At 71.1% G+C, this 54,637-nt stretch carries 57 protein-coding genes (1 of these 57 cut by a window edge); 31 read left to right on the top strand and 26 right to left on the bottom strand.

Going from position 1 to position 54,637, the window contains the following annotated elements; translation table 11 throughout:
• From ABFX51_RS08495 to phoU, 4 genes are all read left to right on the top strand, one after another.
• Positions 1-887 carry the 3' portion of a bifunctional metallophosphatase/5'-nucleotidase gene (locus tag ABFX51_RS08495; protein ID WP_346053261.1) on the top strand. The gene continues 814 nt to the left of window position 1, outside the view, so only the last 887 of its 1,701 coding nucleotides appear in the window; its start codon lies off the left edge, out of view; its stop codon occupies positions 885-887.
• A 310-nt stretch (positions 888-1,197) separates the two neighbouring features.
• Positions 1,198-1,935: a GGDEF domain-containing protein gene (locus ABFX51_RS08490; protein WP_091506407.1), complete on the top strand. Its 738-nt coding sequence runs from the start codon at positions 1,198-1,200 to the stop codon at positions 1,933-1,935.
• Positions 1,936-3,788: 1,853 nt separating this feature from the next.
• Positions 3,789-5,876: an LCP family protein gene (locus tag ABFX51_RS08485; protein ID WP_346053259.1), complete on the top strand. Its 2,088-nt coding sequence runs from the start codon at positions 3,789-3,791 to the stop codon at positions 5,874-5,876.
• A gap of 74 nt (positions 5,877-5,950) precedes the next feature.
• On the top strand, positions 5,951-6,616 hold the full coding sequence (gene phoU / locus ABFX51_RS08480) for a phosphate signaling complex protein PhoU (protein ID WP_091506402.1): 666 nt from the start codon (positions 5,951-5,953) through the stop codon (positions 6,614-6,616).
• A gap of 47 nt (positions 6,617-6,663) precedes the next feature.
• On the opposite strand, the gene ABFX51_RS08475 is transcribed toward phoU, so the two are convergent.
• Genes ABFX51_RS08475 through ABFX51_RS08465 form a run of 3 tightly spaced genes read right to left on the bottom strand, consistent with a single transcriptional unit; the run spans position 6,664 to position 9,639 of the window.
• Positions 6,664-8,022, bottom strand: coding sequence for an aldehyde dehydrogenase (NADP(+)) (locus ABFX51_RS08475; RefSeq protein ID WP_091506399.1), 1,359 nt, complete (start codon positions 8,020-8,022; stop codon positions 6,664-6,666).
• 30 nt (positions 8,023-8,052) lie between these two features.
• Complete coding sequence (locus tag ABFX51_RS08470) at positions 8,053-8,727, bottom strand: GntR family transcriptional regulator (protein ID WP_091506396.1); 675 nt, start codon at positions 8,725-8,727, stop codon at positions 8,053-8,055.
• A gap of 24 nt (positions 8,728-8,751) precedes the next feature.
• Positions 8,752-9,639 (bottom strand): dihydrodipicolinate synthase family protein, encoded by an 888-nt coding sequence (locus ABFX51_RS08465; protein ID WP_091506394.1) that lies wholly within the window; start codon positions 9,637-9,639, stop codon positions 8,752-8,754.
• Between the two features lie 89 nt (positions 9,640-9,728).
• Here ABFX51_RS08465 and ABFX51_RS08460 point away from each other — a divergent pair, with 89 nt between their 5' ends.
• The 3 genes from ABFX51_RS08460 to ABFX51_RS08450 are packed head-to-tail and all read left to right on the top strand — an operon-like array spanning position 9,729 to position 12,672.
• Positions 9,729-11,054, top strand: a complete 1,326-nt coding sequence (locus ABFX51_RS08460; RefSeq protein ID WP_091506391.1) for an MFS transporter — start codon at positions 9,729-9,731, stop codon at positions 11,052-11,054.
• Positions 11,054-12,067, top strand: coding sequence for a dihydroxyacetone kinase subunit DhaK (locus ABFX51_RS08455; RefSeq protein WP_091506388.1), 1,014 nt, complete (start codon positions 11,054-11,056; stop codon positions 12,065-12,067). Before ABFX51_RS08460 ends, ABFX51_RS08455 begins: the two co-directional genes overlap by 1 nt.
• Positions 12,067-12,672: a DAK2 domain-containing protein gene (locus tag ABFX51_RS08450; RefSeq protein WP_091506387.1), complete on the top strand. Its 606-nt coding sequence runs from the start codon at positions 12,067-12,069 to the stop codon at positions 12,670-12,672. Before ABFX51_RS08455 ends, ABFX51_RS08450 begins: the two co-directional genes overlap by 1 nt.
• Before the next feature lie 5 nt (positions 12,673-12,677).
• Here ABFX51_RS08450 and ABFX51_RS08445 read toward each other — a convergent pair whose 3' ends face one another.
• On the bottom strand, positions 12,678-13,640 hold the full coding sequence (locus tag ABFX51_RS08445) for an alpha/beta hydrolase fold domain-containing protein (RefSeq protein WP_091506384.1): 963 nt from the start codon (positions 13,638-13,640) through the stop codon (positions 12,678-12,680).
• A gap of 11 nt (positions 13,641-13,651) precedes the next feature.
• Positions 13,652-14,413 (bottom strand): meso-2,3-butanediol dehydrogenase, encoded by a 762-nt coding sequence (gene budC, locus ABFX51_RS08440; protein WP_091506381.1) that lies wholly within the window; start codon positions 14,411-14,413, stop codon positions 13,652-13,654.
• A gap of 110 nt (positions 14,414-14,523) precedes the next feature.
• On the opposite strand from budC, the gene ABFX51_RS08435 reads away from it, so the two are divergent.
• Positions 14,524-15,090 carry a TetR/AcrR family transcriptional regulator gene (locus ABFX51_RS08435; RefSeq protein WP_177228655.1) on the top strand — a complete coding sequence of 189 codons (567 nt, stop codon included), beginning with the start codon at positions 14,524-14,526 and terminating at the stop codon, positions 15,088-15,090.
• 220 nt (positions 15,091-15,310) lie between these two features.
• Here the strand turns inward: ABFX51_RS08435 and ABFX51_RS08430 are convergent, their stop codons facing one another.
• The 8 genes from ABFX51_RS08430 to ABFX51_RS08395 all read right to left on the bottom strand — a co-directional run bounded on the left by ABFX51_RS08430 (position 15,311) and on the right by ABFX51_RS08395 (position 22,902).
• Positions 15,311-15,949: a GTP pyrophosphokinase gene (locus tag ABFX51_RS08430; RefSeq protein WP_091506376.1), complete on the bottom strand. Its 639-nt coding sequence runs from the start codon at positions 15,947-15,949 to the stop codon at positions 15,311-15,313.
• Positions 15,946-16,839: an EamA family transporter gene (locus ABFX51_RS08425; RefSeq protein WP_245783040.1), complete on the bottom strand. Its 894-nt coding sequence runs from the start codon at positions 16,837-16,839 to the stop codon at positions 15,946-15,948. Before ABFX51_RS08425 ends, ABFX51_RS08430 begins: the two co-directional genes overlap by 4 nt.
• A 264-nt stretch (positions 16,840-17,103) precedes the next feature.
• The gene (gene pstB, locus ABFX51_RS08420) at positions 17,104-17,880 is read right to left on the bottom strand and encodes a phosphate ABC transporter ATP-binding protein PstB (RefSeq protein ID WP_091506371.1); all 777 of its coding nucleotides are present in this window, start codon (positions 17,878-17,880) and stop codon (positions 17,104-17,106) included.
• An 11-nt stretch (positions 17,881-17,891) separates the two neighbouring features.
• Entirely contained in the window at positions 17,892-18,818 is a 927-nt protein-coding gene (gene pstA / locus ABFX51_RS08415) for a phosphate ABC transporter permease PstA (protein WP_346053254.1), read from the bottom strand.
• Positions 18,819-18,821: 3 nt separating this feature from the next.
• Positions 18,822-19,766, bottom strand: a complete 945-nt coding sequence (gene pstC, locus ABFX51_RS08410; protein WP_346053252.1) for a phosphate ABC transporter permease subunit PstC — start codon at positions 19,764-19,766, stop codon at positions 18,822-18,824.
• A gap of 132 nt (positions 19,767-19,898) precedes the next feature.
• A complete protein-coding gene (gene pstS / locus ABFX51_RS08405) occupies positions 19,899-21,026 on the bottom strand; it encodes a phosphate ABC transporter substrate-binding protein PstS (protein WP_346053564.1) in 1,128 nt (375 codons plus the stop codon).
• Between the two features lie 210 nt (positions 21,027-21,236).
• The gene (gene mshD / locus ABFX51_RS08400; protein ID WP_346053250.1) at positions 21,237-22,136 is read right to left on the bottom strand and encodes a mycothiol synthase; all 900 of its coding nucleotides are present in this window, start codon (positions 22,134-22,136) and stop codon (positions 21,237-21,239) included.
• 13 nt (positions 22,137-22,149) lie between these two features.
• Complete coding sequence (locus tag ABFX51_RS08395) at positions 22,150-22,902, bottom strand: response regulator transcription factor (protein WP_091506361.1); 753 nt, start codon at positions 22,900-22,902, stop codon at positions 22,150-22,152.
• A gap of 210 nt (positions 22,903-23,112) precedes the next feature.
• Here ABFX51_RS08395 and ABFX51_RS08390 point away from each other — a divergent pair, with 210 nt between their 5' ends.
• The 5 genes from ABFX51_RS08390 (at position 23,113) to ABFX51_RS08370 (ending at position 26,229) form a co-directional block, all read left to right on the top strand.
• The gene (locus ABFX51_RS08390; protein WP_245783023.1) at positions 23,113-23,952 is read left to right on the top strand and encodes an LmeA family phospholipid-binding protein; all 840 of its coding nucleotides are present in this window, start codon (positions 23,113-23,115) and stop codon (positions 23,950-23,952) included.
• Positions 23,953-23,956: 4 nt separating this feature from the next.
• Positions 23,957-24,397, top strand: coding sequence for a TlpA family protein disulfide reductase (locus ABFX51_RS08385; protein ID WP_091506359.1), 441 nt, complete (start codon positions 23,957-23,959; stop codon positions 24,395-24,397).
• A gap of 205 nt (positions 24,398-24,602) precedes the next feature.
• Positions 24,603-25,040: a DUF4395 domain-containing protein gene (locus tag ABFX51_RS08380; protein WP_091506356.1), complete on the top strand. Its 438-nt coding sequence runs from the start codon at positions 24,603-24,605 to the stop codon at positions 25,038-25,040.
• Positions 25,041-25,078: 38 nt separating this feature from the next.
• A complete protein-coding gene (locus tag ABFX51_RS08375; RefSeq protein ID WP_091506354.1) occupies positions 25,079-25,918 on the top strand; it encodes a sulfurtransferase in 840 nt (279 codons plus the stop codon).
• A gap of 2 nt (positions 25,919-25,920) precedes the next feature.
• Complete coding sequence (locus ABFX51_RS08370; RefSeq protein ID WP_091506352.1) at positions 25,921-26,229, top strand: DUF1416 domain-containing protein; 309 nt, start codon at positions 25,921-25,923, stop codon at positions 26,227-26,229.
• A 3-nt stretch (positions 26,230-26,232) separates the two neighbouring features.
• Here ABFX51_RS08370 and ABFX51_RS08365 read toward each other — a convergent pair whose 3' ends face one another.
• Positions 26,233-26,649: a MerR family transcriptional regulator gene (locus ABFX51_RS08365; protein ID WP_091506349.1), complete on the bottom strand. Its 417-nt coding sequence runs from the start codon at positions 26,647-26,649 to the stop codon at positions 26,233-26,235.
• Between the two features lie 45 nt (positions 26,650-26,694).
• On the opposite strand from ABFX51_RS08365, the gene ABFX51_RS08360 reads away from it, so the two are divergent.
• The 4 genes from ABFX51_RS08360 (at position 26,695) to ABFX51_RS08345 (ending at position 30,225) form a co-directional block, all read left to right on the top strand.
• Complete coding sequence (locus tag ABFX51_RS08360) at positions 26,695-28,014, top strand: DHA2 family efflux MFS transporter permease subunit (RefSeq protein WP_346053246.1); 1,320 nt, start codon at positions 26,695-26,697, stop codon at positions 28,012-28,014.
• Between the two features lie 137 nt (positions 28,015-28,151).
• Positions 28,152-28,766 (top strand): heme-binding beta-barrel domain-containing protein, encoded by a 615-nt coding sequence (locus ABFX51_RS08355; protein ID WP_091506332.1) that lies wholly within the window; start codon positions 28,152-28,154, stop codon positions 28,764-28,766.
• Positions 28,766-29,377, top strand: a complete 612-nt coding sequence (gene pxpB, locus ABFX51_RS08350) for a 5-oxoprolinase subunit PxpB (RefSeq protein WP_091506329.1) — start codon at positions 28,766-28,768, stop codon at positions 29,375-29,377. Before ABFX51_RS08355 ends, pxpB begins: the two co-directional genes overlap by 1 nt.
• The gene (locus tag ABFX51_RS08345) at positions 29,374-30,225 is read left to right on the top strand and encodes a 5-oxoprolinase subunit C family protein (protein WP_346053244.1); all 852 of its coding nucleotides are present in this window, start codon (positions 29,374-29,376) and stop codon (positions 30,223-30,225) included. Before pxpB ends, ABFX51_RS08345 begins: the two co-directional genes overlap by 4 nt.
• On the opposite strand, the gene ABFX51_RS08340 is transcribed toward ABFX51_RS08345, so the two are convergent.
• Positions 30,216-31,064, bottom strand: coding sequence for an aminodeoxychorismate lyase (locus ABFX51_RS08340; RefSeq protein WP_346053242.1), 849 nt, complete (start codon positions 31,062-31,064; stop codon positions 30,216-30,218). The two genes, ABFX51_RS08345 and ABFX51_RS08340, sit on opposite strands and share 10 nt — an antisense overlap.
• A gap of 31 nt (positions 31,065-31,095) precedes the next feature.
• On the opposite strand from ABFX51_RS08340, the gene ygfZ reads away from it, so the two are divergent.
• Positions 31,096-32,223 (top strand): CAF17-like 4Fe-4S cluster assembly/insertion protein YgfZ, encoded by a 1,128-nt coding sequence (gene ygfZ, locus ABFX51_RS08335; protein WP_346053240.1) that lies wholly within the window; start codon positions 31,096-31,098, stop codon positions 32,221-32,223.
• A gap of 42 nt (positions 32,224-32,265) precedes the next feature.
• On the top strand, positions 32,266-32,829 hold the full coding sequence (locus ABFX51_RS08330; protein WP_091507031.1) for an RsiG family protein: 564 nt from the start codon (positions 32,266-32,268) through the stop codon (positions 32,827-32,829).
• A gap of 43 nt (positions 32,830-32,872) precedes the next feature.
• Here ABFX51_RS08330 and ABFX51_RS08325 read toward each other — a convergent pair whose 3' ends face one another.
• The gene (locus ABFX51_RS08325) at positions 32,873-33,766 is read right to left on the bottom strand and encodes a DUF8083 family protein (protein ID WP_346053238.1); all 894 of its coding nucleotides are present in this window, start codon (positions 33,764-33,766) and stop codon (positions 32,873-32,875) included.
• A gap of 196 nt (positions 33,767-33,962) precedes the next feature.
• Between ABFX51_RS08325 and ABFX51_RS08320 the strand changes: the two genes are divergently transcribed.
• The 3 genes from ABFX51_RS08320 (at position 33,963) to ABFX51_RS08310 (ending at position 36,034) form a co-directional block, all read left to right on the top strand.
• Entirely contained in the window at positions 33,963-34,148 is a 186-nt protein-coding gene (locus ABFX51_RS08320) for a DUF3073 domain-containing protein (RefSeq protein WP_091506319.1), read from the top strand.
• Positions 34,149-34,280: 132 nt separating this feature from the next.
• Positions 34,281-35,141 carry a 3-hydroxybutyryl-CoA dehydrogenase gene (locus tag ABFX51_RS08315; protein WP_346053236.1) on the top strand — a complete coding sequence of 287 codons (861 nt, stop codon included), beginning with the start codon at positions 34,281-34,283 and terminating at the stop codon, positions 35,139-35,141.
• A gap of 2 nt (positions 35,142-35,143) precedes the next feature.
• Positions 35,144-36,034 (top strand): Gfo/Idh/MocA family protein, encoded by an 891-nt coding sequence (locus tag ABFX51_RS08310; RefSeq protein ID WP_091506315.1) that lies wholly within the window; start codon positions 35,144-35,146, stop codon positions 36,032-36,034.
• A gap of 25 nt (positions 36,035-36,059) precedes the next feature.
• Here ABFX51_RS08310 and ABFX51_RS08305 read toward each other — a convergent pair whose 3' ends face one another.
• Positions 36,060-36,545: a carboxymuconolactone decarboxylase family protein gene (locus ABFX51_RS08305; RefSeq protein WP_091506313.1), complete on the bottom strand. Its 486-nt coding sequence runs from the start codon at positions 36,543-36,545 to the stop codon at positions 36,060-36,062.
• A gap of 128 nt (positions 36,546-36,673) precedes the next feature.
• Between ABFX51_RS08305 and ABFX51_RS08300 the strand changes: the two genes are divergently transcribed.
• Positions 36,674-37,564, top strand: coding sequence for an RNA polymerase sigma-70 factor (locus tag ABFX51_RS08300; protein ID WP_346053234.1), 891 nt, complete (start codon positions 36,674-36,676; stop codon positions 37,562-37,564).
• A 3-nt stretch (positions 37,565-37,567) separates the two neighbouring features.
• On the opposite strand, the gene arfB is transcribed toward ABFX51_RS08300, so the two are convergent.
• The 6 genes from arfB to ABFX51_RS08270 all read right to left on the bottom strand — a co-directional run bounded on the left by arfB (position 37,568) and on the right by ABFX51_RS08270 (position 42,443).
• Positions 37,568-38,002, bottom strand: coding sequence for an alternative ribosome rescue aminoacyl-tRNA hydrolase ArfB (gene arfB, locus ABFX51_RS08295; RefSeq protein ID WP_091506308.1), 435 nt, complete (start codon positions 38,000-38,002; stop codon positions 37,568-37,570).
• A gap of 5 nt (positions 38,003-38,007) precedes the next feature.
• The gene (gene purM, locus ABFX51_RS08290) at positions 38,008-39,078 is read right to left on the bottom strand and encodes a phosphoribosylformylglycinamidine cyclo-ligase (protein ID WP_091506305.1); all 1,071 of its coding nucleotides are present in this window, start codon (positions 39,076-39,078) and stop codon (positions 38,008-38,010) included.
• Between the two features lie 30 nt (positions 39,079-39,108).
• Positions 39,109-40,635: an amidophosphoribosyltransferase gene (purF, locus tag ABFX51_RS08285; RefSeq protein ID WP_091506302.1), complete on the bottom strand. Its 1,527-nt coding sequence runs from the start codon at positions 40,633-40,635 to the stop codon at positions 39,109-39,111.
• Between the two features lie 92 nt (positions 40,636-40,727).
• Positions 40,728-41,105: a hypothetical protein gene (locus tag ABFX51_RS08280; RefSeq protein WP_346053231.1), complete on the bottom strand. Its 378-nt coding sequence runs from the start codon at positions 41,103-41,105 to the stop codon at positions 40,728-40,730.
• Entirely contained in the window at positions 41,089-41,328 is a 240-nt protein-coding gene (locus ABFX51_RS08275; RefSeq protein WP_091506298.1) for a DUF397 domain-containing protein, read from the bottom strand. Before ABFX51_RS08275 ends, ABFX51_RS08280 begins: the two co-directional genes overlap by 17 nt.
• A gap of 236 nt (positions 41,329-41,564) precedes the next feature.
• Entirely contained in the window at positions 41,565-42,443 is an 879-nt protein-coding gene (locus ABFX51_RS08270; RefSeq protein WP_091506296.1) for a helix-turn-helix domain-containing protein, read from the bottom strand.
• 171 nt (positions 42,444-42,614) lie between these two features.
• Here ABFX51_RS08270 and ABFX51_RS08265 point away from each other — a divergent pair, with 171 nt between their 5' ends.
• Positions 42,615-43,448, top strand: a complete 834-nt coding sequence (locus tag ABFX51_RS08265) for an SAM-dependent methyltransferase (RefSeq protein ID WP_346053228.1) — start codon at positions 42,615-42,617, stop codon at positions 43,446-43,448.
• Here ABFX51_RS08265 and ABFX51_RS08260 read toward each other — a convergent pair.
• Positions 43,445-43,825 (bottom strand): sterol carrier family protein, encoded by a 381-nt coding sequence (locus ABFX51_RS08260; protein ID WP_346053226.1) that lies wholly within the window; start codon positions 43,823-43,825, stop codon positions 43,445-43,447. The two genes, ABFX51_RS08265 and ABFX51_RS08260, sit on opposite strands and share 4 nt — an antisense overlap.
• A 55-nt stretch (positions 43,826-43,880) precedes the next feature.
• On the opposite strand from ABFX51_RS08260, the gene ABFX51_RS08255 reads away from it, so the two are divergent.
• From ABFX51_RS08255 to ABFX51_RS08240, 4 genes are all read left to right on the top strand, one after another.
• Positions 43,881-44,504, top strand: a complete 624-nt coding sequence (locus ABFX51_RS08255) for a type VII secretion system-associated protein (RefSeq protein ID WP_143249854.1) — start codon at positions 43,881-43,883, stop codon at positions 44,502-44,504.
• A 126-nt stretch (positions 44,505-44,630) separates the two neighbouring features.
• Entirely contained in the window at positions 44,631-45,416 is a 786-nt protein-coding gene (locus tag ABFX51_RS08250) for a lysozyme (RefSeq protein ID WP_428832462.1), read from the top strand.
• A 207-nt stretch (positions 45,417-45,623) separates the two neighbouring features.
• Positions 45,624-46,487: a lysozyme gene (locus tag ABFX51_RS08245; protein WP_091506289.1), complete on the top strand. Its 864-nt coding sequence runs from the start codon at positions 45,624-45,626 to the stop codon at positions 46,485-46,487.
• Positions 46,488-46,613: 126 nt separating this feature from the next.
• The gene (locus ABFX51_RS08240) at positions 46,614-47,717 is read left to right on the top strand and encodes a hypothetical protein (RefSeq protein ID WP_346053222.1); all 1,104 of its coding nucleotides are present in this window, start codon (positions 46,614-46,616) and stop codon (positions 47,715-47,717) included.
• On the opposite strand, the gene ABFX51_RS08235 is transcribed toward ABFX51_RS08240, so the two are convergent.
• Entirely contained in the window at positions 47,711-48,295 is a 585-nt protein-coding gene (locus ABFX51_RS08235; RefSeq protein WP_091506283.1) for a helix-turn-helix domain-containing protein, read from the bottom strand. The two genes, ABFX51_RS08240 and ABFX51_RS08235, sit on opposite strands and share 7 nt — an antisense overlap.
• On the opposite strand from ABFX51_RS08235, the gene ABFX51_RS08230 reads away from it, so the two are divergent.
• Complete coding sequence (locus ABFX51_RS08230) at positions 48,294-48,824, top strand: GNAT family N-acetyltransferase (protein ID WP_346053220.1); 531 nt, start codon at positions 48,294-48,296, stop codon at positions 48,822-48,824. The genes ABFX51_RS08235 and ABFX51_RS08230 overlap by 2 nt on opposite strands.
• On the opposite strand, the gene purL is transcribed toward ABFX51_RS08230, so the two are convergent.
• On the bottom strand, positions 48,825-51,113 hold the full coding sequence (gene purL / locus ABFX51_RS08225) for a phosphoribosylformylglycinamidine synthase subunit PurL (RefSeq protein WP_245783020.1): 2,289 nt from the start codon (positions 51,111-51,113) through the stop codon (positions 48,825-48,827).
• A 66-nt stretch (positions 51,114-51,179) separates the two neighbouring features.
• Between purL and ABFX51_RS08220 the strand changes: the two genes are divergently transcribed.
• Together ABFX51_RS08220 and ABFX51_RS08215 are read left to right on the top strand one after the other, a co-directional pair.
• The gene (locus ABFX51_RS08220) at positions 51,180-52,754 is read left to right on the top strand and encodes an ABC transporter transmembrane domain-containing protein (RefSeq protein ID WP_091506277.1); all 1,575 of its coding nucleotides are present in this window, start codon (positions 51,180-51,182) and stop codon (positions 52,752-52,754) included.
• Positions 52,745-54,475, top strand: a complete 1,731-nt coding sequence (locus tag ABFX51_RS08215; protein ID WP_091506275.1) for an ABC transporter ATP-binding protein — start codon at positions 52,745-52,747, stop codon at positions 54,473-54,475. Before ABFX51_RS08220 ends, ABFX51_RS08215 begins: the two co-directional genes overlap by 10 nt.
• Positions 54,476-54,637: the final 162 nt, after the last annotated feature.

The following is a 54,637-nucleotide window of genomic DNA, read 5'->3' as shown; positions in this document are numbered from 1 at the left end:
AGGGTGTTTCGGCGAGCGTGGACGCGATCTTCACGGGACACAGCCACCAGCAGTACAACTGCGTGATCAACGACCCCAAGGGCAACCCGCGGCCGGTCATCCAGGGCTCGTCGTTCGGGCGCCTGCTTTCGGTCGTGGACCTGAAGATCGACACGCGGACGCGGGACGTGGTGCGCTCGGCGACCAAGGCGCACAACGAAATCGTCACCCGTGACGTCACCCCGGACCCGGCGGTGCAGAAACTCGTCGACAAGGCGAAGACCGAATCGGCGCCCATCGCCAACCGGCAGGTCGGCACCATCACCGCCGACCTCAAAGCGGCGGGCGCGGCCTCCGGCGAGTCGGCACTGGGCGACGTGATCGCGGACGCGCAGCTCGAAGCCACCGCGGGCAACAACGCGCAGATCGCCATCACCAACCCCGGCGGCATCCGCGCGGACCTCACGTACGCGTCGTCGCCCGCGGGTGAAGGCGACGGCGTGGTCACCTACGGCGAGGCGTTCACCGTGCAGCCGTTCTCGAACATCATGCAGACCATCACGTTGACCGGCGCGAACCTGAAGAACGTGCTGGAGCAGCAGTGGACCGCGACCACGACGCGGATCCTGCAGATCTCGTCGACGCTGCACTACACGTACTCGGCGTCCGCGCCGATCGGTTCCCGCGTCTCGAACATCACCGTCGGTGGCACGCCGGTCGACCCGAACGCCACCTACCGGGTGTCGGTGAACAACTTCCTCGCCGCGGGCGGTGACGGGTTCACCGAGTTCACCAAGGGCACCGACCTCACGGGTGGTCCGGTCGACCTCGACGCGCTGACCGCCTACCTCGGTGCGCACCCGGGTATCGCCCCGCCGCCGGCGGACCGCATCACCGTCGTGCCGTAGTTCCCCGGCCGGGCATGCGGTTCGCGCCTCGTGGACCGCATGCCCGAGCCAGGTCACGCACCGCATCCGGTTCCGGCAGGCGGTGGTTTCCGCCGGAATTTCCCACGATGTCCGCGGATTTCGTTACTTTCCTTTCAGGGCAAGGGTTTTTCCCGGTCGGGCAGTGCTGCTCGGCCGGCCGTCGCCCACCTCCTCGTCTGTCGCAGTACCGGACACGCAGAGCCACGAACTCGTCGTCCGGTTGAGCGATATTCGCGTTTGCTCGTCCGTGCCGCTCAAGACGCGCCTCTGAGTAGACGACAGTAACTGCGTGACGGAGGTGGAGACGGTGACGCCGAAGCAGGTCGTGCCGGACGAGGCAAGCCTGCACGAGTCGATCGCGGGCGCCCTCGCGTCGCAGGGCGACTGGCGTCGTGCGTACGAGCACCTGAAGGTCGCGTTCGAGCTGGCGCGCGCGGAACCCACGATCCCCGAGCAGTTGCGCCGCGAGGTGGACCGCCTCCGCCGCGAGCGCGCACAGGCCCGCGAGGAGAGCCTGCGCGACGCGCTCACCGCCGTCTACAACCGGCGCTACCTCGACCAGCGGCTGGACGATCTGCTCGCCGACGCCAGGAAACCGCTTGCTGTCGCACTGGTCGACATCGACCTGTTCAAGAACGTCAACGACACGTTCGGGCACGTCGTGGGTGACCAGGTGCTGCAGCGGGTCGCCGCGCTGTTGCGGGAAGGCCTTCCGTCTCACGCGTTCTGCGCACGCTACGGTGGCGAGGAGTTCATGCTGGTGCTGCCCGCGGTGCAACCGGATGCCGCGGTCCGGATCGCCGAGCTCGCGCGGGCGCGGGTCGCGGAACACCCCTGGTCCACGTTGTGCGAGGGGCTTTCGGTCACCATCAGCGTCGGACTCGCGTACGAGTCGGGTGAGGCGAGTGCGAACCGCAGGCAGGTGCTGGAGGCGGACGATCTCCTCTACGCCGCCAAGCACGCGGGCCGCAACAGAGTCGCGTACCGGGACCGCGTCGGTACCCAGGTGATCGAGTACTGTCCGTAGTTTCCGGAGCTTATTTCCCTATTTGAAGCTCCCTCGGTTCACCCGGTTTGTCGCACCTGGCGCTTCTTCTCGCACTCTATGTGAAAAAACTCGCGGGAGGGTGTCGTCAGGATCGGCGAGTATCCGTACGATAACGATGCTCGCCGTTCGGGCGATCAATGTTTGAAGCCGTATTTCGCCTGCTAGCAGACTTGGAAGGAGCCCGGGTGCCAGACGACCATGCCGCAGGCCCCGGCTCCCGCGGTACGGAAGGGTCCGCCAGGGCCCGCCGTCGCCGCTCGATCGACACGCACGGCGGGATCAGCGTGTCCGACGTGCTGGCGCAGGCCACCGGAGTTCGCCCGACCTTCGAAGGGCCGAAGCCGAAGGACGCCGTACCGCCGGGAGGCCGCCGTGCGGCGCCCGCCGAGCCCCCGGTCCAGCGGCGGCCGCTGACGCCGCCGCCGGTGAGCCGCCAGGCCCGCCGTCCGGTGCCCCCGCTCGAAGCCCGCCACGCGGCGCCCGAAGCCCGGCACGCGGCCCCGGACGAGCCGGCCGAATCACGGCACGCCGCGCCGGAGTCCCCGGCGCGGCACCGGCAGCCGGCGGACGCCCCGGAGTCGGGCCGCCACACGGGCGATCGCGGCCGGCCGGAGGACCAGGGCGCGCCGGAGGACCTGCCGAAGAGACAGGCGCCGCGGGCCGCCACCCGGCCGCCCGCGGACCCGGAGGCGCAGTCGGCGGGTCCACGTCCGCCGCAAGCGCCTGAGCCCGGCCCGGTGGGCCGGCATGCGGAACCGGTCCCGGTGCGAGGTGCCGAGCCGGTGCCCCCGGAGGCGGCCACACCTGCCGGGCGACGATCTGAGGCGGCTGCCTCCGCTGGTCGGCAGCCGGAGCCGGTGTCCCGTGGTCGGCAGTCGGAGTCGGCGGGGCCTCTCGGTCGCCAGCCTGGGTCGCCTGTGTCCCCCGGTCCGCAGCCTGCGTCGGCCGCATCCGCTGGTCGGCAGCCGGAGCCCGCTCCACTCCCACTGCGGCGGTCGGCGGAAGAGCCCCCGTCACGCAGCCCCGAGCTGACCCAGGCCCCGTCGCGACGTCCCGAATCGCCGTGGCCGCAGGGCGCCGAGGCGGGCGAACTCGCGTCACGCCGTCCGGAGCCGCAGCGCCTCGACGCGAACCAGCCTCCCGCGCGGGGCCCGGCGTCAGGCGCGTTCCCCTCGGCGCGCCCCGGACCGGGGCAGCTTCCCGATGCCGATGAACTTCGGCCGATCGGCCCGACGGCGGGCCAACTCCCGTCCCGCCGTGCCGAGTCGGCCGCGCAACGTCCCGGGACGGATGACGCCCCGGCACGGCGTCCCCGACCGGTCGCCGAGCCGGAGCCGTTCCCGCCGCACCGTGCCGAACCGGGGCTTCCGCCGCGGCGCGGCGAGGTAGCCCCGTCGCCGCAGGGTGTCGAGGCCGGGCAGCTCCCGTCACGCCATCGCGAAGCGGATCACCCCGCCTCGCGACAGGGGCCTGAAGCCGCGGCGGCCGAGCCCATGCAGACGCGTCACCCCGCTCCGGGCTCGCCGCGCGGTGGTGTCGTGGAGCCTGGTCGGCACTCCGCCCCCGAGGAGCCGACGCGTTCCGTACCGGGCGTCCGGCGTTCCGCGCCCGCTCCGGAAGGGCCTGTCGCCCCCCGACGTCCCGCGCCGGATCCGCACCGTTCCGGTTTCGCCGAGGCTCCGGCCGAACCTCCCGCGACGCGACCCCCTGTCCCCGGCGCCCCGGAGGCGCAGTCGCCGGCCGCACGGCGGGCCGCCGAGTCCGGGGCCCGGCCCGCGGGAGAAAACCTGGCAGGCCGCGCGCTGTTCGCGGCGCCGGAAACCTCGCAGCCGATGCCGCCCCGCAACGGCATCGCCCCGCCGCCTCCGACAGCCGAGCCCACGCGGATCCGCCGCGCGGTGGGGGAAGCCGTCCGGCCCGCTGCCGAGACCGAAGCCCCCGCCGGAGGCCTCGACGACCGCACTGCCGTGCGCCGTCCGGTGCCCGCTCGCCCGCTCGCCGACCAGCCCGCCCCGCGCCGCGACCCCGCGCCAGACCAAGCCGCGCCCGGCCGCAACGCCGCTGACCTCGCGCCGGAGCAAGGCGCGCCCGGTCGCAACGCCACGGTTCAGCCCGCCCCGCGCCGCGACCCCGCCGACCTCGCGCCTGGCCGCACTCCGGACCAGGCCGCGCCCGGCCGCAACGCCGCTGACCTCGCGCCTGGCCGCGCCCCGGAGCAAGCCGCCCCCGGCCGCAACGCCGCTGACCTCGCGCCTGGCCGCGCCCCGGAGCAAGCCGCCCCCGGCCGCAACCCGGCGGAACAGCCCATGCCGGGCCGCAGCGCCGCCGAACTCGCCCCAGGCCGTACGCCGCAGCAGCCCACCCCGGGCCGCACGCCGGACCAACCCGCCCCGGGCCAGAACACCCCAGCTCCCCCCGGCCGCAACGCCACCGAGCAAGCCGCACCCCAGCCGCCCGCCGCCAACGCCACCGAAGTCGACGAGCCGCGTGGCGCCACGGCTGAAAGCGCTTCCTCCGGTCGCAACCGGACGGTGCTGCCCGAGGACCGGCTCACCATGACGGACGAGCTGGAGCCGATCGACGACAGCACCATGGTGCGGCGCAAGATCGACCACACCCTCGCCCGGTTCTCCGCCGCCCACGACGAGCTCGAGGCCGAGGAAGCGAAACGCAAGCAGCGCCTCGAAAAGCTCGCCGCACGGCCCGTGCAGCTGCTCGAGCACACGCGCACCAAGCTGCAGCGCGTCGTCGCCCCGGTCGCCGCGAAGGGTGCGCCGGACGAGAACGAGGTCGCACCCCAGACCCGCTTGCAGGAGAAGAAAAAACGCCACAACGAGCGGACCGTCCTCATCGGACGGATCTCCGTCGTCGTGCTGGCGGTGCTCGTCTTCCTCGGCACCGGTGCGCTGTGGGGCACCAAAACCTGGTTCAACAGCCAGTTCACGCAGATCGCCGCGCTCGACGAGAACTCATCCGACATCCAGGACGCCCCCGCCCAGCTCGGTGACGAGAACTTCCTCATCGCGGGCTCCGACACGCGCGCCGGTGCCACGGCGGACGAGAACGTGGGCAGCGCCGACGAGGTCGAGGGCGCCCGCTCCGACACCGTCATGCTCGCCCACATCCCCGCCGACCGGAAGCGCGCGGTCGTCATCTCCTTCCCGCGCGACCTGGAGATCACCCGGCCCCCGTGCGAGCGCTTCGACGTCGCGAAGAACGACTACACCAGCGAAATCGTCCCGGCCGCGAGCAAGGTCAAGCTCAACACCGCCTACGCCGTCGGCGGGCCGCGCTGCCTCATCAAGTGGATGCAGCAGCTCACCGGCATGAAGATCAACCACTTCGTCGGCATCGACTTCAGCGGCTTCAAGGACATGGTCAACGCGGTCGGCGGCGTCACCGTCCACGTGGACAGGCCGATCAACGACACGACGCTGGGCATGGTGATCTCGCAGACCGGCGACGTGACGATCTCCGGCGACCAGGCCCTGAGCTTCGTGCGCGCCCGGCACGTCATCGGCGACCCTACGTCCGACTACGGCCGCATCAAGCGGCAGCAGGAGTTCATCGGCGCGCTCATGGCGAAGGTCATGTCCCACGGCGTGCTCACGAACCCGGCCCAGCTGTCCGACTTCGTGACCGCCTTCGCGAAGGCCACGTTCGGCGACAACATCGGCGTCGACCAGATGCTCACCCTCGCGCAGTCGATGAAGGGCCTCGACCCGTCGAAGGTCAACTTCATGACCGTGCCGACCGTCGGCGAGCCGAACTCGCGCAACAACGAGGTCCTGCTGGAGAGCAAGGCCAAGGCGGTCTTCCAGGCGCTCATCAACAACACCGCGTTACCGGGCAGCGCCCCGCCGTCGCCACCCGCCGACAAGCAGACCGCCGGCGCGGGCAAGAACGCCGCCGACCAGTGATTCGTTAGCCCGGGTTCACCACCGGTTCATCCAGCGATGCGGCATTCGCCCTGCTCACGCCGTAAGGTGTGGCCATGCGCGAGGCTTACCACGTCGAACTCGAAGAGCTGGCCGGCAATCTGGCGAACATGTCGGTCCAGGTCGCGAACGCCATGGAGAAGGCCACCAAGGCCCTGCTGGATGCGGACCTCGGCCTGGCCGAACAGGTGATCGGGGACGACGCCAAGATCGACGACCTCCGTGCGGAGTGCGAGGAGCAGGCGTACGCCCTGCTGGCGCTGCAGGCCCCGGTCGCCACCGACCTGCGCACCGTGCTCGCGGTCATCCACGCGGCGGAGAGCCTGGAGCGGATGGGCGACCTCGCACTGCACGTCGCGAAGGCGGCCCGCCGCCGCCACCCGGAACACGCGTTGCCCGACCCGGTCCGCCCGTACTTCCAGGAGATGGGCGAGGCGGTCGTGAAGCTGGCGCTGCGCACCGAAGAGGTCATCAAGTCCAAGGACGTCGAGGCGGCCCGGTCGCTGGAGGCCGAGGACGACAGGGTCGACGAGATCCACCGCCACCTGTTCAGCGTGATCATGGCCAAGGACTGGGAGTTCGGCGTGCCGGCCGCGGTGGACGTCACCCTGCTCGGCCGGTTCTACGAGCGCTACGCCGACCACGCCGTCTCCGTGGCGAAGCGGATGGTGTTCGTCGCCACCGGCAAGATGCCGGGTTACGGCTCCGACGAGGACGTCTAAGCGGGCGACCGGGCCGCCCCCTGCGCGGCCCGGCCACCCTCGTCCACTTAGGACAGTTCTGCCGGCAGTGCCGCGGTGGGCACGTTCTGGAACGCCACCGGCCGCAGGAAACGCTGCGCCGCGGCGGTGCCCACCGACGTCGTCAGCGGGGCGGTCGTCGCCGGGTACGGGCCGCCGTGTTGCTGCGCGTCGCTGACCGTGACGCCGGTCGGCCACTGGTTCCACAGCACCCGCCCTGCGTGTTCGGCCAGCCGTGCCACGAGTTCCGGGCCGTCCGGGTCGTCGTCGGCGCCCTGCACCGTGCCGGTCAGCTGGCCGGGCATCACGTCGAGCACCGACAGCACTTCCGGCACATCGGTGTACTCGACGATCAACGCGGCCGGGCCGAACACCTCCAGTTCCAACAGATCCGGCTGCTTCAGCACATCGGATGCGTTGGCGCGGAAGAGGATCGGGGCGAGGTCGTCGTCGAGTGAGCCACGCGCCACCGTCACGGCCGACGCCATTTCCGCAGCGGCAGCACGGAAACCACGCTCGATGTGCTCGTTCAGCAACGGTCCGGCCGACAGCTCCGGGACCGCCGCGAGGAACGCGTCCGCGTCCGGCACCAGGACGATCCCGGGCTTGGTGCAGAACTGCCCCGAGCCGAGCACGGCCGAACCGGCGAAACCAGTGGCGATCTCCGTGGCACGCGAGGCCCAGCCCGCCGGCGTCACGACCACCGGGTTCGTCGAACCCAGCTCGCCGTAGAACGGGATCGGGTCGGGGCGGGACACCGCGAGGTCGAACAGGGCACGCCCGCCCCGCGTCGAACCCGTGAAACCCACCGCCTTGATCCGGGGATCCCGCACCGCCTGAGCGCCCTCGGCTTCGCCTTCGATCAACGCGAACGTGCCCGCCGGGGCGCCGCTCAACGCCGCGGACACGACGGCGGCCGTACGCCGGGACAGCTCGGGGTGCCCGGGATGCGCCTTCACGACGACGGGGCAGCCCGCCGCGAGCGCGCTCGTCGTGTCACCGCCGAACACCGAGAACGCGAACGGGAAGTTGCTCGCCGCGAACACCAGCACCGGCCCGATCGGCACCTGCGTGCGGCGGATGTCGGGGCGCGGGCCCATCGGCCAGTCCGGGTCGGCGTGGTCGATCCGCACGTCGTGCAGCCGCCCCTGCTCCAGCCGCTCGGCGAACAGGCGGGCCTGGAACGTCGTGCGCCCCAGTTCACCGGTCAACCGCGCTTCGGGCAGGTGCGTCTCGGCCATCGCGATCGGCACGAGTTCCGCGGCCGCCGCGTCGAGCGCGTCCGCCGCCGCACGCAGCCAGGCGGCGCGTTCGGCGCGGGTGGTCCTGGCGACGGGACGGGCGGCGGCCGCGGCTCCGGCGAGAGCGGTTTCCAGTGCGTCGGTCACGGGACGTCCTTTCTCCGCGACCTCGGCTGCTCAGGTCGAGATCGCGTGCGAGTTCATGTCGGCCACGGTCCACTCCTCGACCTCGTCGAGGTGGACCGCGGCCGCTTCCTGTGCGGCGGCGGCGTTCCGCGCCGCCATGGCGTCGAGGATCTGCAGGTGCCGTTCCGTGGAGCCGCGGGCCCGGTGCGGTCCGGTCGCGCCGAGGATCCGCAGCCACGCGACGAACGGCTCGACGGACCCGCGGGCGCGCACGAGCCGTTCGTTGCCGGTGGCCGCCACGATCTCCCGGTGGATGCGGAAGTCGCTGGCGAAGAAGGGCTCGAAATCCCCTTTGTCCAACGCGGAAAGCGCTTCCACGGCCTCGGCGCGCAGGTCGGCGATCAGCGAGTCCGGCATGAGTTCCGTGGCGAGCCCGGTCGCGACCCACTCGATTCCCTTGCGCAGCTGGCAGACTTCCCGCACGTCCTGCACCCCGGGCCGCGCCACGAACGTGCCGGAGCGCGGCCGCGTCTCGATCAGCTGGTCGTGTTCGAGCCGGGCCAGCGCGTCCCGCACCGGGGTCCGCGAGACGCCGAACTCCTGCGCGATGACCTGCGGGTCGAGCCGCGAACCCGGGGCGAACACGCCGGTGACGATCCGGTCGCACAGGATGCGGTAGAGCTGGTCGGCGAGTGATTCGACGACGAGTGCGGATTTTCCGGCCACGGCTTCCCCACAGATGTGTGACGTCTAGTCGATCAGGTTAGCCGAGCGGAGGGCGGCGGCGATACGCTCCCGGTCCTCCTCGGTGGCCGGGGCGAACGGCTTGCGCGGCAGCCCGCCGTCGCGGCCCTGCAGCTGGAGCGCGGCCTTGAGCGTCGCGGGCAGGTTGGGGCCGTCGATCGCGCGCCACACGGTGAGGATGCGCTCGTGCAGCTCCAGCGCGGTCTTGTGGTCGCCGGCCTGCACCGCGTCCCACAGCTCCACCGACAGCTTCGGCGTCACGGTCGGGATCGCGGCGAGCGCCCCGTGCGCGCCCAGCACGAACGCCGGGTAGTGCAGGTCGTCCAGCGCCGCGAGGATCGTGAACCGGTCCCGCACCCGCGCCAGCAGGTCGACGAGCAGGTGCATGTCGCCACCGGACTGCTTGACGGCGACGACCTGGGGCACGGCCGCCAGCTTCTCGATGACGTCGACGGGGACGAGCGCCCACGGCACGACGTTGTACAGCACGATCGGCAGGTCGGTGGCCTCGCCGACGAGGCGGTAGTGCTCCACGGTCTCCTCGGCCGAGGGCGCGAAGACGTAGTGCACGGGCGTCACCTGCAGCGCGTCGACCCCGGCCTCCTTCAGCGCGAGGGAGTACCGGATCGCCTGCGCGGTGGAGTTCTGGATGACGCCGCCGATGACCGGGACGCGGCCCGCGACCTCGTCGACGACGACCTCGCAGATCGCCTTGCTCTCCTCCAGCGAGAGCGTCTGCCCCTCCCCGGTGCTGCCACACGCGCAGATCGCCGTGACGCCCTGGTCGAGCAGGTACTTGACCTCGCCACGCAGCAGGCCGAGGTCGACCTGGTCGTTCTCATCGAACGGGGTGACGACCGTCGAGATCATCCCGTGCAACGCCACGTCCTTCATGGCTTCCCTTCTGAGGCTTGTTTGAAATCTAGTATCTGATACATTAGCGCCTCGTCAGCCAGATGACCACCGGGTACGAGGAAGTGCCGATGACTGCTCCAGGGAAAGCGGACGGGACCCCCGTCAAGAGAGTCGTGTGGGCCAGCGCCCTGGGCACGACGGTCGAGTACTACGACTTCACGCTGTACGCGACGACCGCCGCGCTCGTGTTCAACAAGATCTTCTTCCCCGCCGGGAACGCGATCGTCGGCACGCTCGCCGCGTTCGCCACGTTCTTCGTCGGGTACCTCGCGCGCCCGCTCGGCGGGCTGGTCTTCGGCCACTACGGCGACAAGCTGGGCCGCAAGACCGTCCTGATCACCACGATGATCCTGATGGGCGGTGGCACGTTCGCCGTCGGCCTGCTGCCCTCCTACGAGACCATCGGGATCTGGGCGCCGATCCTGCTCGTCGTGATCCGCCTCCTGCAAGGCGTCGGCATGGGCGGCGAGTACGGCGGCGGCGTGCTGATGGCGCTCGAATACAGCCCCGCGAAGAAGCAGGGGTTCTACACGTCGCTGGTCCACATCGGAACGCCCGCCGGGGTGCTGCTGCCCGTCGGCCTCGTGACGCTGCTCGACGCCGCGTTGCCCGAGGGCGCGTACGAGTCGTGGGCGTGGCGGCTGCCGTTCCTGGCCAGCATCGTGCTGATCCTGCTCGGCGTGTACATCCGCACGCGGGTCAGCGAAAGCCCGGAGTTCGTCAAGGCGCGGGCCGAGCGCGAGGTGCGCACGCTGCCGGTGAAGGAGCTGTTCGGCAACCACGCCGGGCGCGTCGTCCTGTCGATCATCGCGAAGATCGCCGAGAGCGGGCTGTTCAACGTCTACTACGTGGTCGCGATCGCCTACGTCACCACGGAACTGGGTCACCCGCGCGGTCCGGCGCTGCTGGCCGTGCTCGTCGCGTGTGCCGTGGAATGCCTGACGTTGCCGCTGTTCGGGGCGCTGTCGGACCGGATCGGGCGGCGCAAGGTCTACATCGGCGGTGCACTCTTCCAGGTGGTACTGGCGATTCCGTTCTTCCTCATGATCGCCACGGGTAACCTGCCGCTGATGATCCTGGCCACGACCCTCGGCCTGGGGATCGGGCACGGGGCGATGTACGGCGCGCAGGCCGCGCTGTTCGCCAACCTGTACCCCGTCGCGGTGCGCTACACCGGCCTCTCGGTCACGCAGCAGGTCGGCGCGACGCTCGGCGGCGGGCTCGCCCCGCTGCTCGGTACGGCGCTGCTCGCCGCGGGCGGCGGGCACTGGACCTGGCTGGTGGTCTACGCGATCGGGATCGCCGTGTTGTCCTCGCTCGCCGCGAGCCGCCTGAAGTGGGGAGAAGCGCGGTACTCGCCCACGGCGGAGAACCTGTCCAAGGAGAACGTCTGATGCCCCTGCCCTTCCACCCCGCCGACGGTGATCCCGTCCCGGCGGCGCTGCGCGGGTTCGCCCGCGCGCACGCGGACCTCGTGGAGCTGCACGAGAAGCCGGCGCACCTCGTGGCGCGGCACCGGAACCCGGGCCGCCGCGTCGGGCTCGTGTCGGGCGGCGGGTCCGGGCACGAGCCGCTGCACGCCGGGTTCCTCGGCCGCGGGATGCTCGACGCGGTGGCGCCGGGCAAGATCTTCGCCTCGCCGCACAACAAGCAGGTGCTGGAGGCCAGTCGCAAGGCCGCGGGGCCCGACGGCGTGATCCACGTGGTGAAGAACTACACGGGCGACCGGATCAACTTCGGCATCGCGGCGGAGCGGCTGCGCCTGGAAGGCATCGAGGTCCGCCGCGTGCTGGTGGACGACGACCTCGCCACGGAGTCGGCCGAGACCGCCACCGGGCGGCGTGGCACGGGTGCGACGGTCGTCGTGGAGAAACTGCTCGGGGCGGCCGCCGACACCGGGCTCGGGCTGGACGAACTGGCCTCGCTGGGTGCGGAGTTCGCGGCGGCGTCGCGCAGTCTCGCCGTCGCTTCGCGGGCGCAAACCTCGCCGCACACCGGTGAACCGTCCTTCGCGCTCGACGCCGGTGAGCTGGAGTTCGGCGTGGGCATCCACGGCGAGCGGGCGCAGAAGACGGTGCCCCGGCCGCCGCTGGAGGAGCTGGTCGAGCAGCTGCTGGACCAGCTCGTGGCGGGCCTGCCCGAGGGGCCGGACGACGTGGTCGTCGTGGTCAACGGGCTGGGCGGGACCACGTTGCTGGAGCTGTACGTGCTGCAGGACCTCGTCGCCGCAGGCCTTGAACGACGTGGGCTGCGCCAGGCGGGTGGGCTTGTCGGCACGTTCGTCCCGGCGCTCGACATGGCCGGGTTTTCGCTGACCCTGACCAGGCTCCAGCCGGAATGGCGGCAGTGGTGGGCGGCGCCGGCGATCACCCCGGCCTTCCCAAGGACGACCGAGGAGACCGCGTGATGTTCGACCAGGAGAGCGTGCTGCGCCGGTTCGCGCAGGTGGTGGAGGACGCACACGGCGAGCTGACCAGGCTCGACCAGCGCAGCGGGGACGGCGACTTCGGTGACAACCTGCGCGGTGGCGTCCGCGAGGCCGTCGCGCGGTTCGACGCCGGCGGGAGCAGCGCGTTCGGCGCGCTCGGGGAGGTGTTCCTCGACGAGGTCGGCGGCACCAGCGGCCCGTTGCTGGGCCTGTTGTTCACCGAGCTGGCGCACGCACTGGACCGCGAGGCCGAGCCGGTGGCGGCGTTCCGGGCGGGCGCCGCCGCCGGGCTCGCCGCGATCCAGCGGGTCGGGGAGGCGCAGGTCGGCGACCGGACGCTGGTCGACGCGCTCGCCCCGGCCGTCGAGGCCCTCGAGTCCGGGGGCTTCGCCACGGCGGCGAAGGCGGCGGCCGAAGGCGCGGCCCGCACCGGTGAACTGCGGGCGCGGATGGGCCGGGCGAGCTACGTCGGCGAGCGGGTCAAGGGCGAGCCGGACCCGGGCGCTGTGGGGATCGCCCTGCTGTTCTGGGCGGTCGCGACGGTGGCGGAGCCGGACGCCGACCTCCCCTCCCCGCTGGGCTGAAACCCTTACCAGCGGCGGAGGAACGTGTGCCAGGTCCGTTCGAAGGAGCGGGTCAGCGCCGACGCCGGTGCGAAGCGGTCCCAGGCGTGGAAGGCACGGGCGTAGACGTGCAGGTCCACCGGTACCCCGGCGGCGATCAGCCCGCGGGCGAAGTCGAGGCCTTCGTCCCGCAGCAGGTCGAACTGGGCGAGCGCGACGAAGGTGTCCGGCAGGCCCGTGAGGTCGGTGGCCCGGCCGGGGGCTGAGTACGGGTGCACGTCGTCCGTGCCGAACCGCTCGCCCAGGACCGCGGCCCAGGCGAGCCCGATGTCCGGGCGGGCGAAGACCACTTCGGAGCCGGCCTCGGAGATCGACGGCGCTTCGAGGCGGTCGTCGAGCATCGGGTAGAGCAGCGACAGCGAGCACGGCGGCTGGGCGCCCCGGTCGCGCACCATGAGCGCGGTGGCGGCCGCGGGCGCTCCGCCGCCACTGGCCCCGGCGAGCGCGATCCGCCGCGGGTCGATCCGGTGTTCGGCGGCGTGCTCGACGAGGTGGGTGTAGGCCAGGTAGCCGTCCTCGGCGGCGCCGGGAGCCTGCGTTTCCGGCGCGAGCCGGTAGACGACGGCGGCCAGGACGCAGTCGAGCTCCAGCGCCAGCGTCGTGTGGTAGGCGTCGTCGTCGCGGGCGTTGTCGCCCAGGACCTGGGCGCCGGCGTGGAACCAGACCAGCGCCGGGAGGATGCCTTCGGCGCCGGACGGGCGGTACAGGACCACCTCCAGCTCGGTCCGGTCGTCCCTGGGGATCCGCAGGCTTTCGATCGTGATCCGCGGGTCGGGTGGGGTCGGCGGCCGCTGGGCGAGTGCCGCACGGTGCTGCGCGCGCAGGCCGGCGATGTCGGAGAGTTGGAGCAGGGTGCCGTTCGCGGCCTTGGGCAGTGCGGCGAACGCGGTGGCGAGTTCGGGGTCGAGCGCGTCGTGGGCGCCGGGCATGGGAGGTCCTTTCAGAAGACGGAGGGCTGCCCGCTGCCGGCGGTGATGCCGCCGTCCACGGGCAGGGTGGTGCCGGTGACGAACCGGGCGTCGGGCGAGGCCAGGAAGGCGACCGCGGCGGCGACGTCGGCCGGGGTGCTGAAACCGGTGAGCGCCCGGCGCTGGTTGAAGGCTTCGACCAGCCCCGCGTACTCCGCCGCCACGCCCTCTTCGAGTGTCAGCGCCGGGGCGACGGTGTTCACGCGGATCCCGAACCGGCCGAGGTCGAACGCGAGCCCGCGGGTGAGGTTGACGACCGCACCCTTGGCCGTGTTGTAGGCGGTGAGGCGCCGGTCGCCGCCGAGGCCGGACGCGGAGGCGATCTGGACGATGCTGCCGCGGCTCTCCTTCAGGTGCGGCAGCGCCGCCTGCGCGCCGAAGAAGCAGCTGTCGACGTCGGTGACCATGATCAGCCGCCAGTCCGCGGGCGTGGTCTCCTCGAAGTCCTTCGCGAGGCCGAACCCGGCGTTGGACACCAGGACGTCGATGCCGCCGAAGCGGCCCGCACCGGCGTCGATCATCGCCTGGACGTCGTCCTGGCTGGTCACGTCGGTGGCGACCGGGAGCGCGCGGTCGGCCCCGATTTCGGCGGCGAGCGCCTTCAGCCGGTCCTCGCGCCGTGCGGCAAGGACGAGGTTGGCCCCTTCGGCCGCGAACCGGCGGGCGATCCCGGCGCCGATGCCGGAGCTGGCGCCGGTGACGACGACCGTCCTGCCGGTGAAGCGTTGTTCCATGGATTCCCCTGTCAGTTACTGACTCAGAACTGTCAGAAACTGACGGTACAGATCGACAGTCACTGACGCAAGGTAGTGACAGCGACTGTCGCTGAGGTAGGGTCGGAACCGTGCCACGGAACGGGGAAGAAGTGCGGCTGCGGCTCCAGGAGGCGGCGCTCGAGCTGTACCTGGAGCGCGGCTACGACAAGACCACCGCGGGGGACATCGCGGCCCGCGCCGGGGTCACCGAGCGAACGTTCTTCCGCCACTTCGCCGACAAGCGCGAGGTCTTCTTCGACGGTGAGGCGGAGCTGCGGGACCTGCTCACCGGCGCGGTCGCGGCGGTGCCCGCCGGCACCAAACCGCTGCCCACCCTGCGCGCCGCGTTCCACCAGGCCGTGCCGCTGATCGAACGCAACCTCCCCGTCACCGAACGGCGCGCGCCGGTCATCGCCGCCACCCCAGCCCTGCAGGAACGGGCGCTGGCCAAGACCGCGGCACTGGTCGCGGCCCTCACCGACGCACTCGTGGCCCGCGGCGTCGCCGGTCCGCTCGCGGCCCTGTGCGCCCAGGTGGGCATGGACACGTACGCGATCGCCGTCCGCCGCTGGGGCGCCGACCGCACCGACGACCTGCACACCCACCTCGACCGCGCCTTCACCGACCTGCGGCTGGCCGCGAACGCGCTGAAGTGACGGGCCGCATGCCCAACGGTTCGACACTGACTGTTGGAGTTCTACCCCGACTGAACTCCCGACGTTCGCTGGTCGGCCCGCTGGAGCCGGTCGTCTCTCGGACGTACCTCAGGCGGCTACGGCGATGCCGAAAGACGAGCGGCAGGAATCATCGTCGAATGGATACCTGACCGAGAAGCTGCTCCGCCGGGCGGTGCGCGACTGGGGCACAACCCACGCGCTACCGGCGGATGCGCTGGTGGAGCGCGGTCATCCGGCTATCGAGATCGGCGGCCGTGACCGCGGCGGCGCGGAGTTCCTCGGCGAAGTCGTCAGGGGCTTCGCCGTCGTACTTGTAGAACAGCTCGTGCTCCACGGCGGCCCAGAAGTCCATCGCGATCGTGCGCATCTGGATCTCGACCTTGACCTTCTCGACCCGGTCGGACAGGAACACCGGGATGCGCACGATCAGGTGGAGGCTGCGGTACCCGTTGGGCTTCGGCTCGGCGATGTAGTCCTTCGTGCGGACGATCTCCACGTCGTCCTGCTGCCCGAGCATCCGCGCGACCATGTACACGTCCGGCACGAACGGGCACACCACGCGGATCCCGGCGACGTCCTCGATGTGCTCGCGGATCGCTTCGATGCCCGGTGCGTGCCCCTTGCGCTGGAGCTTGCGCAGGATCGCCTCGGGCTGCTTGACCCGGCTGGTGATGTGCTCGATCGGGTCGTGCTGGTGGGCGAAGTCGAACTCCTCGGACAGGATGCGCAGCTTCGTCATCAGCTCGTCGACCGCAAACTTGTAGACCATCAGCTCCCGGCGCAGGTCACGCAGCACCGCGGCGGCATGGGGTTGGTCGAGGTCGTCGAGGACGGTCACCCCGCCAGCTTATGCGAGCGCGTGGCCCCTATCGAGGCGGCGACGACGCAGCACAACGCGACCCACTGCGGCGGGTGCAGGGATTCGCCGAGCACGACGAGCCCGGCCAGCGCGGCGACCGCCGGTTCGAGGCTCATCAGCACGCCGAACACCCGCGGCGGGATGCGGCGCAGCGCCTCCAGCTCCAGCGAGTACGGGATCACCGACGACAGCAGCGCCACCGCGAGCCCGATGACCAGGATCCACGGCGACAGCAGTTTCGCGCCCGTCTCCACGACACCGACCGGCATCGCGACCATCGCGGCGACGGCCATGCCGAGCGCGAGCCCGTTGCCCTCCGTCGTGCGCTTCCCGAGCGCCGCGCTGAGCAGGATGTACAGGCCCCAGCACGCGCCGGCCGCGAGCGCGAACAGCAGGCCGGCCAGCGACAGGTCGCCCCGCGTCTCGGCGAGCAGCACCACCCCACCCGCGGCGAGCAACGCCCACAGCGCGTCGACCAGGCGGCGGGACCCGGCCAGCGCCACCGCGAGCGGGCCGAGGAACTCGATGGTGACCGCGATGCCCTGCGGGATGCGGGCGAGCGCCTGGTAGAAGCTGAGGTTCATCAACCCGAGCACGACGCCGTACGCGAGCACCACCGGCCACCCGCGGCGGCCGAGCCGCACCGCGGGCCGCCACACGAGCAGCAGCACCAGCGCGGCGAAGAACAACCGCAGGGCGACGGTGCCCGCGGCACCGGCGACCGTGAAGAGCTGTTTCGCCAGCGACGCGCCCACCTGCACGCTGACGATCCCCACCAGGATCTGCAGCGGCGGCGGTACCGCGCCCAGCGCCCGGGCCGCGATCGCGAGCGGCCGCGCCCGCGGCACTGGATTGCCGAATTCGTTCACGTTCACCGAAACCACACCACGACGGTAGCCGGGGGGTACGACAGTTCCCGCACCGGAATATCCCTCCCGCACCCGTGGTTGTACGAGGCGGTCGGTGCGGTCCGTGTCCCCCGGGCCTCACCATTTCGCCGTCAGGGAATACCAGCCCGGCTGGAGCCCTGTTCGGACCTTTCGCCGAGAGGCGACCGCCGTACCGGCCACCGAACGTGAAAAGGCCCCTGGAACCGTGAGTGCCCAACGGTTCCAGGGGCCTTTCCCATCGGCTCAGCCGAAGCGGCCCGAGATGTAGTCCTCGGTGGCCTTCTCGTTGGGGTTGGAGAAGATCTTCTCCGTGTCGTTCAGCTCGACCAGCCGCCCGGGCTGGCCGATGCCGGCGAGGTTGAAGAACGCCGTCTGGTCGCTCACGCGAGCGGCCTGCTGCATGTTGTGCGTGACGATGACGATCGTGTAGTCCTTCTTCAGCTCACCGATCAGGTCCTCGATCGCGAGCGTCGAGATCGGGTCCAGCGCCGAGCACGGCTCGTCCATCAGCAGCACGTCCGGCCGCACGGCGATGGCGCGGGCGATGCACAGGCGCTGCTGCTGCCCGCCGGACAGGCCGCCGCCCGGCTTGTTCAGCCGGTCCTTGACCTCGTTCCACAGGTTCGCGCCCCGCAGCGCCCGCTCGGCGATCTCGTCGAGCTGCTTGCGGTTCTTCGTGCCGGCGAGCTTCAGCCCCGCCACCACGTTGTCCCGGATGGACATCGTGGGGAACGGGTTGGGGCGCTGGAACACCATGCCGATCGTGCGGCGCACCTGCACCGGGTCCACGTTCGCCGCGTAGATGTTCTCCCCGTCCAGCAGGACCTCGCCGTCCACCCGGGCGCCGGGGATCACCTCGTGCATCCGGTTGAGCGTGCGCAGCACGGTCGACTTGCCGCAGCCCGACGGACCGATGAACGCCGTGACGCTCCGCGGCGGCACCGACAGCGTGACGTTGTCCACGGCGTGGAACTTGCCGTAGTAGATGTTCAGATCCTTGACGTCGATTCGCTTTGCCATGGCGGATCAGCTCACTTCTTCTTCGGTGCGACCAGGCGGGAGACCACCGTGGCGACGAGGTTGATCAGGGCGATGATGAGGACCAGCGTCAGCGCGGCACCCCAGATGCGGTCGAACCCGACGCTGCCGGGTTCCATGCTGTTGGTCGCCCGCTCGTTGTTCATCAGCAGCGGCAGGGCGGCCTGCTCGTGGTTGAACAGGTCCCAGTTCACGTAGGCCGAGTACCCCACCAGCACCAGCAGCGGAGCGGTCTCGCCCATGACCCTGGCGAGCGCCATCATGATGCCGGAGATGATGCCGGACAACGCCGTGGGCAGCACGATCTTCATGATCGTCTTCCACTTCGGCACGCCCAGCGCGTACGAGGCCTCACGCAGGTCGTCGGGGACGATGCGGAGCATCTCCTCCGCCGACCGCACGACCACCGGGATCATCAGCAGCACCAGCGCCAGCGACACGGCGAACCCGCTGCGCGGCAGGCCCAGCGTGGTGATCCACAGCGCGTAGATGAACAGCGCGGCCACGATCGACGGGACACCGGAGAGGATGTCGACCATGAACGTGGTGACCTTGGCCAGCCTGCCGCCCCGGCCGTACTCGACCAGGTAGATCGCGACCAGCAGGCCGAGTGGGACCGCGATGACCGCGCACACCAGTCCCTGTTCCAGCGTGCCGATGATGGCGTGCAGCACGCCACCACCGACCTCGTCGGACAGGACCGAGCCGAAGTCCTGGGACCACCAGTTCGAGTAGGGGATGCGCTTGATGCCGTTCGCGATCACCGTGTAGAGCACCCACACGAGCGGCACCACGGCGATCAGGAACGACAGCCAGACCAGCACCGTGGCCAGGCCGTTGCGGACCTTCCGCCCGAGGCTGATCTGCTGGAAGGCCGGGGACAGTGCCGGCCGCTCGGTCTCGGAGAGCGTGCTCGTCATGCCTCAGTCGCCCTTCTTGTCGCCGATGATCGCCCGCGCGGCGAAGTTCACCGCGAAGGTGAGCACGAACAACACCAGACCGGATGCGATGTACGCCCCCGCCGACGTCGGGTTGTTGAACTCGCTCGCGTTGGTGGCGATCTGCGAGGCGAACGTCGCGCCACCGTCGAAGATCGACCAGTCGAAGTGCCCGCCCCGCGGGATGAACAGGATCACCGTGACGGCGATCGTCTCGCCGAGCGCGCGGCCGAGGCCCAGCATCGACGCGCCGATGTACCCGGCCTTGCCGAACGGCAGCACCGTGGTGCGGATGACCTCCCACCGGGTCGCGCCGAGCGCCAGCGCGCCCTCGATGTGCGCGACCGGGGTGCGCTCGAACACCTCGCGGGACAGCGACGTGATGATCGGCAGCAGCATCACCGCGAGCACGATGCCCGCGGTGAAGATCGTGCCCGAGAAGTTCGGGTACACGTTGCCGGTGCCGAAGACGGGGATGAACCCGAAGACGTCGTTGATCCACTGGGAGACCGGCGAGAGCACCGGCGCGAGCACGAGGATGCCCCACAGACCGAAGATGATCGACGGCACCGCGGCGAGCAGGTCGATGATGTACGCGAAGGGCCGGGCGAGCCGGCGCGGCGCGTACTGCGTCAGGAACAACGCGATGCCCAGCGAGATCGGCATCGCGAACACCAGCGCCACGATCGAGCTGTAGATCGTGACCAGCAGCAGGTCCAGGATGCCGAACCGCAGGTTGCTCGGGTCACCGGTCTCCCAGACGCGCGCGGTCAGGAAGTTGACGTTGTCCGCGGACAGCGCGGGGATGGCCTGCACGAGCAGGAAGATGCCGATCAGCCCGATCAGCGCCACGACGAGGACGCCGGCGCCCGTGGTCAGGTTCTTGAAGATGCGATCGCCCGGCCGGACCTTGGTCCGGCTCTGAGTCACTGGTTGCGCCGAAATCGTGGCCTCCGGGGGTCTAGGGACGACGACGGACGCCCACCGGGGTCACCGGTGGGCGTCCGCGTCGCGATTGCCTCGCTCATCGAGTTTTTCTTCGGTCCTGGTGGCCGGAGTACCTCAGGAGATGGCGTTGACCGCGGTCAGCACCTTGTCCTGCAGGCTCTGCGGCAGCGGCACGAAGCCCTTGTCCGCGATCGGCTGCTGCGCCGTGGTGGCCGCGACCGTCAGGAACGCCTTGAGCGCCTTGGTGGTCTCGGCGTCGTAGCCCTTCGAGCAGACGATCTCGTAGGTCGCCAGCAGCAGCGGGTACGCACCCGGGGTGTTGGCGGCGTAGATCTTGTCGAGGTCCATCGCCAGGTCGTTGGTGCCGGGCGCCTTGAACACGGCCGCGTCGAGCGCCTTGCCGACGTTGGACGGGGTCAGCTCGACCGCGCCGGAGCCGCTGTCGATCTTCGCCGCGGTCAGGCCGTCCTTGACGTAGGAGGACTCGACGTAGCCGATCGCGCCGTCGGCCGCGCGGACGGCCGAAGCGACGCCGTTCGACTGGGCCGCACCGTTGCCGACGCCGCCCTTGAAGGCCTTGCCGGTGCCCTGGGTCCACGCGCCCTTGCCGGCGGCGGCCAGGTAGTGCTGGAAGTTGTCGGTCGTGCCCGACTCGTCCGAGCGCGAGACCACCTGGATCGGCTTGCTGGGCAGGTTCACGCCGGGGTTGGCCGCCTTGAGCGCGGGGTCGTCCCAGGTCTTGATCTGACCGTTGAAGATCTTGGCGGCGAGCTCGCCCGTCAGGGTCAGCGAGGGGACGCCGTCCAGCTTGTAGGCGATCGCGATCGGGCCGACGACCATCGGCAGGTTCCACGCCGGGTTGCCGTCGCAGCGGGTCTTCGCCGCGTCCACGTCGGCGCCCGACAGCGCCGAGTCAGAACCGCCGAAGTCGACCTGCTTGGCGTTGAACTGCCGCACGCCGGCGCCGGAGCCGGTCGCGTTGTAGTTGACGACCTGGCCCGAGCACGCCTTGGCGTACTGCTGGGCGAAGACGTCCATCGCGGTCTTCTGGGCGGTCGAGCCCTCTCCGGAGAGGGGGGTCTTGCCGCCGCAGGCCACCTGCGCGGTGCCGGTCGGGGCGGTGGCCGCGCCGGAGGTCTGGGCGCCGCTGTTGTTCGCCGCCGGGTCGGAGCTGCACGCCGCAAGAGCGAGGGCCGCGCTCGCCACGATGCCGACGGCGCCCATGGGCCGCAGAATCTTCACTGTCATGTCCTCCGCTGTCTGAGCATTCCGAAACGGACACTAGGCAGACAGGGTGGCCGGGTGGCCGTGAACAGGTGAACGCAAAGTGAACAAGGGGGCCGGAACCGCGTGGTGTGCACCACCGCGAGGCTCTCGTGTCCTAGCTGTGACCAGCGGGTTTGCCGACCGTGACGGCTCGTTGGCGTGGCGTTAACCCGCTCCGCGATGCGGTCACCGTCCGTATTGGACGTCTACAGCGAACCGGGTGAACCCGAGCCGCTGGTACACGGCGAGTGCTGGCGCATTGTCACCTTCGACGTAGAGGATGACGTGCTTCAGCCCGCGGTCCCTCAGGTGGCGCAGCCCGGCCAGCGTCAGCGCCTTGCCCAGTCCACCGCCCTGCGCCGCCGGGTCGACACCGACGACGTAGACCTCCCCGACGGGCTCGCCGTCGAACTGGTTCGGATCGGCCGGGTGCACCTTCGTCCAGTGGAAGCCGATGACCCGCCCGTCACGCTCGGCGAGGAAGAAACCGGCCGGGTCGAACCAGTCCTCGGCCTCGGTGGCGCGCAGCTCGGCGACGGTCAGCGCGCCCTGCTCGGGGTGCCAGTCGAAGGCACGGGCGTTGACGTCGATGACGGCCTGCTCGTCCTGCCCCGGTACGAACGTGCGCACCGCGACGCCTCCGGGCAACGAGGGTTCCGGCCAGTCGCGGACCTCGGTGTGCAGCACCAGCAGTTCACGTGCCCGGCGCAGACCCACGTGCTCGGCGATCCTGGCCGCCGCCGGGTGGTCGCCGTGCGCCCACACGCGCAGCTCCGCCGTGCCCGCCTTGGCGACGAGCGCTTCGGTCAGCCGGGTGCCCACGCCGCGCCGCCGCAGCTCCGGGTGGACGATCAGCTCCGCCACCTGGCGGCCGAACGAGTCGCCCGCGGTGTCGAGGTGCGCGTAGCCCGCCGGCCGGCCGTCGAGACGGCCCAGCAGGTGCAGACCACCGGAGAACTCGCCGGGCAGCGGGCCCTCGGCGTCGACCTCCGGGCGCCCGTCGGCCCGGCGGGCGGCGAGCAGCAGCTCACGCACCTCGCGCACGGCGGTTTCGTCGAGTTCGTCGGCCCACACCAGGTTCAGCACGGGTCCGACGCTACTACTGCGCGGAGACCTCGCTCGGCAGATCCGTGGCGTCGAACGACAGCGACGCGACACCCGGCTTCGGCGCGCCCTTCGCGGGCCGCTCGAACTTGTAGCCGACGTTGCGCACGGTGCCGATCATCTGCTCGTGCTCGGGGCCGAGCTTCGCGCGCAGCCGCCGGACGTGCACGTCGACCGTCCGCGTGCCACCGAAGAAGTCGTAGCCCCAGACCTCCTGCAGCAGCTGGGCGCGGGTGAACACGCGGCCGGCGTGCTGGGCGAGGTACTTGAGCAGCTCGAACTCCTTGTAGGTCAGTTCGAGCGTGCGCCGGCGCAGCCGCGCGGTGTAGGTGGCCTCGTCGATGACCAGCTCACCGACCCGCAGCTCGGCGTCGACCTGGGTCGCCCCGCCGTCCCGCGTGGTGGCCAGCCGCAGCCGGGCGTCCACCTCGGCGGGGCCCGCGGTGGGCAGCAGGATGTCGTCGGTGCGCCACTCGGCGCTGACCGCGACCAGCCCGCCCTCGCCGACGACGGCGATGATCGGGGTGCCCGCCTCCTCCTCGCCGGTGCCCTTGAGCAGCCGGCACAGGCTCTTGGCCGAGGCGAGATCGGTGCGCGCGTCCAGCAGGATCACGTCGCGGTGCCCGGCATCCAGGAGTGCTGTGACTTCCGGTGCCCGCACGCGTACGGTGTGGGGCAGCAGGTCCAGGGCCGGCAGCACTGAGGTGGCGTCCGCCTCCGGAGTGAGAACGAGCAGGTCCAGGCTCATCGCCGCACCGCCTTCTGATAGATCGTAGCCTTGGGCGCCCCCGGTCGGTGTTCGACAAGAGTAACTGGCGAACAGCCGGAACACCTCCCCCCTGCCGTGCTCGTCACACTGACGTCACACTGGGGACCCATATCGTCGAGTGGCGCGAAGAGCAGTCTTCCGACAGATCGGATACGTAGAGTGAGCAGGCCTGGAACCCAGGATCGCACCGTGTCACCGGCCGCGGGCAACCGCCGCGGCCGGCGGGCGCGCCGGATCGTCATCAGCCTCGTCGTGCTGGCCGCACTGCTGGTCGGGGCCGACTTCGGGCTCGCGGCGTTCGCGGAGCACACGGTGTCGCAGAAGGCGCGCGAGCAGCTGCAGCTGACCGACGACCCGTCCGTGACGATCCACGGGTTCCCCTTCACCACGCAGGCGCTGGGCGGGGACTACCGCCACATCTCGCTGTCCGCGTCCGGCGTGCCGATCAAGGACCTGCAGGACGTCGGCGTCAACGCCGAGCTCAGGGACGTCGCCGCGCCGCTGTCGGACCTGGTGAACGGCAACACCGACGCGATCACCATCGGGCAGCTGGAGGCGCAGGTCACGATCAAGGCCAGCGACCTGGCGCGGATCGACCCGCTGACCAAGATCCAGGACCTGCGCATCGAACCGTCGAGCATCGAGTACGTGCGCACCGGGCAGGACAGCACCGACCAGGAGACGCGGCAGGCCGAGGAGCAGGACAAGTCGAGGGCGGGCATCCGGGTCTCCGGCACCGTCCAGATCGCCGGGCAGGAGCTGGAGATCTTCTGCTTCGCGCTCATCGAGCTGCACGGCACGCAGATCGACATCGTGCCGGAACGGCTGCAGTACGGGAATGACAAGGAGACGACGGTCGTTCCCCAGTCAGTGCAGAAGGCTCTGCTGCCCGAGTTCAAGGCGAGCATCGACACCGGCAGCCTGCCGTTCGAGGTGACCCCGACGGCGGTCCAGGTGAACAGCGGTTCGGTGACGATCAAGGGCGAGGCGAAGAACGTGAAGTTCAGCGGGGCCACGGCGGGAAGGTGAGCTGATGGTCGGCGTCTGGGTCGTGCTGGGGGTACTGGTGCTCGGCGGGGTCGCCGGGGCGGTGCTCAAGGCGCGCAACGGCCGGATCGGGGCCGCGAAGGAGACCGAGCGGGCGCTGCCCGGCCCGGTCGCGGACGCGCTCGACCCGGACGCCGCGGTCACCCTCGTGCAGATCTCCACCACGTTCTGCGCGCCGTGCCGCCACACGAAGGCCGTGCTGGAGCCGCTCGCGGAGCGCACGGACGGCCTGCGTCACGTCGAGCTGGACGTGACGGACCAGCCGGAGGTCGCGCAGGCGCTCGGCGTGCTGCGCACCCCGACCACGCTCGCCTTCTCACCCGCTGGGAAGGAGCTGCTCCGCATCAGCGGGGTGCCCAAGGGCCCCGCGGTGCTGGAAGCCCTGGAAGAGCACCTTCCCGCCGCGTCAAGCCGTCCCACCCAGTGAACGTGGTTCCCAGCAGGAGGACGCGCTGGGTACTCTGAACGGCGTGACGACGACCCTGCTGACGCAACGTCGCGCGGTGGACCTCTGCCGCGTGCGCAGCAGCCTGTGTCACTTCTGACGACGAGTCCCGCCTGAAGCGGCTCGTCCACCCCCGGTTCCGCAGTCCGTTCCACTCGCGCGCGTGCGCGCTCGTCCGGGAGGTCCGATGTCAGCAGGCCCAGCAGTCGATCCCCGCGGTCCGCGGTTCGCCGCCGCCGTCACCACCGTCGTCCTCGCCGTCGTGCTGGTCACCGGCTGGTGGCCGCTGCTCGCGGCGCAGACGGTCGTGTTCGCGATCGGTGCGTTCGTCGGCCTCAAACCCGCGCCGTACTCGGTCCTCTACCGCTACCTCGTCGCGCCGCGGCTGGCTCCGACGAGCGAGCGCGAGGACGCGGCGCCGCTGCGGTTCGCGCAGACCGTCGGGTTCGTGTTCGCGCTGGTCGGCACGATCGGTTACGCGTCGGGGGTGACCGTGCTGGGCATCGTCGCGACGGCGTTCGCCCTGCTCGCGGCGTTCCTGAACGCGGCGTTCAACTTCTGCCTCGGCTGCGAGGTGTACCTGCTGTTCCGGCGGGTCGCCCCGTCGGCCCGTCAAGCGTCCTAACAGTCCACCCAAGAGAAGAAGAAAGAGAGTCCGCTCAAATGAGCCGTGAAGACGTCCTGGTCACGACGCAGTGGGCCGAGGAGAACCTGGACACCCCCGGCGTGGTCTTCGCCGAGGTGGACGAGGACACGACCGCCTACGACGGTGGCCACATCCGCGGTGCCGTCAAGATCGACTGGAAGACCGAGCTGCAGGACCCGGTGCGCCGCGACTTCGTGGACCGCGCCGGTTTCGAGGCGCTGCTGTCCGAGAAGGGCATCTCGAACGACGACCTGGTGGTCCTGTACGGCGGCAACAACAACTGGTTCGCCGCGTACGCGTACTGGTACTTCAAGCTCTACGGCCACGACAAGGTCAAGCTGCTCGACGGCGGCCGCAAGAAGTGGGAGCTCGACGGCCGCGAGCTGACCACCGACGAGGTCAAGCGCGAGCGCACCACGTACACCGCGAAGGAGCCGGACACCTCGATCCGCGCCTTCCGCGACGAGGTCGTCGACGCGATCGGCACGAAGAACCTGGTCGACGTGCGCTCGCCCGACGAGTTCTCCGGCAAGCTGCTGGCCCCGGCGCACCTGCCGCAGGAGTCGGCGCAGCGCGGCGGCCACATCCCGTCGGCGCTGAACGTGCCGTGGGCCAAGACCGCCAACGAGGACGGCACCTTCAAGTCCGCCGAGGAGCTGAAGGAGCTGTACAGCGAGGCGGGGCTGGACACGTCCAAGGCGACCATCGCCTACTGCCGCATCGGCGAGCGCTCCAGCCACACCTGGTTCGCGCTGCACGAGCTGCTGGGCCTGCCGGACGTGAAGAACTACGACGGTTCGTGGACGGAGTACGGCTCGCTCGTCGGCGTGCCGATCGAGACCGGAACGGGGAAGTGACGATGAGTGCTGACGGTTGCGGCGCGCCGGTCCAGACGGCGACGCCCGCGGACATCGACACCCAGGGCCAGGTCGTGGTGGCCGGCAAGGTGATCGGCAACGACGGCCCGCTGGGCGGCGCGTACGTGCGCCTGCTCAACGGTGACGGCGACTTCGCGGGCGAGGTCCAGGCCTCCCCGGAGGGCGACTTCCGGTTCTACGCCGCGCCCGGCGACTGGAAGGTGCGTGCGCTGCACCGCGCGGGCAACGGTGAGGCCTCCGTGACGGCGGAGGGTCCCGGCCTGCACCAGGTGGCCATCTCGGTCGCCTGACGATCATCGGGAAAGGCCACCGGCGCCGCGGCGCCGGTGGCCTTTTTCCGTGAGCGCCCGCAGTTCCGGGCACGAGGCCACCGGGTCCTCGCGGGGGCAGTCCAGGAAGTGCTCGAGGAAGTCCGCCGCCCGGTCGAGGACGGCCTGCTGCTCGCGGACCGTGTCGAGGCGCCCCCGGACGGCGGCGCGCCAGTCCTCGCCGCGGCCGGGCCCGTGCAGGAGCGCGGAGATCTCGTCCAGGCTCAGCAAACCCGTGTCCTGCAACAGCTTCGCGACGGCGAGCCGGTGCAGCTCCGGCTCGCCGTAGACGCGTTTGCCCGCCCGGCGTCCGACCGGGCGCACGAGGCCGCGCTCGTCCCAGTAGCGCAGGGCCGACACCGCGAGCCCGAGCTTCGCGGCAACCTCACCGATGGACCACATGCGTCCAGTTGACCTCAAGCCGGCTTGAGCCTCCAGGCTGTCGGCATGACTGGAACGAAAACCGTTACCAAGAAGGCGATGCTCGTCGCCGTCCTGCTCGCGACGTTCATGGCCATGCTGGACGCGAGCGTCGTCACGCTCGCACTGCCCTCGATCGGCGGCTCGCTGGCCGGCCTCCAGTGGGTGCTCGACGGGTACGTGGTGGCGCTCGCGACGGTCATGCTCACCGGCGGCGCGCTGGGCGACCGCTACGGCCGCAAGAAGGCGTTCCTCGCCGGCCTGGTGGTGTTCACGCTCGCCTCGGCGGGTTGCGCGCTCGCCCCGGACACGGGCTGGCTCGTCGCCGCACGGGTGCTGCAGGGCGCGGGTGCCTCGGTGCTCGTGCCCGGCGGGCTCTCCCTCATCGCGCAGGCGTTCCCGGATCCCCGTGAGCGGGCCCGGATGCTCGGGATCGGCGGTCTGGTCGGTGGCCTCGGGTTCGTCGTCGGACCGCTGCTGGGCGGCCCGCTGACCGACGCGTTCGGCTGGCGCAGCATCTTCCTGCTCAACCTGCCGTTGGGCGTCGTCGCGCTCGTCGCCGGCCGCCGGGCCATCGAGGAGTCGGCCGACCCCGAGCACACGGCGCTGGACCCGGCGGGGCAGGTGCTCGCCGTCGCGTGGACGGGGCTGGTCGTCTACGCCGTGATCGAAGCGGGGCACGCGGGCTGGGCGGATGCCACGGTGCTGTGCTGCCTGGCCGCCGGGCTGCTCTGCCTCGCCGCGTTCGTCGCGGTGGAACGGCGGTCGCCGCGGCCGATGCTGCCGGTCGCGTTGTTCCGCCGTGCGGCCTTCTCGGTCGTCAACGTCGCTTCCTTCGTGCTCGGCGCGGCGTCCTACGGCGGATATTTCCTGCTCTCGCTCTACCTGCAGACCGTGCGGGGCGTGTCGGCCACCGAGGCGGGGCTGTGGTTCCTGCCGATGATGTCGGCGACGGCGCTGGCCTCGGTCCTCACCGGGCGCCTGCCGCACCGGGTGAGCCTGCTGGGCGGGTACGCGCTGTGCACGGTGGCGCTGCTGGCACTGCCGGTGCTGGACGCGTCGACGTCGTACCCGGTGCTCGTCGTCCTGTTCGTCCTGCTCGGCGCGGGGATGGGGCTCGCGCTGCCGCCCACCAACCTCGCCGCCATCGGGGCGGCGCCGCGCGAGCGGTCGGGGATCGCGTCGGCGACGGTGAACACGGCCCGGCAGACGGGGACCGCGCTCGGCATCGCGGTCCTCGGCACCGTGGCGTCGGCGACCGCGGACTTCGCCGCCGGGTTCGTGATCGCCGGCGTGGCGAGCGCGATCGTCACCGTGGCGCTCGCCACCACGGTGCGGGCGGGCTGAGCGAACTCCTGGAGGTTATTCTGCTCGACGTGGAAGCTCTCTTTACGACCCTGCTGGTGCTCGCCGGTGTCGCCGTCGTGTGGTTCACGATCTACGTCATCTACCGGCTGTACGCCGACCAGCGCTGAGACGAGGCCATGAGCAGCGGCGACGAAGCGATCCAAGCCGCCGAGGAGCGGGCGGCGAGTACCCGCGACCGCAACCTGCCCCAGTTCGAGGACCTGCCGATCCCCGGTGACACCGCGAACCTGCGCCAGGGCCCGAACCTCAACGACGCCTGCCTAGCGCTGTTGCCGCTGGTCGGCGTGTGGCGCGGCGAGGGCGAGATCAACTACTCCACGATGGAGAAGCCGGTCCGCTTCGCCCAGCAGCTCACGATCGCGCACGACGGCAGGCCGTTCCTCTACCATGAATCGCGCTCGTGGCTGCTCGATGACGAGGGCGCGGTGATCCGTCCCGCCGCCCGCGAGGTCGGCTGGTGGCGCCCGCAGGCCGACGACACGATCGAGCTGCTGCTCACGCACTCCAGCGGCATCATGGAGATCTTCTACGGCAAGCCGCGCAACCAGACCTCGTGGGAGCTGGGCACCGACGCGGTGGTCCGCACGGCCAGCGCCAAGGAGGTCACCGGCGCGCAGCGGCTGTACGGCCTGGTCAACAACGGCGACCTCGGGTACGTCGAGGAGCGGGCCATGGTGGGCGAGCCGATGCAGCCGCACGTTTCCGCCTACCTGCGGCGCGTGGTCGGCTAGTGCGCTGGCTGCCCTACGGGCCGCACGCCGCGCTCGTCGAGTGCGGTTCGCTGAGCGAGATGAGCGCGGTCAGGGCGACCGTCGCCGCCGCGCGGCTGCCGGACGTCGTCGAGATCGTGCCGGGCGCCCGCTCGGTGCTGGTCGTCGCGCGACCGGGGACCGGGGCGCTGCAGGAGGCGCGGCAGGCGGTCGAGGCCGCCGACCTGGCGCACCCGCCGAGCGCCGACCCGCGTGAGGTCGAGCTGGTCGTGCACTACGAGGGCGAGGACCTGCCGCTGGTCGCCGAAACCGCTGGCATCTCCGTCGAGGAGGTCGTCCGCCTGCACACGAGCGCCGAGTACACCGTGGCGTTCACGGGTTTCGCGCCGGGTTTCGCGTACCTCACCGGGCTGCCCGAGCCCCTGCGGCAGTCGCGTTTGGACACTCCGAGGACGAAGGTGCCCGCCGGATCGGTGGGTCTGGCCGGCGAGTTCACCGGGGTCTACCCGCGCTCGTCCCCCGGCGGCTGGCGGTTGCTGGGGCACACCGAAACCGTGTTGTTCGACCCGCGCGCGGAGCGCCCCGCGTTGCTCGCGCCCGGCGACCGCGTGCGCTTCCGGAGCGCGTCGTGAGGACGATCGAGATCGTCGAGCCGGGCCCCGCCGCGCTCGTCGAGGACCTCGGCAGGCCGGGCCACGCACACCTCGGCGTGCCGCCGTCCGGCGCGCTCGACGCGCCCGCGCTGCGGCTGGCGAACCGGCTGGTCGGCAACGACGAGGGCTGCGCCGGGATCGAGTCGCTCCTCGGCGGGATGGTCGTGCGCGCGGGTTCCTCGTGCACGGTCGCGGTGACCGGACCGCCGGTGCGGGTGGCCGTCGACGGCCGTGAGGTCGGCTCCCACACGCCTGTGCACCTGACCGCCGGGCAGCGGCTGGAAGTTTCGCCGCTCTCCGCCGGACTTCGGTGCTACCTGGCGGTTTCCGGCGGTATCGTGGTCGAACCCGAGCTGGGCAGCCGTTCCCGTGACGTGCTCTCGGGCATCGGGCCCGAGCCGCTGAAGGCCGGGGACGTGCTGCCGCTGGGCGAAGCGCGGGGCATCCCCACCGGGGAGGACGAGCTGGCCGCGCTGCGGCCGCCGGAGGAGCTGGTGGTGCCCGTGCACCTGGGCCCGCGTGACGACTGGTTCGCCGAACCGGCGGCACAGCTGGCCGTGCCGTGGACCGTCACCCCGGAATCCAACCGCGTCGGCCTGCGCCTCGACGGCGCCCCGCTGCGGCGTGCGCGCGAGGGCGAGCTGCCGAGCGAAGGCCTGATCACCGGCGCGATCCAGGTGCCGCCCAGCGGACTGCCCGTCGTGTTCCTCGCCGATCACCCGACCACCGGGGGCTACCCGGTCATCGGGGTCGTGGCGCCGGGGGCGCTGCCCGCCCTCGCGCAGGCGCGCCCCGGCACCACCGTGCGCTTCCGCGCTCAGGCGTAGACGTCCTCGTACGCCTTCGCCAGTTCCGCGTGCACCGCGCTGGAGTCGGGCAGTCGCTCGCCGTCGAGCGTGTGCACCCTGGTCAGCTTCCGCACGGACGATGCCAGGAACAGCCCGTCGTTGTCCCGCAGGTCCTCCGCCGTCAGGGGTTCGATCTTGGTCGTCCAGCCCGCCCGTTCGGCGCCGCGGAACACCGCGGCCTGCGTCGTGCCGGGCAGGATGCCGATGGTCGCCGGCGGCGTGTACAGCGTGCGGCCCCGCGCGATGATCACGTTCGACGTCGGGCCTTCGAGCACCGAACCGTCTGTCGCCAGGAACACCACGTCGTCCGCGCCGCGGCGGGCCGCCTCGCGCCCGGCGGCCATGTTGACCGCGTAGGACAGGGACTTCGCGCCCAGCAGCAGCCACGGCGCGCGCTCGGCCTGCCCCGGGTCGATGCCGCGCTCCAGCGTCACGACGGAAACACCCTCGGCGCGGGCCTGCTTGATCTTCTCGCCGATCGGGATGGCCAGCACGAACGCGGTGGGCTTGGCCTCGGGATCACCGTCGACACCGCGGCTGTAGACCAGCTTGATCGCGCACTCGTCCCCGCCGGTCCAGTTGTCCAGCACCAGCCGGACCGTGCGCTCGAACGCCGCGTCGTCCGGCTCCGGCAGGTCGAGCATCGACGCGGAGCGGGCCAGCCGGTCGAGGTGCGGGCGCAGCTCCCGAGGCTGCCCGCCCACGGCGAGCACGGTCTCGAAGATGCCGTCGCCGCGCTGGACGCTCAGGTCGTCGACCCGGATGTGCGGGTCCTCCGGGTTCGCGAGGGTTCCGTCGAGGAAAGCGAGTACGCGCATGGGGTCACCGTACTCACCTAACATCGGAGGCATGACGTACTTGTCGCCGCTCCTCGAGGCTCCTGGCGCGGTCGCCGCCCCGGACGGCAACCCGGAACAGGGGGTGCCCTGGCACTGGGGTGACCCGTTCGCCGAGCAGCGCACCGCCACCCGCGGTGTCGCCGTCGTGGACCGCTCGCACCGCGAGGTGCTGAAGGTGGCGGGGCCGGAGCGGTTGTCGTGGCTGCACCTGGTGATCTCGCAGCACGTCACGGAACTCGCCGAGGGCAGCGGCACCGAGGCGCTGGTGCTCGACAGCCAGGGCCACATCGACACGCACATGGTCCTCGCCCACGTCGGCGAGGCCGTGTACCTCGACTCCGACCCGGGCGCGAAGGCGACGAGCGCGTTGCCGAAGGGCGGGCCGCAGACGCTGCGGGAGTACCTGGAGGCCATGAAGTTCTGGTCGAAGGTCGAGATCTCCGACGTCACGGGTGAGCTCGCGGTGCTGACCCTGCTGGGCCCGGAGACCGACCGCGTGCTGTCCGCTTTGGACATTTCGCTGGGCGCGGAGCCGTACGCGGTGTCACCGCTGGAGGGCGGGTTCGCCCGGCGAATGCCCTGGCCGGGGCGGTCGAGCGTGGACCTCGTGGTGCCGAGGGCTGAGCTGGCCGGCTGGTGGCGGCGGATCACCGACGCGGGTGCGCGCCCGGCGGGCAGCTGGGCGTTCGACGCGCTGCGCGTCGAGTCGCTGCGGCCCCGGCTGGGCGTGGACACCGACGAGCGGACCATCCCGCACGAGGTCGGCTGGATCGGCTCGGCCGCGCACGTCGCCAAGGGCTGCTACCGGGGGCAGGAGACGGTGGCGAAGGTCTTCAACGTCGGCCGTCCCCCGCGCCTGATGGTGCTGCTGCACCTCGACGGTTCGCCCGAGGTCTACCCGGAGACCGGGGACCCGGTGCGCCTCGGCGAGCGGGTGGTGGGCCGCGTCGGCAGCGTGGCGCAGCACCACGAGCTGGGCCCGGTGGCGTTGGCGCTGCTCAAGCGGTCGACGCCGATGGAAGCCGAACTGCTGGCTGGCGACGAGGACAGGGTGGTGCAGGCCGCCGTCGACCCGGACTCGGTACCGGCCGAACACGTGGGTGCGGGCCGGGAGGCCGCGGCGCGACTGCGGGGCTGACCCGCCCTGGCGTCACGCCGCCCGATGGAGCAGGATGTGCGCGTGATCGAAGTCCGGCCGGGTGGACGTCGTCGCATCGACCGCGTCCTGGACCCCGCCTACGTGCGCGACCCCGGCGCGCTCTCGCTGGAGGAGCTGCGGGAGCGGCGGGACGAGGCCGCGCAGGAGGAGACGGACCTGTCGTACCTGCGCCGGCTCCTGCACGCCCGCATCGACATCGTGAAGGCCGAGCAGCGGCGGCGCAGCACCGGCGGGCAGAGCAGCATCGTGGACCAGCTGGCCACCATCCTGTCCGACAACGCGCTGCGGCCACGGGGTTCGGGGCGGCACCAGCCGCTGGAGCCGTCGCGGGCCGGTGAGCACCGGCGGCAGGCGGAGGCACTGGTCGGCAACTCGGACCTGACCGACGTGGGCGCGCTCTCGGACGAAAAGCTGGCCGAGACCCTGCGCGTGTACGGCGAGGAGGAGTCCTCGGTGTCGGCCCGCCGCCGCGAGGTGCAGGCGGTGGTCGACCTGTTCAACTCGGAGATCGCCACGCGGTACCGCGACCGGGTCGCCTCGGTGGACGACCTGCTGGCCGCGGAACGAGCCCGCGACGAGGATTGATCCTGGGGACCTGCTTGGGGGCCACCCTGCTCGCGTCGTGCTGCTAGTTGAAGTGTTCCCGTGCTGCCAGCTCGCTCCAGTACTCGCGGAGGTCGTTGAACAGCTCCGCCAGTTGCTCGACGTTGCCGGTGCGCAGGGCGTCCAGGATGCTGTGCACCTCTTCGGCCGAGGTGTCCGACTCCAGGATCGGGTCGGCGATCAGCTGCACCAGGCCGCCGTAGTCGAGCTCGACCGCGGAGCGCGGGTCGAAGTTCGTCAGCCAGCGCTCGGTCTCCTCCAGGATCCTCGCCGGACCCGAATCGCCGAGGGTGTTCTCGACCAGTTCCCTCGCCTCCGCCGCGCGGGTCAGCGCGTCGGACATCGAGACGCGCCACGACAACTCGCGTGCCGGGTCGTCCTGGCCGGTGCCGAGGTTCAGCCTGCGCTCCGCCGGGTCGACGAGTGCGAACCACGGCAGCGGCACCGTCCACGTCGTCGACAGGACGTGCACCGCGGCCTTCGGCAGGCCGCCCAGCGCCGCCGTCGTCCTGGAGCGCACCTTCTCCGGCGTCACCCCGCTCGCGTCGAGGACCGTCGCGGCGAGTGCGGGTGGCGCGTCCCCCAGGAAGCTGACCAGCGCGGCCGCCGAGCGGGCCCGCAGTTCCAGCGGGCACACCAGCGGACCCGGTCCGACCTCCCCGGGCACGTCTTCCGGATCGAGCACCAGGACGTCGGTTCCGGTGCTGGGCGCGGGCTTGCCGTTGGCCAGCTCGGCGGGCAACAGCCGCACCGGCACGGCCACCTGTGATTTGAGCCACATGCACTGCTCGCGCTCGCCCACCGTGGCCCGCGACAGCGTCGCCGCCTCGACCGCCTTCTCCAGCTGCTCAGAAGGGGGTTCGCCGAAGGCGGACAGGGGCTCGTACACCCTCAGGTAGGCCACGATCGGTCGGAGCACGGTTGAATCGTGGCACGTCGGCGGACTTCCCGGTGCACCGACCACGCGAACCCGGAGAGACACTCGCCACGAGAGGAGATGCCACGTCGCATTCTCCCCCTCTGACAAGGTACGGTGTGGACAGGAAATAGTTGTCGAACGATACGGGGCCGCCGTTTCCCCCGGCCGCCCCGTCCCTGTGCGAGGGGGTCGAGCCATGGGGCGCGGCCGGGCTAAGGCCAAGCAGACGAAGGTGGCGCGGGAGCTCAAATACAGCACTCACGACACGGACTTCGATGCTTTGCAGCGCGAGCTGTCAGGTAAATCCTCTCAGAACTCCCACGACGAGGACGACAAGTACGAGGACCCGTACGCGGACGAGTACGACGACTACCGTCGTTGACGTCCGACGAGGCACGAGGGTGGGCTCCGGGGAGCTTCCGGAACCCGCCCTCGTTCCTCGTGGTGCCCTGGGTCGGTTGACCGGCGCCTCGCGGACACCTCGCTGCGAGGCCACCTGAACAAGGAGGTTTTCGTGGCGGACATCCAGCGCGTCGGTGTGGTCGGCGCCGGGCTCATGGGCTCGGGGATCGCGGAGGTGCACGCGCGAGCGGGTGCCGACGTCGTCGTCACCGAGGTCAGCCAGGCAGCGCTGGACGCGGGTCGTGGACGCATCGAGAAGTCGCTCCAGCGTGCCGTCCGCAGCGGCAAGCTCGGCGAGTCCGACCTCGAAGCCGTCCTGGGCAGGCTGCGGTTCACCACGGAACTGGAGTCCTTCGCCGACCGTGACCTCGTCGTGGAAGCCGTCGTCGAGAACGAGGCCGCGAAGGTCGACATCTTCCGCTCGCTGGACAAGGTGGTGCGGCGGCCGGACGCGATCCTCGCCTCCAACACGTCGTCGATCCCCATCGTGAAGCTGGCGCGCGCCACCGAGCGGCCCGCGCAGGTCCTCGGCATCCACTTCTTCAACCCGGTGCCCGTGTTGCCGCTCGTCGAGCTGGTGCCCTCGCTGCTGACCGGCGAGGAAACGGTCAAGCGCGCCGAGGAGCACGCCACCGCCATGCTCGGCAAGACCGTGATCCGCGCGCAGGACCGCGCCGGCTTCATCGTCAACGCCCTGCTGGTGCCGTACCTGCTCTCCGCCATCCGGATGGTCGAGTCCGGCTTCGCCACCGCCGAGGACATCGACCGCGGCATGGAGAAGGGCACCGCGCACCCGATGGGCCCGCTGCGGCTGTCCGACCTGATCGGCCTCGACACGGTCAAGTTCATCGCCGACTCGATGTACGAGGAGTTCAAGGAGCCGCTGTACGCGGCGCCGCCGCTGCTGCTGCGCATGGTGGACGCGGGGCTGCTCGGCAAGAAGAGCGGCCGCGGCTTCTACAGCTACGAGTGAGCATGGACGAGCAGCTGCGCATCGGTCTCGTCGGCGCCGGGCCGTGGGCCCACGGGGTGCACGCGCCGGGCATCGCCGACCACCCGGGAACGACGCTGACCACGGTCTGGGCCCGCCGTCCCGACGCCGCCCGCGAACTCGCCGAAAGCCACGGCGCTTCGGTGTCCTCGACGCTGGAGGAGCTGCTGGGCCAGGTGGACGCGGTCGCGTTCGCGGTGCCACCCGCTGTGCAGGCCGAGCTGGCGCTCGAAGCCGCCAAGGCGGGCAAGCACGTGATCCTGGAGAAGCCGATCGCGCCGGACCTGGCCGCGGCGGAACAGCTCACCGACGCCGTGGTGTCCGCCGGGGTGGCGAGCCTGGTCGTGTTCACGCTGCGGTACGCGGTGGAGACACGCGAATGGCTCGAAGACCTGGCGGCCGTCGGCGGTTGGACCGGCGGCGGCGCGCGCTGGCTGTCGGGCGCATTGCTGGCCGGGCCGTACAGCGCGTCGCCGTGGCGGCACGACAGCGGTGCGCTGGCGGACGTCGGCCCGCACGTCGTCGATCTGCTCGACGCGGCACTGGGCCCGATCACCGACGTCCTGGCCGCACACCGGTCGCCGCAGGACCTGTGGCAGCTCGTGTTCGCACACGAGGGTGGGGCGACGAGCACCGCGACCCTGTCGATGAACCTGCCGATCGAGCCTTCGGTCACCGAGATCGCGGTCTACGGCGAGCACGGCTACCGCGCGCTGCAGCGGCGCCCGGTGCCCGGCGTGGAGCGCTTCACCGCGCTGCTCGACGACTTCGCCGCGATGATCGCCACCGGCACCACCACGCACCCCTGCGACGTCCGCCGGGGTCTGCACGTCCAGCGCATCCTGCACCGCGTGCTCCAGGTCGCCGGGGCCTGAGCCGCGGCGACCCGGAGCGGGGCGCTCAGCTCACCGCGGCGGCGAAGGCGCCGACCTCGTAGGAACCGCCCTGCTGGTGCACGATCACGGCGAGCCGGTTGGCCGCGTTGATCAGCGCGACCAGGCACACCAGCGCGGCGACCTGGTCGTCGTCGTAGTGCTTGCGCACCTGCGCCCAGGTCTCGTCCGAGACGCCGGGCGACGCGTCGGCCAGGCGGGTGCCCTCCTCGGCCAGTGCGAGCGCGGCGCGCTCGGCCTCGGTGAACACGGTCGATTCGCGCCACGTGGCGACGAGGCTGAGCCGGACCGCGGTCTCGCCGGCGGCCGCGGCCTCCTTGGTGTGCATGTCGGCGCACCAGCCGCAGCCGTTGATCTGGCTGGCCCGCAGCGAAACCAGCTCCTGCGTGGCGCGCGGCAGCGTCGAGTTGTGCAGCACCAAGCCGGTGTTGGCGAACCGCTTGGTGAACTTGCCGGCGATCTCGTTGCTGAACAGGTCGAACCGGGGTTCCATCGCTTCCGTCCTCACTTCGTGTTCCGTTCCGGACGACCACCAGATGCCGGCCGCGGATCGGGTGTGACAGTGACGGGCGACACAGCGAACCGGTGTCACAGGAAGGCGGGGACCGGTATCTGGTGGGTATGGACGAGCGCGCGAACCCCGCCACCGAGGCGTTCCTGGCCCACCGGAACCTGCTGTTCACCGTCGCCTACGAGATGCTCGGGTCCGCCGCGGACGCGGAGGACGTGCTGCAGGAGACGTGGCTGCGGTGGACCGGGGTCGATTTGGCGACCGTGCGGGACCAGCGCGCGTACCTGGTCCAGATCACCACCCGCCAGGCGCTGGGCCGGTTGCGGACGCTGGGCCGCCGCAAGGAGTCCTACGTCGGGACCTGGCTGCCCGAGCCGCTGCTCACCGCGCCGGACGTCGCCGAGGACGTCGAGCTGGCCGACCACGTCTCGATGGCGATGCTGCTGGTGCTGGAGACGCTCACGCCGACCGAACGCGCGGTGTTCGTGCTGCGTGAGGTGTTCGCGCTGGACTACGACGAGATCGCCGGAGCCGTCGACAAGAGCCAGGCCGCGGTCCGCCAGATCGCCCACCGGGCGAGGGAACACGTCGCGGCGCGGCGGCCGCGCGGTGACGTCTCGGCAGCTCAAGCCCGCAGCGCCCTCGAAGCGTTCCAGCGGGCGACCGAGACGGGGGACCTGCGCGGGCTGCTCGACGTCCTCGCGCCCGACGTCGTGTTCCTCGGCGACGGCGGCGGGATCAAGCAGGCCGTGCCGCGGCCCGTCGTCGGGGCCGACAAGGTGGCGCGCCTGCTCGTCGCCGGGCTGCCGCGGCTCGCGGAACTGGGGACGCTGCGGCCTGCCCAGGTCAACGGCTATCCCGCACTCGTCTTCCAGCAGGACGGCGAGGTCGACACCGTGCTGGCGGTGCGCATCGACGACGGGAAGGTCACGGGGCTCTACGCCGTGCGCAACCCCGACAAGCTGTCGCACATGGACCGCGAGACCGCGCTGCGCCGCTGACCGTCAGTCGTCGAACCGGCCGCGCCGCCCGCGTTTGACCTCGCCGCGGCGCTTCTTCTCGGCGATCCGCCGCTCCTTCGAGCCGCGCGTCGGCTTGGTGGGGCGGCGTTTCGGGGGCGGCGGGGCGGCCGCGTCCCGCAGGACCGCGACCAGCCGCAGCCGGGCAGCCTCGCGGTTCGCCAGCTGCGCCCGCTGCTCGCTGGCCGCGATCGTCAGCACGCCGTCGGTCAGCCGGGACGCGAGCCGGGCGAGCAGCCGCGAGCGCAGGTCCTCCGGGACCGACGGCGACCGCGCGACGTCGAACGACAGCTCGACCCGCGAATCGGTGGTGTTGACGCCCTGCCCGCCCGGCCCCGAGGACCGCGAGAAGCGTTCACCCAGCTCACCCGGCGGGATCACGAACCGCCGGGTGACCACGAGATCGGCGTCGAGCGGCACGGCGGTCAGAAGCGGGGGTGGTCCCCGGACAGCACGGCACGCGGGCCGTCGCTGTCCTCGGCGGCCCGCACCTCGCCCAGCACCCACGCCGGCACGTGGCGCGCGGTGAGCACGGCGAGCGCGCGGTCGGCGTCCTCGGCGTCGAGCACCGCGACCATGCCGACGCCCATGTTGAACGTCTTCTCCATCTCGGCGCGCTCGACCTTGCCGCGCTGCGCGACGAGCGCGAACACCGGCGCCGGGGTCCACGTGTCGCGCGAGAGCTGGGCGACCAGCCCGCGCGGGATCACGCGCGCGAGGTTCGCCTCCAGGCCACCGCCGGTGACGTGCGCGAACGTCCGCACCTCCGCCTCCGCGGCGAGCGCGAGGCAGTCCTTGGCGTAGATCCGGGTCGGCTCCAGCAGCTCCTCGCCGAGGGTGCGGCCGAACTCCTCGACGTGGCCCTCCAGCGGCATCCGCGCGATCTCCAGCAGCACGTGCCTGGCCAGCGAGTAGCCGTTGGAGTGCAGCCCGGACGAGCCCATCGCGACGACGACGTCACCCGGCCGGACCCGGTCCGGGCCGAGCAGGTCGGCGGCCTCGACCACGCCGACGCCGGTGGCCGACAGGTCGTAGTCGTGCTCGCCCATCAGGCCGGGGTGCTCGGCGGTCTCCCCGCCCAGCAGGGCGCAGCCCGCCTGCACGCAGCCCTCGGCGATACCGCCGACCAGCGCCTCGATCCGCTTCGGCACCACCTTGCCGACGGCGATGTAGTCCTGCAGGAACAGCGGTTCGGCGCCGGTGACGACGAGGTCGTCGACCACCATCGCCACCAGGTCGATGCCCACCGTGTCGTGCTTGTCCAGCGCCTGCGCCACCGCGATCTTGGTGCCCACGCCGTCGGTCGAGGACGCCAGCACGGGCTCCTTCCACCGGTCGAGCTTCAGCGAGAACAACCCGGCGAACCCGCCGACCCCACCGAGGACCTCCGGCCTGCTCGCCCGCTCGGCGTGCGGTTTCAGCAGCTCGACGGCTTCGTCACCGGCTTCGATGTCGACACCGGCGGCGGCGTACGTGGCGTTCGTGGACTCGCTCACGGCAAGCGGACTCCAGACTCGGTTTTCGGCTCAGGGACGCCGGACGGCATCCCCAGCACCGTACCCGGCCTGGGTGACGGGCCGGGCCGGACCATCGGTCCCTTCGAGGCTTTCGAGGAGGTGCTTGCCGATGAGCGCGTCATCGGGCAGCGGGATCGGGTACTGGCCGCTGAAGCACGCCGTGCACAGCCGTGACTTCGGCTGCTCCGACGCGGCGATCAGCCCGTCCAGCGACACGTAGCCCAGCGAGTCGGCGCCGATCAGGCGGCGGATGCCGTCGAGGTCCGCGCCGTTGGCGACCAGTTCCGCCCGCGACGCGAAGTCGATGCCGTAGAAGCACGGCCAGCGCACCGGCGGCGACGCGATCCGCACGTGGACCTCCAGCGCGCCGGCCTCGCGGAGCATCCGCACCAGCGCGCGCTGGGTGTTGCCGCGGACGATCGAGTCGTCCACCACGACCAGCCGCTTGCCGCGGATCACGTCGCGCAGCGGGTTCAGCTTGAGCCGGATGCCCAGCTGCCGGATGGTCTGCGACGGCTGGATGAACGTGCGCCCGACGTAGGCGTTCTTGACCAGGCCCTGCCCGTACGGGATGCCGGACTCCTGCGCGTACCCGATCGCCGCCGGGGTGCCGGATTCGGGCACCGGGATGACCAGGTCCGCGTCGACGGGGTTCTCCTGCGCCAGGCGCCTGCCGATGTCGACGCGGGTGGCGTGCACGCTGCGCCCGGCGATCGAGGTGTCCGGCCGCGCGAGGTAGACGTACTCGAAGATGCAGCCCTTGGGCTCGGGGGTGGCGAAACGCGAGGACCGCAGGCCCTCCGCGTCGATCGCGATCAGCTCGCCCGGCTCGACCTCGCGGACGAACGAGGCGCCGATGATGTCCAGCGCCGCGGTCTCGCTCGCGACGACCCAGCCGCGTTCGAGCCTGCCCAGCACCAGCGGGCGCACGCCGTGCGGGTCGCGGGCGGCGTAGAGGGTCTCCTCGTCGGAGAACACCAGGCAGAACGCGCCGCGCAGCGTGGGCAGCAGCTCCAGCGCGGCGGCCTCGATGCCCTTGTCCGCGGCGGCCTGTGCCAGCAGCCCGCAGACCAGGTCGGAGTCGCTCGACGAACCGGTCAGCCCGGCGTGGGGTTTGACGCCCAGCTCGCGGGTGCGGTCACGCAGCTCCGCGGTGTTGACGAGGTTCCCGTTGTGGGCGAAGGACAGCCCGCTGCCGGTGGCCGTCGTGCGGAACATCGGCTGGGCGTTCTCCCACGTGGAGGAGCCGGTGGTGGAGTACCGGCAGTGCCCGACGGCGATGTGGCCCTGCAGCGAGGACAGCACCTGCTCATCGAAGACCTGGCTGACCAGGCCCAGGTCCTTGAAGACCACGATCTGCTTGCCGTCCGACACCGAGATGCCCGCGGCTTCCTGGCCGCGGTGCTGGAGCGCGTACAGCCCGTAGTAGGCCATCTTCGCGACTTCTTCACCGGGTGCCCAGACCCCGAAGACGCCGCATTCTTCCCTGGGTTCGTTCTCGGGCTGGTCGATCGGACTGTGGTCGGAGGAAACCACGAATGTGCTCCCTGGAGACGAGGGCAGGCCGACTCAAGTGTAGGTGGATCCCGCCCCCGCCGAGATCACGGCCGACGTGACCTTCGGCTCCCTCACGAGGACGCGGCGAGCCACTTCGCGCGGCCGTGCTCCCCGGGAACCCAGCAGCCGGGGATGGGCTTCGCCCGGTCGGCGCCGTAGTCGTCGGCCAGCGCGAGCAGCTCGTCGAGCACGTCGTGGGCGGAGCCGCGGCAGCGCCACAGCAGCTTGCGGGGCGCGAGGACGTCCTGCTCGTCGCCGGGCAGGCGGGTGGCCACGGCGTCGTCCTCGGCGTCGAGCCGGATGACGTCGATCACGGAGCCGTGCGCGCGGATCCCGACGACGGTGACCACGTTGCCGTCCGCGTCACAGGGGTGGAGGAACTTGTAGCCGCGGTCGATGAGGTCCAGCAACCGCGCCTCGACGGAGGTCTGCTCAGCGGAGTACGTCATCGAACTCGCCGTCCTTCGCGCCCGCGACGAACGCGGCGATCTCGGCGCGGGTGTAGACGAGGGCAGGGCCGTCCGGGAAGCGCGAGTTGCGGACGGCGATCTCGCCGGAGCCGAGCTCGGCCACCTCGACGCAGTTGCCCATCGCACCGCTGCGCTTGCTCTTGCGCCAGCTGACACCGGCGATGTCGGTCGCCGGCATGCCGTTCGCGTATCGCTTCGCCATCGTCCGCAGCCTCCCCGATCGACTGGTCTGGTAGTGCAGATGCACGTGCATCTGAACGTGAAGGCGAAGCTACCAGTGAATGGGTGCACGCGTAAATGCACGAGTCGATGCACGTGCAGAAGTGGATACGGCCTGCGTAACACCGCCGGGTTAGGCCGTTCGATACCCACTCGGATGGGTGAAGAAATCGGCAGTCATCGGCGAAGAGATCTAACCGAATGTCACGAAAAGGGTGACTAGATCTCCGCGATCCGCTTGATCAGCATCTGCCTGCTTCGATCGGGTGTTTCCGCGTCGACGGTGAGCCGGTCGAAGGCGCGGCCGTACAGTTCGAGCTCGTCGGGCTTCTCCAGGTAGCTGGCCCCGTTGAGGTGCTCGAGGTAGGCGATGTTCGGCAGTTCGGGCTCGGCGAACTGCAGCAGCGAGAAAGCGCTTTCGACCGCGTAACCGCTCATGTCGAAGGGCACGATCTGCAGCGAGATGGTGGGCAGCTTGATGACTTCGAGCAGGTGCTCCAGCTGCTCCTTGAGCACCGCCATCCCGCCGACCGGCCGGTACAGCACCGCTTCGTCGAGCACCGCCCACAACCGCGGCGGTTTCGGGCCGGTGAGCAGTTTCTGCCGCCGCATGCGGATCGCGACCCGGCCTTCGACACCCGGGTCCGCGGTGTCGGGGTTGCCGCGGGAGATCACCGCGCGGGCGTAGGACTCGGTCTGCAGCAGGCCGGGCACGAACATCAGCTCGTACGTGCGGATCCGCGTCGCGGCTTCTTCGAGGCCGATGTAGTTGTCGAACCAGTTGGGCAGCGTGTCGTTGAAGCTCCGCCACCAGCCGGGCTTGTTGGCCTGCTTGACCATCTCCACGGCCCACTCGCGCTCGGCGGGGTCGTGCACGCCGTACATGGTGAGCAGGTCGACCACGTCGCGTTCCTTGCAGCCGACGCGGCCCAGCTCCATCCGGGAGATCTTCGACTCGGAGGCGCGGATCTCCCACGCCGCCTGCGCCCGCGTGACCCCGGCGGCCTCCCGCAGCCTGCGCAGCTGGGTGCCCAGGATCATCCGCCGTGCCGTGGGGCCGGTACCCGGCTCGAAGCCGGAAGCGTCGACCGGAGCCATAGGACCTTCCTGAATTCGGGGAGCGGGAGAAAACACCCAGCATCCGAAGGTACACCGCGGCCGGACGCGGTCAAGTGCGCAGCAGGATTTACCAGCGCGACGTGCCCGATTACGCTACGTGGATCCGACCAGGCCGCCAGCACGAAACTCGACCGCCCGGGAGTGTGTCCCATGTCCGGTGCCACCGCCCCATACCCCAGTTCGGTTCCCGTCGGGGTCGACCCGAACCGCGCGAGCATCGCCCGGGTCTACGACGCGGCGCTCAACGGCAAGGACAACTACGAGATCGACCGCCAGGTCCTCGCGCAGGTCCGCACCGTCGCGCCCCAGGTCAACGACCTCGCGTGGGCCAACCGGGACTTCCTCATCCGGTCCTGCCGGTTCCTCGCCATGCAGGCGGGCATCGACCAGTTCCTCGACCTCGGCTCCGGCCTGCCGACGGCGGAGAACACCCACCAGGTCGTGCAGCGCGTCAACCCCGAGGCCCGCGTCGTCTACGCCGACAACGACCCGGTGGTGCTGGCGCACGGCCGCGCGCTGCTGGAGGAGAACGCGCAGACCCACCTCGTCGAGGCCGACATCTTCGACCCGCCGCGGGTGCTGGAGAACGAGCTGGTCCGCAAGGAGCTGGACTTCTCGCGGCCCATCGCGTTGTTCCAGATCGGCACGCTGCACCACTACCTCGGCGACGACGCCCCCGAGCTGATGCGCGCCTACGTCGATGCGCTGCCCTCGGGCTCGTACGTGGCCATCGCGCACTTCTTCGACCCCGAGAAGCCCGAGCTCAGCGAGCTGGCGCGGCAGATGGAGGAGAAGTTCGTGCACAGCCCCATGGGCAGCGGCCGGTTCCGCACCAGGGCCGAGATCCAGGCGATGTTCCCCGGGCTCGAGATGGTCGAGCCGGGCCTGGTGCTGTGCGACGACTGGTGGCCGGACGGGCCGCGGATCCAGCCGTTGAACGCCGTCCGCCAGTGCATCGTCGGCGGCGTGGGTCGCAAGCCCTAAGCGGGGACGATCGGTAACCAGTGCGAAAGGTCGGCCCGGGTGCCGGAGGCGGTGACCCGGCCGGCCTCGACCGCGTCCGTCCACTTGAGACGGCCGGTGGCGAGCTCCAGCCACGTGCGCGGATCGGTCTCGACCACGTTCGGCGGGGTGCCCCTGGTGTGCCGGGGGCCCTCGACGCACTGCACGGCGGCGAACGGCGGCACGCGGACCTCCACGCCTTTTCCCGGCGCGTCCTCGGCGAGTGCGCGTAGGCTGAGCCGCACCGCGGCGGCCAGCGCGGGCCGCGGCGGTTTCTCCTCCTTCCCGCTCAACCAGGCGGACATCGCCGTCACCGCGGCACGTAACTCTGCGGGGTCGACCGAACGCGAAGTGGGCATGGGGGAACAGTAGAGTGATGGCCAGTACGAAGGCACGCGAAACGTGGGGTTGAACATGGCGCAGCGGGACGAAGCAGACCGGCTCGTACCGAATCCCCAGACCACCGCCAGGCTCGGCAAGCCGAAGATCACCGAGGAGATGCGCGCCAACGCCAGGGCCAACCCGAACAGCTGGCTCTACGTGATCGACGAGGCCTTCGACCCCAACGGTCCCGTGCCCTCCTGGGCCGTCGTCGGCGCGTACCCGGTGAACGGGCGCGGCATGATCGTCGAGGACTTCCACCCCAACGACCGGTACCGCCCCTCGCCCAAGGCGCTCGGCTTCCCCGAGCCCGCCAACGAGCTCGAGCGGCTGCTGCAGCTGGTCCGCACCAACCACCGCCCGGCGGAGGACCTGCCGCCGGTGATCCTCGACGCCACGCTGTTCGTGTACGCGATGTCGCCGTTGCAGCGCACCGTCATCGGGTTCCACAACACCGACGGCCGGGTCATGGTGCCCGCGTACACGTCCAAGTCGCTGGTGCCGCGGGAGTGGCCGCACGCGCGGGCGGTGCTGGGCCGGGACATCGTGCCGCTGCTCGCCGGCCACCCGGTGACGATCAACCCCCACGACGTCGTCACCGCTGTGGTGCCTGCCGAACACCTCGTTCAGGCGCTGGCGCGTGAGGGTCAGCGGTAACGCTCGCAGCAGGACACGCCGGTCGTCACTCCGATGAGTGACATCCGATTCGCATACTGTGCTCGATAGAGGCATGGTTGCTCCCTGAGGGAGAGGGGAGTTGCCGTGCGTTCTTGGAAGACACGGCTGCGCTGGGGTGCGGCCCTGTGCCTGACCGGTGCCCTGACCACCGGGTTCGCCCCCGAAGCCGCCGCGGCCGACTACAGCAAGGCGGGCACCACGTCCGCCGGCTCGCAGATCGCCCGCGTCGAGGGCGTGGGGGCCGCCCCCGCGTACCAGCAGCTGGGCGGCACGCTCGGGCACGACGTCAGCGGCCACCAGGGCGCCGTCGACTGGGGCGGTGCGTGGCAGGCGGGCGGCCGGTTCGTCTACGTCAAGGCCACCGAAGGCACGGGGTACGTCAACCCGCAGTTCGCCCAGCAGCACAACGGCTCGTACGCGGTCGGCATGACCCGCGGGGCGTACCACTTCGCGAGGCCCGACCTGTCCTCCGGCGCCGCGCAAGCCAACTACTTCCTGGACCACGGCGGCGGCTGGTCGGCCGACGGCCGGACCCTGCCGGGTGCGCTCGACGTGGAGTACAACCCGTACGGCGACGCGTGCTACGGCAAGGACGCGGCCGCGATGAGCGCGTGGATCGCCGACTTCTCGGCCACCTACCGCACGCGCACCGGCAGGCTGCCGACGATCTACACGTCGACCCGCTGGTGGAACCAGTGCACCGGCGGCAACACGGGCTTCGGCGCGAACCCGCTGTGGGTGGCCCGGTACAACGCCGAGCTGGGCGCGCTGCCGTCCGGCTGGCCCCGGCAGGCGATCTGGCAGTTCGCCGACCGCGGCACGCTGCCCGGCGACCAGAACCTCTTCGACGGCAGCGCCGACCGGCTCCGGGACTTCGCGCTCGGGCTGTGACGGAAGCCCTGCTCAGCCGTGCTCTAGACCAACGGGAGGACGACGAAAGTCGGCTCTCACGGTCGCGACGTGCGTAAATTCCTGACCTGACCCAGGAATTTCCCGGAAGTGAGTGACAAGTCGGCATGTCGTCATAAAGAATCCGCTCGGGCGGCCTCCCTGCACCAGGCCGCCCGCATCGCGAGGGCAACCGAAAGGGACACGACCATGCCGATTTCCGGGAGAAGACGGCGGCTCAGCGCGCTCTCCTGCGCGGCGGCGATTGCCGCCCTTGTGCCGGGACTGCTCGCTCCCCAGGCTGAGGCGATGGACTCGACGAACGAGTACGTCGCGCAGCACGACCACGAGATGGGCTCGCAGATCCGGCGCGTCGAAGGTGATCAGTCCACTCCGGACACGAAGGCGGCGGCACGGCGGCCGCAGGGGGTGAACGTCGACGGCGTCGTCGCCACCGCGACCGTGTCGGGCATCGACGTCAGCGGTCACCAGGGCAACGTCGACTGGGCGAGCTACTGGAACCAGGGGATCCGGTTCGCCTACGTCAAGGCCACCGAGAGCGTCGACTACACCAACCCGTACTTCGCGCAGCAGTACAACGGCTCGTACGGCGTCGGGATGATCCGCGGGGCCTACCACTTCGCCACCCCGGACACCTCGTCCGGCGCGGCGCAGGCCAACTACTTCGTGGACCACGGCGGCGGCTGGTCGCCCGACGGCCGGACGCTGCCCGGTGCGCTCGACATGGAGTACAACCCCTACGGTTCGACCTGCTACGGCAAGTCGAAGAGCGCCATGACGGCGTGGATCAAGGACTTCAGCGACACCTACCACGCGCGCACGAACAAGTACCCCACCATCTACACGTCCACGAGCTGGTGGGGCCAGTGCGTGGACGGCGACTTCAGCTCGACCAACCCGCTGTGGGTCGCCCGGTACTCCTCCAGCGTGGGGACCCTGCCCTACAACTGGGGCTTCTACACGTTCTGGCAGTACAGCTCCAGCCCCGTCGACCAGGACGTCTTCAACGGCGCCTACGACCGGCTGGTGGTGCTGGCGACGAATTCCGACTGAGCAACGTTTCGGTCGACAGGGGCTTCCGGTCACACGGGCCGGAAGCCCCTTTCGCGTATTTTCCGGGAACCAGGCCCGGGGCAGGCACGTCCGAGCGGGCGAAGTGACTTGCGAAAGGCGAAGCCGATGACCTACCCACCGCAGCCGGGCCAGCCGGACTACGGACAGCAGCCGGGTCCGTACGGGCAGCAACCGGAAGGCTCCGGGCAGCAGCCCGGCTACCCGTCCTCCGGTGGTTTCCCGCAGCAGCCGGGACAGCCGCAGTACGGGCAGCAGCCCGGGTACGGCCAGCAGCCGGGGTACGGTCAGCCGCAGTACGGGCAGCAACAGCCGTACGGGGGCGAGGGTTACACGCAGCCCTACCCCGCCTACGACCCGTCCGGCGGTGGTCAGTACCCGCCGCCGCCCGGGCAGTACCCGCCGGGGGTGTACGGGCAGCAGCCGCCGCCGTCCGGCGGGGGCCGCAAGGGGCTGTGGATCGGCTTGAGCATCGGCCTCGTGGTGGTGCTGGCGGCGCTGGGCATCACCGGGTTCTGGAAGCCGGGGTTCTTCGTCGGCGGTGGCGGCGACTCCGGGCCGCAGACCCTCGCGCAGTCCATTGTGGATGGTCTGAACAAGCACGACAAGGCGGGGCTGAAGGCGCTGGTCTGCGCCAACGCGGAGTCCGACGTCAACGACGCGATCGACGAGGTCGAGGACGTCTCCACCGCGAAGCTCACGAGCGTGCAGACCAACGGTGACAAGGCGACGGTGGTCGCGGCGGTCACCGCCTCCGACACCACCGGCACCGCGACCGGCGGGCTGGAGAAGCAGAACGGCAAGTGGTGCTGGCACGACCTGGCGCTCAAGGCCGACAAGGCGTCGAGCCGGACGGTCACGCCGCCGTCGTCGCGCCGCAGCGCCACCAGCAGCAGCCGGCCGTCGAGCAGCGGCGGCAGCATCGCCTCGGACGCCTACAAGGTGACGACCCAGAGCTTCGTGGACAAGGTCAACGGGAAGGACAGCGCCGGTGCGATGGCGCTGGTGTGCCAGGACAACGTCTCCGAGGTGCAGCCCAATGTCGACAAGGCGGTCTCGGGCGGCTCGCAGCTGACCGCGAACGTCTCGGGCATCGAGGGGATCGGCTTCGGCAGCGTCCGTGGCACCGTCGGCGGCCAGCAGGTGACCGGCTTCATCTCGACCGACGAGGTCGGCGACCAGGCCTGCATCGACTCGTTCGACCTCTACTGAGCCGGCTTCATGCGGCCGAGGCCGGGGGTCCTCGGCCGCATGACCAGTGCCGCCACGTAGTACGTGCAGGGCGCGTCGGAGTGGTTGGCGTAGGAGAGCGTGACGTCGGCGGCGAGGTACAGGGAGTCGCCTTCGCCGAGGATCACCACCTCGCCGTCGATGGTCAGCGTCAGCGTGCCGTCCAGCACGACGATGAACTCGTGGGAACCGGTGGCGTACGGCGGGTACGTGCCCGCCTCGCAGTCCGGCGGCAGCGTCGAACGGATCCATTCGAAGTTCACCCCGGGCACGACGGGGGTCAGGACCGTGCGCTGCCAGCCGCCGGGTTCGTGCACGGTGTCCTGCTCGGCGGCGCGGCGGAGGATCCGGCGGGCCGGCTGGGTGATCAGCTGCGCCAGCGGCAGTCCGAGCCCCGTCGCGATCCGGTCGAGGACCACGATCGTCGGAGCCTTCGCCCCTCGTTCGACTGAGGACAGCATGCTCACGCTCACCTCGGAGCGTTCGGCCAGAGCCTGCAGGGTCAGGCCCCGTTCCAGACGGGCGGCCTGGACGCGTTCCCCGAGGGCGACAAGATCCATGTATTCTATAGTAGTGGCAGATTCCGCTATAGTGAAATCAGCGTCCGCGGCTGACCTTCCGGCAGTCGCGGAGATCTACGCGCACTACGTCGAGCACAGCGTGGCCACCTTCGAGCTGGAGCCGCCGGACCTCGCCGAGTGGGAGCGCCGTTTCGCGGCCGTGACCGGTGCGGGCCTGCCGTTCCTGGTGGGCGAGCTGGACGGCGCCGTCGCCGGTTACGCCTACTGTTCGCCGTGGAAGCCGCGCCCCGCCTACCGGCAGACGGTGGAGGACTCGATCTACCTCGCGCCGGACGCCGTCGGCAAAGGCCTCGGCGGGCTGCTGCTCGACGAGCTGCTCAGCCGGTGCGGGGCGGCGGGCATCCGCGAGGTGATCGCGGTGATCGCCGCCCCGGGACCGGACAACGTCTCGTCGTCGCTGCACCGCCGACGGGGTTTCACCGACGCGGGCAGGCTGACCGCGGTCGGCTACAAGCACGGCCAGTGGCTGGACACCCAGCTGATGCAGCGTTCCCTCGTGCCGCGCTGATCAGCCGAACAGCTTGGGCAGCGTGCCCTCCCACGCCTCACGCAGCTCGGCGAGCGGGAAGGACGTCACGCCCTGGATCTCCAGCGCGCCGGACTCCGGGTCGACCACACCGGTCTTGCGCCACGGCAGGCCGCGCGCGGTGCACATCTCGGTGAACCGCAGCTCCTCGGTCCGCGGCACCGCCACCAGCACCCGGCCCGACGACTCGGAGAACAGCTGCACGAACGGGTCCACGTCCTCGTCGAGGACGATCCGGGCACCGCACTGGCCGACCAGCACGGTCTCCACCAGTGTCTGCGCGAGCCCGCCGTCGGACAGGTCGTGCGCGGCCGAGATCATGCCGTCCCGCGAGCCGGCGACCAGGACCTCGGCGAGCAGCCGCTCGCGCTCCAGGTCCACCTTCGGCGGCCGCCCGCCGAGGTGGTCGTGGACCACCTGCGCCCACGCGGAGCCGTCGAGCTCGTCGTGCGTCTCGCCGAGCAGCAGCAGCGTCTCCCCGGCCTCGGCGCCGATCCCGGTCGGGATGCGGCGCTTCACGTCGTCGATCACGCCGAGCACACCCACCACCGGGGTGGGCAGGATCGCCGTGTCGCCGGTCTGGTTGAAGAAGCTGACGTTGCCGCCGGTGACCGGGATGCCCAGCTGCGCGCAGCCGTCGGCGAGGCCGTGCACGGCCTGCTCGAACTGCCACATCACGCCGGGATCGGTGGGGGCCCCGAAGTTCAGGCAGTTCGTGACGGCCACCGGCGTCGCGCCGCTGGTCGCCACGTTGCGGTAGGACTCGGCGAGCGCGAGCTGCGTGCCGAGGTACGGGTCCAGGTAGACGAAGCGGGCGTTGCAGTCGGTCGACACGGCCACGCCGCGGCCGGTCTTCTCGTCGATCCGGATCAGGCCGGAGTCGGCGGGCTGCGCGAGCACGGTGTTGCCGCGCACGTAGCGGTCGTACTGCTCGGTGACCCAGTCCTTCGACGCCTGGTTCGGCGACGAGATCACGCGCAGGATGGTCTCCCGCAGCTCCTCGGGGGTGCTGGGGCGGGCCAGCCCCGCCGTGGTGCTCGCCTGCAGGGTGTCCTGAGTGGACGGACGGACGACGGGCCGGTCGTACACCGGGCCCTGGTGCGCGACGGTGCGCGGCGGCACGTCCACGACGGTCTCGCCGTGCCAGGTGATCACCAGGTGGTCGCCGTCGGTGACCTCGCCGATCTCCGTGGCGATGACGTCCCACTTGCGGCAGACCGCGAGGAACTCCTCCACTTTGGACGGTTCGACGACGGCGCACATGCGTTCCTGCGACTCGCTCGACAGGATCTCCGCCGGGCTCATCCCGGTGGCGCGCAGCGGAACGCGGTCCAGCTCGATGCGCATCCCGCCGTCACCGGCCGCGGCCAGCTCCGACGTGGCGCACGAAAGCCCGGCACCGCCGAGGTCCTGGATGCCGACCACGAGCTTCTCGGCGAACAGTTCGAGGCAGCACTCGATGAGCACCTTCTCGGTGAACGGGTCGCCGACCTGGACGCTGGGCAGCTTCTTGCGGCCGCCGGCGGACTCCTCGCCGGAGAACGTGTCGCTCGCCAGCACGGACACGCCGCCGATGCCGTCGAGCCCGGTCCGCGCGCCGAAGAGGATGATCTTGTTGCCGGTACCGGAGGCGAAGGCGAGGTGCAGGTCCTCGGTGCGCATTGCGCCGACGCACATCGCGTTCACCAGCGGGTTGCCGGCGTAGCTCGGGTCGAACACGACCTCGCCGCCGATGTTCGGCAGGCCGAGGCAGTTGCCGTAGCCCGCGACGCCGGCGACCACGCCGGGCAGCACGCGGCGGGTGTCCGGCGCGTCGGCGGGGCCGAAGCGCAGCGCGTCGGCGACCGCGAGCGGGCGCGCGCCCATCGCGAGGATGTCGCGCACGATGCCGCCGACTCCCGTCGCCGCGCCCTGGTAGGGCTCCACATAGGACGGATGGTTGTGGCTCTCCACCTTGAACGTGACGGCCCAGCCGTCGCCGATGTCGACGACGCCGGCGTTCTCGCCGATACCGGCGAGCATCCTGGCCTTCATCTCGGGCGTGGTGGTCTCGCCGAAGTAGCGCAGGTGCTTCTTCGAGGACTTGTACGAGCAGTGCTCGCTCCACATCACCGAGTACATGGCGAGCTCGGCGTCCGTGGGGCGGCGGCCGAGGATCTCCCGGATGCGGGCGTACTCGTCCTCGGCGAGGCCGAGCTCGCGGTAGGGCTGCGGGGTCTCCGGAGTGGCTGCGGCGCGGGCGGTGGTGTCGATGACCAGGGCTTCCGTCACCAGACCAGGGTAGCTTGACGGGAAATTCGGTCGACCTGGACACGGGGCCTCCATACCGTTTGCAGAATGCGTCTGCCGTCCCGGCTCACCCCCTTGCGCTTCCTCGGCGCCCTGCTCAGGGCCCGGCCCTTGCTGGCCGTGGCCGCCTGTGTGCTGGGCGCGGTGTGGTTGCTGCCGGGCGCGCTGCTGCCGTTGGTGATCGGAAACACGGTCACCGCGATCGCCCGCGGTGAACGGATCTGGGGCCAGATCGTGCTCGTCGCGGGCCTCGGCGTGGTGCAGGCGGTCTTCGGCGGGGCGTTGATCTTCGCGGTGCACACGACCTGGCTGCACGGCTCCTCGACCGCGCAGCGGCTGATCGCCGACCACACCGCGCGCCTCGGCGCGTCGCTGCGTGCCCAGGCGGCGACGGGGAACGTGATGGCCCTCTCCTCCAGCGACATCGGCCGGATCGGCAACGTCCTCGAGGTGGGGCCCAGGATGTTCGGGTCCGTCGTGGCGTTCCTCACGGTCAGCGTCGTGCTGCTGTTCTCCTCGCCGCTGCTCGGTGCGGTGGCACTGGTCGGGGTGCCGGTCGCGGTGCTGGGCATGGGCCGGCTCGTCGCCCCGCTCCAGCGCCGCAAGGGCGAGCAGCGGGAGGAACTGTCCGAGGTGAACTCCATCGCCTCGGACATCGTGTCCGGCCTGCGGATCCTGCGGGGCATCGGTGGCGAACGGCAGTTCGCGCAGCGGTTCCGCGGCGCGAGCCAGCGGGTGCGGCTGGCCGGGGTCGGGGTGGCCCGCAGCGACTCGTGGCTCGTGGGTGCCGAGGTCCTGCTGCCCGGACTGGTGACCGTCGCGATCACGTGGCTCGGTGCGCGGCTGGCCGTGGCGGGCACGATCGGGGTCGGCGAGCTGGTCACGTTCTACGCCGCGTCGGCGTTCCTGGTGGTCCCGGTGAGCACGGCGACGGAGTTCGCGAACGCCTTCACCTCGGGGCTGGTGGCGGCCCGCAAGATCTGCGGCGTGCTGGCGCTGCGCCCGGTGCTGGCCGAGCCGGAGCGGCCGGTCGCGCTGCCGGAAGGGCCGCTGGAACTGCACGACAGCGAGACCGGCTTCACCGCCGTGGCGGGCAAGTTGACGGTGATCGACGCGGGGAAGCGGGCGGAGGAGCTCGCGGAGCGGATGGCGCGCTTCGCGGACGCGGCGCCCGGCGAGCGCGTGCTGGTGTCGGGAGTTCCCGCCGACCAGGTGGCGCTGAGCGAGCTGCGGTCGCGGGTGGTCTACGCGCACAACCAGGACCTGTGGTTCTCGGGTCCGTTGCGGGAGCAGCTGGTGCCGGAGGAACGGGCGGAGGCGGCGCTCGCCGCGGCCGACGCCGGCGACATCGTGGCCGGTTTCCCCGACGGGCTGGACGAGGTGATCGGCGAGCGGGGCCGCGAGGTCTCCGGCGGGCAGCGGCAGCGGCTGAGCCTCGCACGGGCGCTCGCGCTCGACGCGGACGTGCTGCTGCTCGACGAACCGACGTCGGCGGTGGACACGCACACCGAGGCGCGGATCACCGAGCGGGTCGCGGAACTGCGGAGGGGCAGGACGACGGTGGTGTTCACGGAGAGTCCGTTGTGGACGGTCGTGGCGGATGAGGTGATCTCGTGCCGGTGAAGCTGCCGCTCGCGACAACGCGGGCGGCGAGGGCGTGGCTGCGCACCACGGTGCGCACGCACCGCGGGGCGTTCGCCGGGGTGATCGGGCTGTTCGGCCTGGCCTCCGTGGCGGGCCTCGTGGGGCCGCAGATCCTGGGCAGGCTGGTGGACTCCGTGGTCGCGGGGCACGCGAACATCGAGGCGCTTGCGCTGCTGTTCGTCGTCGTGCTGGTGGTGCAGGCGACGCTGAAGCGGCTCGCCAGGGTGCGCGCGGGGATGCTGGGTGAGCGCGTGCTGGCCGAGACGCGCGAGTCCTTCGTGGGCGAAGCGCTGAAGCTGCCGTTGAGCACGGTGGAGGCCGCGGGCACGGGCGACCTGCTCAGCCGCGCGACGACCGACGCCGACCGGGTGGACCACGCCGTCCGCAACGGGGTGCCGGAGATCGTCGTGTCCACCGTGACCGTGGCGTGCACGGTGGTCGCGATGGTCGTCACGTCGCCGCTGCTGTCGCTCGCGTTGCTGGTCGTCGTGCCGGTGCTGTACCTGTCGTGCCGGTGGTACTGGACCCGCGTGCCCAGGACGATCGAGCGGATGCTCAGCGGGTGGGCCGACGTGCAGACGCAGCTGCACGAGACGGCGGACGGCGCCCGCACGGCGGAGGCCCTGGGTCTGGTCGAGCGCCGCGTCGCGCTGGGCAGGCGGGCGCTCGCGGACGCGGTCGGGCGCGAGCGTGAGCTGCGGAGCCTGTCCGTGCGGTGGGTGCCGTGGATGCAGCTGTCCCAGGTGCTGCCGATCGCGGTGATGCTGCTGCTCGGCGCGTGGGCGTACGGGCGGGGGCTCGTCGGGCTGGGCGTGGTGACGACGATGGTCGTGTACGTCCAGGCGCTCGCGGGGCCGCTGGAGGAGCTGCTGTGGTGGACCGAGGACGTGCTGGTGTCGGGCACCGCGCTGCGGCGGATCATCGGGGTCCGCGGCAGCGACGAGCGGCGGCGGGACGGGCGCCCGCACGGCCGGGAGATCGTGGTGCGCGGGGTGCGGTACGGGTACTCCGCGGACCGCGAGGTGCTGCACGGCATCGACCTGCGCGTACCGCCTGGCGAGCGGCTGGCGATCGTCGGGCCGTCAGGTGCGGGGAAGTCGACGCTCGGCAGGCTGCTCGCGGGGGTGGCGGCGCCGGGAGCCGGTTCGGTGACGATCGGCGGGGCGGAGGTGTCGACGCTGCCGGAGGACGTGCTGCGTGGTGAGGTGCTGCTGCTGACGCAGGAACAGCACGTGTTCGCGGGCACGCTGCGGGAGAACCTGACACTGCCCGCGGGCGAGTGGCAGGACGCCGACCTGGTGAGGGCGCTGGAAGCCGTGGGGCTGCGGGGGTGGTTCGACGGGCTGCCGGACGGGCTGGACACGCGGCTCGGGGCCGGGGCGCTGGCAGTGCCTGCTGCGGTCGCGCAGCAGCTCGCGCTGGCCCGGGTCGTGCTGGCCGACCCGCACACGGTGGTGCTGGACGAGGCGACGTCGCTGTTGGACACGTCGTCGGCGCGGCAGTTGGAGCGGTCGTTGAGCGGGGTGCTGGCCGGGCGGACAGTGATCGCCATCGCGCATCGGCTGCACACCGCGGCGGCCGCTGATCGGGTGGCTGTCGTGGAGGACGGGCGGATCAGCGAGCTGGGGTCGCACGCTGAACTTCTCTCCACTGACGGGGCCTACGCTCGGCTGGTGGCTGCGGCTTCTGTGGATGTTTGAGGGGTGACGGGTGGGCGGCCGGTGCCGGTCGCCGTGCGGGCTGCCGGTTCACCGCCCTTCGTCGCTGATCGTTTTACGGCGGGGCGGCCGCGTCAAGGGCGCTCAGTGTGAGGGTGTGGGTGGGCTGTGGCTTGGTGGTTATGGTCCGGTTTGGTTGCGTGG

The sequence above is a fragment of the Amycolatopsis dongchuanensis genome (assembly GCF_039542405.1).
GTDB lineage: Bacteria > Actinomycetota > Actinomycetes > Mycobacteriales > Pseudonocardiaceae > Amycolatopsis_E > Amycolatopsis_E sacchari.
This window is presented reverse-complemented; position numbering and strand designations above follow the sequence as displayed.

Coding starts and splice junctions, on each gene's coding strand:
- ABFX51_RS08235 (WP_091506283.1), bottom strand. CDS start 48,295: ATGGATCTTGTCGCCCTCGGGGAACGCGTCCAGGCCGCCCGTCTGGAA.
- ABFX51_RS08355 (WP_091506332.1), top strand. CDS start 28,152: ATGAGCAGCGGCGACGAAGCGATCCAAGCCGCCGAGGAGCGGGCGGCG.
- ABFX51_RS08240 (WP_346053222.1), top strand. CDS start 46,614: ATGACCTACCCACCGCAGCCGGGCCAGCCGGACTACGGACAGCAGCCG.
- ABFX51_RS08255 (WP_143249854.1), top strand. CDS start 43,881: ATGGCGCAGCGGGACGAAGCAGACCGGCTCGTACCGAATCCCCAGACC.
- ABFX51_RS08265 (WP_346053228.1), top strand. CDS start 42,615: ATGTCCGGTGCCACCGCCCCATACCCCAGTTCGGTTCCCGTCGGGGTC.
- ABFX51_RS08340 (WP_346053242.1), bottom strand. CDS start 31,064: ATGCGCGTACTCGCTTTCCTCGACGGAACCCTCGCGAACCCGGAGGAC.
- ABFX51_RS08270 (WP_091506296.1), bottom strand. CDS start 42,443: ATGGCTCCGGTCGACGCTTCCGGCTTCGAGCCGGGTACCGGCCCCACG.
- ABFX51_RS08460 (WP_091506391.1), top strand. CDS start 9,729: ATGACTGCTCCAGGGAAAGCGGACGGGACCCCCGTCAAGAGAGTCGTG.
- pstA (WP_346053254.1), bottom strand. CDS start 18,818: ATGACGAGCACGCTCTCCGAGACCGAGCGGCCGGCACTGTCCCCGGCC.
- ABFX51_RS08385 (WP_091506359.1), top strand. CDS start 23,957: ATGGTCGGCGTCTGGGTCGTGCTGGGGGTACTGGTGCTCGGCGGGGTC.
- ABFX51_RS08465 (WP_091506394.1), bottom strand. CDS start 9,639: ATGAAGGACGTGGCGTTGCACGGGATGATCTCGACGGTCGTCACCCCG.
- ygfZ (WP_346053240.1), top strand. CDS start 31,096: ATGACGTACTTGTCGCCGCTCCTCGAGGCTCCTGGCGCGGTCGCCGCC.
- ABFX51_RS08230 (WP_346053220.1), top strand. CDS start 48,294: ATGTATTCTATAGTAGTGGCAGATTCCGCTATAGTGAAATCAGCGTCC.
- ABFX51_RS08380 (WP_091506356.1), top strand. CDS start 24,603: ATGTCAGCAGGCCCAGCAGTCGATCCCCGCGGTCCGCGGTTCGCCGCC.
- ABFX51_RS08305 (WP_091506313.1), bottom strand. CDS start 36,545: ATGGAACCCCGGTTCGACCTGTTCAGCAACGAGATCGCCGGCAAGTTC.
- ABFX51_RS08320 (WP_091506319.1), top strand. CDS start 33,963: ATGGGGCGCGGCCGGGCTAAGGCCAAGCAGACGAAGGTGGCGCGGGAG.
- pstB (WP_091506371.1), bottom strand. CDS start 17,880: ATGGCAAAGCGAATCGACGTCAAGGATCTGAACATCTACTACGGCAAG.
- ABFX51_RS08300 (WP_346053234.1), top strand. CDS start 36,674: ATGGACGAGCGCGCGAACCCCGCCACCGAGGCGTTCCTGGCCCACCGG.
- ABFX51_RS08455 (WP_091506388.1), top strand. CDS start 11,054: ATGCCCCTGCCCTTCCACCCCGCCGACGGTGATCCCGTCCCGGCGGCG.
- ABFX51_RS08370 (WP_091506352.1), top strand. CDS start 25,921: ATGAGTGCTGACGGTTGCGGCGCGCCGGTCCAGACGGCGACGCCCGCG.
- ABFX51_RS08365 (WP_091506349.1), bottom strand. CDS start 26,649: ATGTGGTCCATCGGTGAGGTTGCCGCGAAGCTCGGGCTCGCGGTGTCG.
- ABFX51_RS08445 (WP_091506384.1), bottom strand. CDS start 13,640: ATGCCCGGCGCCCACGACGCGCTCGACCCCGAACTCGCCACCGCGTTC.
- ABFX51_RS08360 (WP_346053246.1), top strand. CDS start 26,695: ATGACTGGAACGAAAACCGTTACCAAGAAGGCGATGCTCGTCGCCGTC.
- ABFX51_RS08450 (WP_091506387.1), top strand. CDS start 12,067: ATGTTCGACCAGGAGAGCGTGCTGCGCCGGTTCGCGCAGGTGGTGGAG.
- ABFX51_RS08220 (WP_091506277.1), top strand. CDS start 51,180: ATGCGTCTGCCGTCCCGGCTCACCCCCTTGCGCTTCCTCGGCGCCCTG.
- ABFX51_RS08245 (WP_091506289.1), top strand. CDS start 45,624: ATGCCGATTTCCGGGAGAAGACGGCGGCTCAGCGCGCTCTCCTGCGCG.
- ABFX51_RS08280 (WP_346053231.1), bottom strand. CDS start 41,105: ATGACGTACTCCGCTGAGCAGACCTCCGTCGAGGCGCGGTTGCTGGAC.
- ABFX51_RS08275 (WP_091506298.1), bottom strand. CDS start 41,328: ATGGCGAAGCGATACGCGAACGGCATGCCGGCGACCGACATCGCCGGT.
- ABFX51_RS08395 (WP_091506361.1), bottom strand. CDS start 22,902: ATGAGCCTGGACCTGCTCGTTCTCACTCCGGAGGCGGACGCCACCTCA.
- ABFX51_RS08310 (WP_091506315.1), top strand. CDS start 35,144: ATGGACGAGCAGCTGCGCATCGGTCTCGTCGGCGCCGGGCCGTGGGCC.
- phoU (WP_091506402.1), top strand. CDS start 5,951: ATGCGCGAGGCTTACCACGTCGAACTCGAAGAGCTGGCCGGCAATCTG.
- ABFX51_RS08260 (WP_346053226.1), bottom strand. CDS start 43,825: ATGCCCACTTCGCGTTCGGTCGACCCCGCAGAGTTACGTGCCGCGGTG.
- budC (WP_091506381.1), bottom strand. CDS start 14,413: ATGGAACAACGCTTCACCGGCAGGACGGTCGTCGTCACCGGCGCCAGC.
- ABFX51_RS08485 (WP_346053259.1), top strand. CDS start 3,789: ATGCCGCCCCGCAACGGCATCGCCCCGCCGCCTCCGACAGCCGAGCCC.
- ABFX51_RS08375 (WP_091506354.1), top strand. CDS start 25,079: ATGAGCCGTGAAGACGTCCTGGTCACGACGCAGTGGGCCGAGGAGAAC.